We start from the raw sequence: 56,671 nt of genomic DNA, 5'->3' as shown, positions 1-56,671 counted from the left end.
CGGCTGACAGGGCGTAGATCAGACCGCCTTCGACGCCGTTCGTGGTGAGCATGAACTCGCCGCGGCGGCGATGCATGACGCCGTCGGCGTCGACCAGGGAGGCGCTGACGGCCTTGATCGGCTGGCCTGCGAAGCGCTCACGAAGGTGTTCGCTCCAGGCCGCGTCGAAGCCGCAGTTGGCTGGCCGTAGCGGGGCCAGCGCGATGCCCGCTTGTTCGAGGAGCGCGAACCACTTGCCGTCCGAACCGAGCCTGGCCCAACTGCCGCCACCGAGGGCCAGCACGACGGCCTGCACTTGCTGCTGTTGTTCGCCCTGTGGGGTGGCGAAAGATAGCCCGATGCGGCCCTCGCCAGCCGGCATCCAGCCACTCCAGCGATGGCGCATGTGGAAGCGTACGCCCGTGCTGCGCAGGCGCTGCAGCCAGGCGCGCAGAAGTGGCGCGGCTTTCATGTCGGTCGGGAAAATGCGCCCTGAGCTGCCGATAAAAGTCGCTATGCCGAGGCCGTGTACCCACTCGCGAAGCGTTGTCGGAGCGAAGGCGTCGAGCAGGGGCGAGATCTCCTTTTGCCGTGCGCCGTAACGCTTGCGAAACTCTTCGGCAGGCTCGGCGTGGGTGATGTTCAGTCCGCCCCTGCCGGCCATCAGCAACTTGCGGCCGACTGAAGGCATGGCGTCGTAAACATCGACACTGACGCCGCCGTTGGCGAGCATTTCGGCAGCCATCAAGCCGGCCGGGCCAGCACCGATGACGGCCACCAGCGGCGCCGCTGACGAGGCACGAGCGGTGGTCAATTTAACGGTCATGACACGTGGCGACACCCCAAATCATGAAAGTCATGACCGTTTCCCTCTTCCCCTGCCCCTTCTCCCGCAAGGGGAGGAGGGAGTTTCGTGAGTCGCTTGCGCGACTTTCACATTAAGGTGACTGCCAGGCGCGCGGCCTGAGTCTGGCGATCGCACAAGCGGCCCAAGCCGAGTACCGGCAGGGCTGCCTGCAGACGTTCAGGGTGGGCGGTGGCGAATAGCGCCAAGCGGCCGCCGCTGCTTGTGCCTGCTCCGGCGAGGCGCACGCACTGGCGGGCGACGGCATCGGCGACGTCGACCAGCGTCGCTCGATTGGCGACCAGCGGTTCGAGAACCGGGCGCAGGAAGGTATAGTGCGTACAGCCAAGAACGATCTGGTCGGCGCCGGCGGCGAGCAGCGGCGCCACATGCCGGCGTGCTTCTGCGGCGAAATCGGGGTCGTCGAGGTGCAGGGTTTCAACGCGGCTTGCCCAGCCGTCACAGGCGACGACGTCGACCTGTACGGCGCTTGCATGCTGCCGGATTAGCTCGGCCAGGCGCTTGCTGCGGGTGGTCGACAGCGTTGCCAGTACTGCGATACGGCCGCTGCGCGACGCCATCGCCGCCGGTTTGACGCCGGGTTCGACGCCGACCACCGGCAGCCCGGGAAGCAATTCGCGGAACGCGGCCACGGCCGCCGCCGTGGCGGTGTTGCAGGCGACGACAATCAGGCTGCAGCCTTGCGCGACCAGGTGCCTGCCAATGGCCAAAACCCGCGCACGGATGAAGGCATCGCTCTTGTCGCCGTAGGGAACGTTTGCGGTGTCGGCGAAGTACAGCAGGTCGGCTTCCGGGAGCGCTCGGGCGATGGCGGCGAGGACAGAGAGACCACCGAGACCGCTGTCGAAAACGCCGATCATGGATTGGTCGTGATGGTCAGTTGCCGCGGCGCGCTGCCGTGATCTTCGAGGGCCATGCGTCCTCCTTGATGGGGCCGTTGCGATGCGATGCACGAAAAAAGCGCAAGCCGGCACTCGGCCGGCTTGCAGCGGAGTTGATCAGGAGGCTCAGACGACAGTGACCGGGATCTTGCCGATCTTGCCCTGCCATTCGCGCGGTCCCGTGTTGTGCACCGAAGTGCCGCTCGAATCGACGGCCACGGTTACTGGCATGTCCTTGACTTCGAATTCGTAAATGGCCTCCATGCCAAGATCGGCAAAACCGGCCACTCTGGCCGCCTTGATTCCTTTGGCAACCAGATAGGCGGCGCCGCCGACGGCCATCAGATACGCCGATTTATGCTTCCTGATCGCCTCGATGGCGGTCGGGCCACGTTCGGCCTTGCCAACCATCGAGATCAACCCGGTTTCGGCGAGCATCATCTCGGTGAACTTGTCCATCCGCGTCGCGGTCGTCGGACCCGCCGGGCCGACCACTTCATCGCCAACGGGGTCGACCGGGCCGACGTAGTAGATCACGCGGTTGGTGAAGTCGACCGGCAGAGCTTCGCCCTTGGCGAGCATGTCCTGGATGCGTTTGTGCGCCGCGTCGCGACCGGTCAGCATCTTGCCGTTGAGCAACAGTGTCTGGCCCGGCTTCCAGGCCGCGACTTCGGCTGGCGTCAGCGTGTCGAGATTGACTCGTGTCGAGGTTTCCGTATTCGGCGTCCAGTTGACCTTCGGCCACTGGTCGAGGTCCGGCGGGGTCAGCACTGCCGGTCCGGAACCATCGAGGTGAAAGTGCGCGTGCCGGGTCGCCGCACAGTTGGGGATCATCGCTACTGGCAGGCTGGCGGCATGCGTCGGGTAGTCGAGGATCTTGACGTCGAGAACAGTAGTCAGGCCGCCGAGGCCTTGCGCGCCGATTCCCAGTGCGTTGACCTTTTCGTACAGTTCGAGCCGCAGTTCCTCGACGCGATTGCTGGCGCCGCGGGCGATCAGCTCATGGATGTCGACCGGCGCCATCAGTGACTCCTTGGCCAGCAGCATGGCTTTCTCGGGCGTGCCGCCGATGCCGATACCGAGGATTCCGGGCGGGCACCAGCCGGCACCCATGGTCGGGACTGTCTTCAGGACCCAATCGACGATCGAGTCGGACGGGTTGAGCGCGTAGAACTTGGATTTGTTTTCGGAACCACCGCCCTTGGCCGCACAAATCACTTCCAGGTGGTCGCCGGGGACGATTTCGTAATGCACCACGGCCGGCGTGTTGTCGCGTGAGTTTTTGCGCGCACCGGCCGGATCGAGCAGCACCGAGGCACGCAAAGTGTTGTCGGGATTGTTGTAAGCCCGGCGAACGCCCTCATTGCACATTTCCTGGACCGATAGCTTGGTATCCCATTTCAGATCCATGCCGACCTTGAGGAAGATCACCGCGATGCCGGTATCCTGGCAGATCGGCCGATGCCCTTCCGCGCACATGCGGCTGTTGGTCAGAATTTGGGCGATGGCGTCTTTGGCGGCCGGGCTCTGCTCGCGCTCGTAGGCAGCGCCGAGCGCCTTGATGTAGTCCAGTGGGTGATAGTAGCTGATGTACTGGAATGCGTCGGCGATGCTCTGGATGAAGTCTTCCTGCTTGATGGGTGTCATTTCAGGGTCTCTCTCGTGAGTGGCGGGGATTGATTACCCTACCCGCGGGTGTTGGTCAGTGCCGGGCAGCGTGTTGCGCTCTGTTCATCGCCAGGGTCTGGGTCATTATTCGATCGACCCAGACCATGGCCAGGGCGGAGCCCAGGAAAACGGCGTGGATGATGACCTGCCACTTGATCGTGTGTTCGCTCATGTTTTCCGCGTTGATGAAGGTCTTCAACAAATGGATCGAGGAAATGCCGATGATCGCCGTCGATAGCTTGATCTTGAGTACGCCGGCATTGACATGCGACAGCCATTCCGGCTGGTCGGGGTGGCCTTCGAGATGCAGCCGGGAGACGAAGGTTTCGTAGCCGCCGATGATCACCATGATCAGCAGGTTGGCGATCATCACCACGTCGATCAGGCCGAGAACGACGAGCATCACCTCGGTTTCGTTGATCTGCTTGGCGCTGAAAAAAAGGTTGCCAATCAGATGCGACAGTTCGACCATGAACAGGTAGACATAGACTCCCTGAGCGATGATCAGGCCGAGATAGAGCGGCGCCTGCAGCCAGCGGCTCCAGAAGATGAACATCTCGAGTTTGTCTACCGTGGGTTTCAGAGAGGGCATTTCTTCAGGGCGCGGGAAGTTTGGGAACTCGGATTTTAGCACCAAAGAAACGCTGATTTCCGGCGTGCGGCGGGGCTGTGGCGTAAGTGGTGTGTAAGAATCGCGGCGTTTAATCTGGGGCAGTTGGCCTGCCAGCAGGTGCTACCGCCGGGTGAGGCTCGGCCTTTCGCGATGCGCTCGGCGCGCCGCCCGGTTCTCACCAGGTTCTGTTCGCCCCGCGCTGCATCGACTTCTTCAAACTTCTACCCATAATTGCACAGGAGATGGCACATGTCACAGAGCGCAGCCGTTACGTTTATTGACCCCTCCGCCGACTTTGTAAAACAGGCGACGATTTCTGGCATGGACGCTTACAAGGCCCTCTGCGCCGAGGCGGAAAAGGATTACCCCGGTTTCTGGGCGCGTCTGGCCCGCGAACACCTCGCCTGGAAGACGCCGTTTACGCAGGTGTTGGACGAGTCCAACGCGCCCTTCTTCAAGTGGTTTGCCGATGGCACGCTGAACGCTTCGTACAACTGCCTGGATCGCAACATCGAGGCCGGTCTCGGCGACAAGGTGGCCATCCTCTTCGAAGCTGACGACGGAGAAGTCAAACGGCTTACCTACCAGCAACTGCTGGTGCAGGTCAGCCAGTTTGCCAATGGCTTGCGCGCGCGCGGCATCAAGAAAGGTGACCGCGTCGTCATCTACATGTCGATGGGTATCGAAGGTATTGTCGCCATGCAGGCTTGCGCCCGCATCGGCGCCATCCACTCGGTGGTCTTCGGTGGCTTCTCTGCGCAGTCGGTACGTGACCGCATCAATGACGCGGGCGCAGTGGCGGTGATTACCGCCGACGAGCAGTGTCGCGGCGGCAAGAAGATACCGCTCAAGCCGGCGGTAGACGAGGGCATTGCGCTTGGTGGCTGCGAGTCGATCAAGAACGTCATCGTCTTCCAGCGTACCGGTGGCACCTGCAATATGGTCGCTGGCCGTGACATCTGGTGGCACGATGTTACCGCGGGTCAGTCCGATGTCTGCGAACCGGAATGGGTAGACGCCGAGCACCCGCTGTTCCTGCTGTACACCTCGGGATCGACCGGCAAGCCGAAGGGCGTTCAGCACTCGACCGGCGGCTATCTGCTGCACGCCATCGTGACCATGAAGTGGACTTTCGACATCAAGCCCGACGACCTCTTCTGGTGTACCGCCGACATCGGTTGGGTAACCGGTCATAGCTATATCACTTACGGACCGCTGGCCTGCGGTGCGACCGAAGTGGTTTTCGAAGGGATTCCGACCTATCCCGACGCCGGCCGTTTCTGGAAAATGATCCAGGACCACAAGGTCAGCATCTTCTACACCGCGCCGACGGCGATCCGCTCGCTGGTCAAGGCCGCCGATGTCAATCCGGCGGTGGCCCCGACACAGTACGACCTGTCGTCGCTGCGCCTGCTCGGTACGGTCGGCGAACCGATCAACCCAGCGGCCTGGCAGTGGTACTACGACGCCGTTGGCGGCGGTCGTTGCCCGATTGTCGATACCTTCTGGCAGACTGAAACCGGTGGTCACATGATTACCCCGCTGCCAGGCGTGACGCCGATGGTGCCCGGTTCTTGTACCTTGCCCTTCCCGGGAATCATGGCCGCTGTTGTCGATGAAACAGGTACCGAACTCGACTGGGGCAAGGGCGGCCTGCTGGTCGTCAAGCGCCCCTGGCCGGCAATGATTCGCAACATCTGGGGCGACCCCGAGCGCTTCAAGAAGTCGTACTATCCGGACGATTTCAACGGCAAGCTATACCTCGCCGGGGACGGTTCGATTCGCGACATCAATACCGGCTACTTCACGATTACCGGTCGTATCGATGACGTGCTGAATGTCTCCGGTCACCGTATGGGAACCATGGAAATCGAATCGGCACTGGTTTCGCACCCGATGGTCGCCGAAGCGGCCGTGGTGGGCCGGCCGGACGATCTCACCGGTGAAGCGATTTGCGCCTTTGTGGTCCTGAAAGGCGCGCGGCCAACCGGCGAAGCGGCCAAGAAGATGATCAAGGAGCTGCAGGATCACGTCGGTCGCGAGATCGGACCGATCGCCAAACCCAAGGATCTGCGCTTTGGCGAGAACCTGCCAAAAACCCGTTCCGGAAAGATCATGCGCCGCTTGTTGCGCTCGCTGGCGAAAGGGGAGACCGTCGCCCAGGATATTTCAACGCTCGAGAATCCGGCAATTCTTGACCAGTTGAGGGGCTGAACCAGCGACAACCTGCGCCTGTGTTCGGCGACGACATCGGGCCGAATGATCGGCCCGATGTCGCCGCGGGTGACTTTGCTTAATGTGAAAGTCGCGCAAGCGACTCACGAACCTCCCTTCTCCCCTTGCGGGAGAAGGGGCAGGGGAAGAGGGAAACGGTCATGACTTTCATGATTCGGGGTATCTCGACATGTCATGACCGTTAGCAGCTTTTTGCGCGTGGGAGAGGCTTCGGCGACGCGTCACCTCGCCTGAGCAAGCGGGTTTTTTCAGGCCGGCACGGCGTGCCGGCCTATTTATTTGCATCGAACTAGGAGTTCGGATGAGCAACGAGGCGACTGAACTGCTGGTCTCCGCGTGCATCCAGTCACTGCAGGCCTACCCGCCTTTTGATCGGATGGAAGCCGAGTGGCTGCGTTTTCTCGCGCAGCGGGTGAAACTCGCCCACTATCCGAAAGGCGCGCGGATTCTGGCCAGAGAAAGCGGCGTGGCGCGGACGCTGCACATCCTGCAGCGTGGTCGGGTGGACGTTCTGCGCAGCGGTGGGGACCGCAAGCTGGAGTCATCGTCGCTCACCCTGGGTCCCGGTCAGAGCTTCTCGATTGGCGCCTTGATGGCGCAGCGTGAAACGGTGGGCGCCTACGTTGCTCGCGACGATGTCTTCTGTTACGAACTGGCCGCCGAAGACTTCTTCGCCCTGACCCAGAAGAGCACAGTCTTCAATCTTTTCTGTACCCAGTACATCGCCGGCCTGCTCAGGCAATCGCAGCAGCAGCTGCAGCTGCAGCTTGCCCAGCGCGCGGCGGAACAGAAGACGATGAACTCGCCACTATCGATAATCGTCACGCGTGAACCGGTCGCCGTGGCGGCCGATACGCCGGTGCGCCGGGTCGTCGAGCTGATGGCCAGCCAGCACCTCGGCTCGATGGTGGTGGTGGATGGCGAGCAGCAGCCTATCGGCATCTTTACCCTTTCGGACATCCTGAAACGCATCGTCCTCCCCGGGGCGTCCCTGGAGCAGGCGATTGCCGCGGTCATGTCGCCAGCACCGCAGACCTTGCCGCTGGCGGCAAATGCTCATGACGCGGCGCTGCTGATGGCCATGCACCGGGTGCGCCACGTTCTCGCAGTGGACGAGGGCGGGCGCTTGCGCGGCGTGGTTTCCGAGCGTGACCTGTTCAAGCTGCAAGGGGCAGGCCTGCGGCAGATTCGGCACGCGATCGACGCAGCGACCACTATCGCCGTGCTGCAGCACGCGCGCGACGACGTTCGCCAGTTGGCACTGAGGATGCTTTCGGAGGGAGTTGGCGCGCAGGAGATCACGCAGTTCATCTCGACCCTGAACGACGCGGTGACGCGCCGGGTGATCGAACTCAACCTCGAGCGCCACGACTTCTACGGCATCGACTGGGCGTGGCTGGCGTTCGGTTCGGAGGGGCGCGACGAGCAGACCTTCACCACCGATCAGGATAACGGAATCGTCTTCATTTGCACCGACATCATGGACCGCGAGCAGACGCAGCTGCGTTTTCTCGATTTTGCCCGGGAGGTCAATGATGACCTCGACAAGTGCGGTTTTCCCCTCTGCAAGGGCAACATCATGGCCAGCAACCCCGAGCTTTGCCTGACGCTCGAGGAGTGGGAAGAGAAGTTTTCGCAGTGGGTGCGCACACCCGAGCCGCTGGCCTTGCTGAACGCGACGATCTTTTTCGATTTCCGACCGCTGCACGGCCGCTTTAATCTGGCGCACCGGATGCGTCTGTCACTTCTTCGCCAGACGCAGGGCAATCCGCTGTTCCTGCGCATGCTGGCCCAGAATGCGCTCAGCGTGGCGCCGCCGCTAGGTCGCATTCGCGACTTCGTCACCGACGGCGACCCCGAGCATCCCGGAACCATCGATCTCAAGAAGTACGGCGTGCGCCTGTTTACCGACGCGGCACGCCTTTTTGCGCTGGCCAATCAGGTCGAGGCGACGAACACCGTCGCTCGTCTCAAGCGGGCCAGCAGCTTGATGAAGATTTCCGCAGACGAGACGGCGGCCGTCGTCGACGGCTTCAATTTCATTCAGATGCTGCGTTTGCGGCACCAGCATTTCGAGCAGGAACACGGGCGCAGCGGTGACAATCTGATCCGGCCGGACGAGCTGAACGAGGTTGAAAGACGTATGCTCAAAGAGTCTTTCCGGCAGGCGCGCAGGCTGCAGGTGCGCCTGAAGCTCGACTATCAGATCTGACCATGGTCTGGTTCTCGAAACTGTTTGCTGGCCAGAACGCTCAAGCCTTGCACTTGACGAGCAGGCAGTTGCAGCGACTTTCCGCCTGGCAGATGCTGCCGGCACCTGATCTGAGCCGCTCGCACTATCGCAGTCGCTACGTGCTGATCGACATTGCCATCGCCGGCGGGGACTGGAAGGACGGTCCTCTGGGTTCGATCGGCGCGCTGGCGCTGGCCGATGGCCTGATTGATTTAAGCGCTGCCTTGCAGCTGCCGATGGTGGAGGCAGGCGCGGCGACGGACGCCGCCGGGCGTCCGCTTGCCGAGGCCGAGCAATTGCCGCTGACGCCGATCAGCGGCGAGGAGCGCGGCGAAGCCTTGCTCGCTTTGCTTGATTTTGCCACCAAGGCGCCGCTGGTCGCTTACCACGCGTCGTTCGTCGCTCGGCGAATCGAAGGTGTGCTAGCCGAGGCGCTGGGCGTCGAGCTGGATTTGCCATGGATCGATCTGGCCTGGGTCATGGCTGGCCTGTTTCGCGAGTTGGGCGACAAACAGGCGCGCCTGGACACCTGGCTTGAGCACTTCGGCGTCCCCAGCATCGAGCGCCACAACCCGGTTTCGGACGCCTACGCGACGGCGCAGCTGCTGCAGCTCACACTGGCTCGTGCCGCGCAAAAAGGTTTCGAGACGCCGGCCAGCCTTATCAAGCTCGAGAAAGCACGGCGTCACCTGTACCCGAGTGCTTAGGCGAGCGCAGCGATGGTCGACTACACCACCGTCCCGCTGCGTCGCTACTATGCTTTCTACACCGCGGGCTTTTTCATTTTTATCCTCATCCTGGCGTTCCTTGAGCGGCTGGGACTGCCACCGCGCTGGATCGGCTATTCCTTTCTGTTTCTGACCATTTTCCTCTACGCGACGATTGGCGTGCTGGCGCGCACGGCTAGCGTTTCCGAGTACTACGTCGCCGGCAGGCGGGTGCCTGCGATTTTCAACGGCATGGCGACCGGCGCCGACTGGATGAGCGCGGCCTCGTTCATGGGCTTGGCCGGGACGCTCTACCTGTCGGGCTATCAGGGGCTGGCGTACGTGATGGGCTGGACCGGCGGCTACGTCCTGGTCGCTCTGTTGCTAGCACCCTATTTGCGGCGCTTCGGGCAATTTACCATCCCGGACTTTCTCGCGGCGCGCTATGGCGGCAACCCGGCGCGGCTGGTCGGCGTCTTGGCGACGGTATTGGCGTCTTTCGTTTATGTCGTCGCCCAGATCTACGGGGTTGGGCTGATTACCAGCCGCTTTGTCGGGTTGCAGTTCGAGATCGGGGTCTATGTCGGTTTGGCCGGTATCCTGGTTTGCTCCTTTCTCGGCGGCATGCGCGCGGTGACCTGGACGCAGGTGGCTCAATACGCCATTCTGATCGTCGCCTATCTGGTTCCGGTGAGCATTCTCTCGTACCAGGTTACCGGCATTCCGGTCCCCCAACTGACCTATGGCCTCGTCCTGCAGAAGGTGCAGCTCCTCGAAGAGAAAATCTTCGCCGATCCCGCCGAGATTGAAGCTCGCCGCATTTTTCGTGAACGCGCCGATGGCTACTACGAACGCATCCTGACCTTGCCCGAAGCGCTCGACGAAGAGCGGCTCCGTCTAGCCGAACAGATCGAGGAACTGAAAAGCAGCAACGCGCAGATGCGTGAGGTCGTGGCCATCGAGCGCGAGCGCCGCGAGTTGCCGACAAGCAGTGAGGCGGCCAAGGTCTACTGGGAGAAGTTGATGCGTGACGCGGCGCTGCGTGGCGCCGATCCCGAGCATCACCTGACTCCCTATCCCTCAGGTGGTGAGGAGGTGAGCAATACGGCCCGTCTCAACTTTCTCAGTCTGGTCTTCTGCCTGATGGTCGGTACCGCGGCCTTGCCGCATGTACTGATGCGTTACTACACCACTCCCAGCGTCCGCGAGGCGCGCACTTCGGTTTTCTGGTCCTTGCTGTTCATTCTGGCTCTCTACCTGACGGCGCCAGCGTACGCGGCCTTTGCCAAGTACGAGATCTACTCGACGCTGATCGGTTCGTCGATCGCCCAACTGCCTGTCTGGGTCAGTGCCTGGGGCAAGATCGGTCTGGTCTCGATCGAAGATGTGAACGGTGACGGAATTCTGCAACTCGTCGAACTGGCGCTCAATCCGGATGTGATTTTGCTCGCCACGCCAGAAATTGCCGGTTTGCCGTATGTCATTTCTGGCCTGGTCGCTGCCGGTGCGCTGGCGGCGGCCCTGTCTACCGCCGACGGCTTACTACTGACCATTGCCAGCGCTTTGTCGCATGACGTCTATTACAAGGTCTATCGTCCCGAGGCGACCACCCAATGGCGGCTGGTGGTTTCGAAAACGCTACTGCTGGTGGTCGCCGTGCTCGCGGCCACGGTCGCTTCGCAGAAGCCGGCGGCGATTCTGTCGATGGTGGCGTGGGCCTTCTCGCTGGCCGGCGCGGCTTTTTTTCCGGCATTGATTCTTGGCGTTTTCTGGAAAAGGGCCAATGCGGCGGGCGCGGTGAGTGGCATGGTGATCGGTTTGCTGGTAACCCTCTATTACATGGTTCGTGTGCAGGTGGACGCCATCCCCTGGCTGGGTATCCAGGGAATCGGCATGGAGCCGTGGTGGGGTATACAGTCGACCTCGGCGGGGGTGTGGGGCGTTGCCGCCGGGTTCTCGACGATTGTCGTCGTCAGTCTGTGTTCCCGGCCGCCAAGTAAGGCGACGCAGGATTTCGTCGAAAGCGTTCGCTACCCAGAACTGGAAGGTTCGTGAGCCGACGTCGGCTGGCGAGCTCCGCCTGCCCCGCGCACGCTTTCGTTCTAGGCGCAGCAGCGGGGGTGCGCTGAATGCGGCGCGAACACCAGCATCGCAACTACTGGCGGCGCAACCTGAAGATGACGGCATTGCTGCTGGCGATATGGTTCGCGGTCAGTTTCGTGGTCAGTTTCTTCGCCCGTGAGCTCGCCGAGATCACGGTCATGGGCTTCCCGCTGGGGTTTTACATGGGCGCCCAGGGGGCGCCGCTGGTCTATCTGGCGATTATCTGGTGGTATGCGCGCTACATGAACCGGCTCGACCGCCAGTACGGCGTCCGTGAAGGTGAGGCAGATGACGGCTGAGCACGCCTGAGCGAGTGCCTCGGTAGCGCTGGGCTGCTCTTCGTGATCGGCCGGGCTTGATCGGCTTACGAAGCGACCGCTTCGCGCACGGCGGTGGCCAGGGTTTCGGCGGCATTGTTGACCACTGCCGAGTCCTCGCCTTCGACCATTACGCGCAGCAGCGGTTCGGTTCCCGATGCACGCAGCAGCACTCGGCCACGGCCGTTCAGCGCACTCTCCACCTGGCTGTGCACCGAGCCGATCAAGGGGTGATCCTGCCATGGGAAGCCCTTGCTCAAGGCGACGTTGATCAGCCTCTGCGGGTAGAGTTGCAGGTCGCCTAGCAGCTCTTGCAGTGTGCCTCCGGCTGTCCGCAGTGCCGAAAGCACCTGTAGAGCGGAAACAATACCGTCCCCCGTCGAGTGCCTGTCGAGGCAGAGGATGTGTCCGGAGTTCTCGCCGCCATACAACCAGCCTTTCTGGCGCAACATGTCCATCACGTAGCGGTCGCCGACTGCGGCACGAACAAACGGTATATCGAGTTCGGCCACGGCGTGTTCGAAGGCAAGATTGGTCATCAGGGTGCCGACGACGCCTGCCACAGGACCCTGGCGGAGGCGGCTGCGGACGACGGCGAAAAGTAGTTGATCGCCGTCGTAGAGAGTGCCTTGGGCGTCGACCATCAACACCCGGTCGGCGTCACCATCGAGGGCAATACCGAGGTCTGCGCCTTGTGTTAGCACGGCTTGGCGCAGGGCTTCGGGCGCGGTTGCGCCGACTTCGTGGTTGATGTTGAGGCCGTTGGGGTCGGCGCCGATGCTGCTCACTTCGGCGCCCAGTTCGTGGAACACCTTGGGTGCGATGTAGTAGGCGGCACCGTTGGCGCAGTCGACGACGATCTTGAGTCCGCGCAAGTCCTGTTCGAAGGGGAAGGTGCTCTTGCAAAACTCGATATAGCGACCATCCGCGTCTTCAATTCGACGCGCGCGACCAAGAGCGGCCGAGTCGACGCAGGTCAGTGGCTCGTCGAGCGCCGCTTCGATCTCCAGCTCGAGTTCATCGGGAAGCTTGGTCCCCTGCGCCGAGAAGAACTTGATGCCGTTATCGTAGTAGGGGTTGTGCGATGCGGAGATGACAATTCCGGCTTGCAGGCGCAAGGCGCGAGTCAGGTAGGCGATGGCCGGCGTCGGCATGGGTCCGACCAGGGAGACGTCGACCCCGGCAGCCGAAAAACCGGCTTCCAGGGCGGCTTCCAGCATGTAGCCTGAAACGCGGGTATCTTTGCCGATCAGTACCGCCGGACGCTCTCCGGCTATTGTGCCGCTGCGTTCCGCCCGATGCGTAACGAGAACCCTGCCCATGGCGTGACCCAGACGCATGACGAAATCGGGCGTGATTGGACTCTCGCCGACTCGCCCTCGTACGCCGTCGGTTCCAAAGTATTTCCTCGCCACGATGCCTCTCCCTTCAGTCGCCAATGTGGATATTGATTCGTTCGATCCGGCCCATTCTACGCAAATCCGGGCCCAAGCGCTGCCAACAAATACACCAAGCAGAACGGCGAACGCCGATGCGTCAGCCTGCGGAGGCGAGGTCTTCGTGCCTCCCGGTCAAGTGACTTCTGCTGCGTTTACAGCCTGCCAGACGGCCAAGGCATCGCGTGTTTCGCTGACATCATGAACACGCAAGATGCTCGCGCCGCGTTGTGCCGCCAGCAGCGCAGCCGCGAGGCTGCCGGCAAGTCGCTGCGCGACCGGACGCCCGGTGATCGTTGCCAGCATCGATTTTCGTGAGATGCCGGCCAGCAGAGGCAGGTCGTCAATGGACAACTCGTCGAAACGGCGCAGCAGGTCCAGATTGTGCTGCAGCGTCTTGCCGAAGCCAAAACCGGGGTCGAGCAGCAGGCGATCACTGCTGATGCCTGCCGCCAGTGCGGCGCTGACTCGTGTGCGCAGGAAAGCCTGCACCTCGGCCACGACATCGGCGTAGGCGGGTTGCTCCTGCATGGTCAATGGCGCGCCCTGCATGTGCATCAGACAGACGGCACAGTCGCTGTCGGCGACCGCCGCCAGCGCCCCCGGCATGCGTAGCGCAAAGATGTCATTGATCATCGACGCACCGTTGGCCAGCGCCATGCGCATCACTGCCGGCTTGTAGGTATCGACCGATATCGGCAGCGTACAGTCGGCAAGCGCTTCGAGCACGGGCAGCAAGCGCCGCAGTTCTTCGTCCTCTGACGTTTCTGCAGCACCTGGGCGTGACGACTCGGCGCCGATATCCAGCAGGTCGGCACCGGCGTCAATCTGCTGGCGAGCACGCGCTACGGCCTCGCTGGTGTTGCTCGCCAGCCCGTCACCGGAAAACGAGTCCGGAGTCAGATTGACAATGCCCATCACCAGCGGGCGGTCCAGCGGGATGTGAAACGAGCCGCAGCGAAGCATCGGCTCAGCAGCGCCTAGCGCCTTGGGGCGTCGGGCGGGCTCCGGAAGCTCCACGGCAGAGCCGATATCTAGCCATAGCCAGGGCCCCGTGGTGCGCGCTCAGGCGGGTGCTGGTGGTGCGCTCGGAGCGGCATCCGGCGTCTTGCTGTCCGGTGGCGTGCTCGGCAGCTTGGTTTGCGGCTGCTTCGGCGGGCGCGGCGGTTTGCCAGCCATGATGTCGTCGATCTGGTCGCTGTCGATCGTTTCGAGTTCGAGCAAGGCGGCGGCCATTGCCTCGACCGTCGCACGATGTTCTTCGAGGACACTGCGCGCAAGGGTGTACTGCTGGTCGATGATGCTGCGAATTTCGCGATCGACTTTCTCCATGGTCGCTTCGGACATGTTCTTGTGCGTGGTGACCGAACGCCCCAGGAAGACCTCGCCCTCATTCTCGCCATAGACCATGGGGCCGAGTGCGTCGGACATGCCGTAGCGGGTGACCATGTCACGCGCCATCTGCGTTGCTCGCTCGAAGTCATTCGAGGCGCCGGTGGTCATCTGATTCATGAACAGTTCTTCGGCGATGCGGCCACCGAAGAGGACTGCAATCCGACTCATCAGATAGACGCGATCGTAAGCGTAACGATCTTCTTCCGGCAGTTGCATGGTCAGTCCGAGTGCCCGTCCGCGCGGGATGATGGTGACCTTGTGTACCGGGTCGGACTTCGGCATCAGCTTGGCGACCACGGCATGGCCGGACTCATGATAGGCCGTATTGCGCTTCTCGTCCTCGTTCATGACCATGCTGCGGCGCTCGGCGCCCATCATGATCTTGTCCTTGGCCTTCTCGAAGTCCTCCATGTCCACCAGGCGCTTGTTGCTGCGCGCCGCGAACAAGGCAGCCTCGTTGACCAGGTTGGCCAGATCGGCTCCGGAAAAACCGGGCGTGCCGCGGGCGATGATGTCGGCCTTGACGTCTGGTGATAGCGGCACTTTGCGCATGTGGACCATCAGAATCTGCTCGCGACCACGGATGTCGGGTAGTGGTACGACGACCTGGCGATCGAAACGGCCCGGACGCATCAGCGCTGGATCAAGCACGTCTGGACGGTTGGTGGCAGCGATCACGATGACTCCGACGCTGCCTTCAAAACCATCCATTTCAACCAGCATCTGGTTCAGCGTTTGCTCGCGCTCGTCGTTGCCACCGCCGAGACCAGCGCCACGTTGCCGTCCGACGGCATCCAGTTCATCGATGAAGATAATGCACGGGGCGTGCTTCTTGGCATTTTCGAACATGTCACGGACGCGCGCTGCGCCGACACCGACGAACATCTCGACGAAGTCGGAACCGGAGATCGAGAAGAACGGAACCTTGGCTTCGCCGGCAATCGCTTTGGCCAGCAGGGTCTTGCCGGTACCCGGGTTGCCGACCAGCAGCACGCCTTTCGGGATGCGGCCACCGAGTTTCTGGAATTTCGACGGGTCACGCAGGAAGTCCACCAGTTCGGAGACCTCTTCCTTGGCTTCGTCGCAACCAGCGACATCGGCAAAGGTGATGGTGTTGGTCGACTCGTCAAGCAGGCGTGCCTTGCTCTTGCCGAACGAGAAAGCACCGCCGCGGCCACCGCCCTGCATCTGACGCATGAAAAAGATCCACACACCAATGAGCAGCAGCATCGGGAACCAGCTGACGAAGATGCTCATCAGGAAGGACTGTTCTTCGTCGGGTTTGGCTTCGATCGTGACGCCATTCTTGAGCAGGTCAGAAACCATCCACAGGTCTGGGGGCGCGTAGCTGGTCAGCTTGCGCCCGTCGGTGGTCGTCGCCTTGAGCACTCTACCCTCGATCACCACCTTGGCAATTGTCCCCTTGCCCACTTCGTCGATGAATTGTGAATACTCCATCGTCGACTGAGCGACCTGGCGGGTATTGAACTGGTTGAAGACGGTCATCAGGACCAGACCAATTACCAGCCACACCGCCAGATTTTTGAACATGTTATTCAATACTTCACCTCTTCCACGTTGTCCGGCGCAAAAGCTCCGGAAACCCTGCTGTTCCACGAACCCAGTATTCTAAACCGATTAGTTGCCGTTGAAGCAAAGACGACCTTGCAGATGCTCTCACGTTTTCAAGGCCTTGCCCAGCAGATAGACCTCCGGGCTACGATCCCTGGAAGCATCCGGCTTGCGTGAAGATACGGTCTTGAAGGTCTTGCGCATTTCGTGCAGGAACTCGCTGAAGCCGTGCCCCTGAAAAATTTTGACCAGGAATGCGCCGTCCGGTTGCAGCCAGCTGCGCGCAAAGTCCAGGCCCAGCTCGGCCAGGTGCATCACCCTGGCCTGGTCGCAGACCGAGATACCCGAGATATTGGGGGACATATCCGAAAGAACAAGCCCTGGTCGGTCGCCAGCGAGTAATTCTTCCAGCGCAAGCAGGGTGTTCTGCTCGCGAAAGTCGCCTTGCAGAAAAGTGACGCCGCGCATCGGCGCCATCTCCAGCAAATCGAGCGCGATGACGCGACCGCGGCCCTGCAGCCGTCTGGCGGCCACTTGTGACCAGCCGCCCGGCGCCGCGCCGAGGTCGACGATCGCGTCGCCGCAGCGGATCAGAGCATCCTTGTTGTCAATTTCCATCAGCTTGTACGACGCGCGCGAACGATAGCCTTCTGTCTTTGCCCGTTGGACATAGGCGTCGTTAACATGCTCGTTCAACCACGCCGTGCTTGATCTGCTTCGTTTCATTGGCCGAAACCCGCTAAAATGCGGTCCTCAAGAAAAGGTGTCCTGTATGCTCAATCTCAGCTCCGACGAGCGCCGTGTCCTGCGCGCCCGTGCACACTCTCTGCAGCCGGTCGTTTCGATAAGCCAGAATGGCCTGTCGGAAGCGGTTGTTCGCGAGGTCGATGTCAATCTAAGCAGCCACGAACTGATCAAGATCCGGGTCTATAACGACGACCGTTTGGCGCGCGAGCAGTTTCTCACCACGCTCTGCGAGCGTCTCGATGCGGCGCCGGTGCAGCACCTCGGTAAATTGTTGGTGATCTGGCGGCCGCGAGCAGATGGTCCGGCTCAGTCCGCCAGGCCTCGCCCGAAACGCAGCGAGCCCCGCCGTAGCAAGCGCAGCTTCCAGGGCGATTCGGGCGCTTGAGATGCGCTCCCGTGAGTAGCTTGGGAAAGCGATTGTCAGCCCATCGCCTGTCAGCACTCCTGGCTTGCCAGTTGCTCGCGCCGTGATCTACCTGCCAACGCGCCGGAATCCGCTGATCAGTAATACCCCGAGCAGGCTCTGAAGGGCGTAGACAACCCCGGACACGCCATGCCAGATGGCGAAGCGCTGGCTGAGCACGCTCTCAATCGCCTGTCTCGGCAAGGCGTCGGCCTTGATCTGCGCGAGCAGCGGTTGAATGCCGAAGAGATTGATGGCCGTGAGCAGCAGCATTCCGATCAGTAGCCAGAAGGTCCACCGGCGCAAGGCGATCGTACCCATTCGTAGCACGGTGTGCAGCAAGAGGTAGCTGGCACAGCCCAGGCCGACCCAGCCGATCAAGGCAAACAGCTTGCCGGCGAGTAGTCCGGCCAGCTGGCGGTCACTGGCGAGCGCGGCAAAAAGCGTCGGTGCGACGAGAAAACCGATGGCCCACAAGCCGCCGACCCAGAGAGTCAGGGTGATGTCGTAGAGCGCATCCGCCAGGCGTTGCATCTGCAGAATCTATTCGTAGCGCACGGCGATGACTTCGTACTCGCGCACGCCACCTGGCGCCTGCACTTCGGCGATGTCGCCAGCAAACTTGCCGATCAGCGCGCGTGCGATCGGCGAGTTGATGGAGATCTTGCCGGCCTTGATATCCGCTTCATCCTCTCCGACGATCTGATAGCTGACGCGGGTGCCCGTTTCCTGATCGTCGAGGTCGAGCGTTGCGCCAAACACGCAACGTCCGTCGGCGTCGAGCAGTTTCGGGTCAATGATCTGGGCGTTCGCCAGTTTGCTCTCCACTTCCTGGATGCGTCCTTCCACAAAGCCTTGCTTCTCCTTGGCCGCATCGTATTCGGCGTTTTCGGAGAGGTCGCCGTGCGAGCGTGCTTCGGCGATCGCGGCAATGGTTTGCGGTCGCTCAACGGTCTTCAGATGATGCAGTTCGGCGGCGAGTTTCTCAGCGCCATTCACGGTCAAAGGTGTCTTGGTCATTTCTTTCGTTGCCAACAGAGAAACGTCGCCACCCGCCTGGCGGGTGTTCCCGACGTTTCGATGGATTAATCAACGCAATTGTGCGTGCAGTTCCTGGATCGGATAAACAACCAGTGCGCCGCGGTTTCTGATGCCAGCGGTTGCGGCTTCGGCGCCCCAGATGGTGGTGTAGATGGTGACCCTTGCGGCCAGGCCCGAAGTCCGGATCGAACGTGAGTCGTTGATTGCCGTGCGCTTCTCGTCCACGGTGTTGATGATCAGGACGATCTCGTTGTTCTTGATCATGTCGACCACGTGCGGCCGGCCTTCGGTGACCTTATTGACCGCCCTCACCTCGATGCCTGCCGCAGCGATGGTGGCCGCGGTACCGCGCGTCGCGAGCAGGGTGAACCCGGCCGTGCGCAGATCGCGGGCGATGGTCACGGCTTGGGGCTTGTCCGAGTCCTTGACGCTGATGAACACCTGACCTGAACGGGGCAGGCGCACGCTGGCCGCCGTTTGGCTCTTGACGAAAGCTTCGGCAAAAGTGACTCCGACGCCCATTACCTCGCCTGTCGATTTCATTTCCGGGCCGAGAATGGTGTCGACGCCGCGAAACTTGGCGAAGGGAAAAACCGCCTCTTTGACCGAAAAGTAATTCGGGATCACTTCCTTGTTGAAACCCTGGCTGGCCAGCGACTGCCCGACCATGCAGCGCGCTGCGATCTTTGCCAGTTGCAGGCCGGTGGCCTTGGAGACAAAGGGAACCGTGCGCGAGGCGCGCGGGTTGACCTCCAGAACGAAAACGACGCCGTCCTGGATGGCGAACTGCACATTCATCAGCCCACAGACGTTGAGGCCCTTGGCCATCAACTTTGTCTGCCGGCGCATTTCGTCCTGTAACTCGGCGGACAAGGAATGCGGGGGCAGCGAACACGCCGAGTCACCAGAGTGAACTCCGGCCTGTTCAATGTGCTCCATGACGCCGCCGATCAACACTTCGTCACCATCACCGAGGGCGTCGACGTCGACTTCGCAGGCGTCGTTGAGGAAACGGTCGAGGAGTACCGGTGAGTCGTTGGAAACCTTTACCGCTTCACGCATGTAGCGTTCGAGGTCGCGCGGGTCGTGGACGATTTCCATGGCTCGCCCGCCGAGGACATAGGACGGACGCACGACCAGTGGATAGCCGATCTCGGCCGCCAGGCGCAAGGCCTCGGGTTCGGTGCGCGCGGTGCGGTTGGCGGGCTGCTTGAGACCCAACTCGTGCAGCAGTTTCTGGAAGCGTTCACGGTCCTCGGCGGCGTCGATCATGTCCGGGCTGGTGCCGATGATCGGCACGCCGTTGGCTTCGAGGTCGCGCGCCAGTTTCAGTGGCGTCTGCCCCCCATACTGGACGATGACGCCATAGGGTTTCTCGACGGCGACGATTTCCAGGACGTCTTCGAGCGTCAGCGGTTCGAAGTAGAGGCGATCCGAGGTGTCGTAGTCGGTAGACACGGTCTCCGGATTGCAGTTGACCATGATCGTTTCATAACCATCTTCGCGCAAGGCCAGCGCTGCATGCACACAGCAGTAGTCGAACTCGATGCCCTGACCGATCCGGTTGGGGCCGCCGCCGAGGACCATGATCTTCTTGCGGTCGCTGGGGTTCGATTCGCACTCGTCCTCATAGGTCGAGTACATGTAGGCGGTATCGGTGGCAAATTCGGCGGCGCAGGTGTCCACGCGCTTGTACACCGGGCGAACGTGCAGCGCGTGACGGCGCTCGCGAACGGCTGTCTGGGTGGTCCGCATCAGCGTTGCCAGCCGCTTGTCCGAGAAGCCGGCACGCTTCAGGTGCCGTAATTCCTCGCCTGACAGCGATTCCAGCGGCTGCCCGCGAATCACTTCTGCCTGCTTGTAGAGATCCTCGATTTGCGCCAGAAACCACGGGTCGATGCCCGTCAGGCGGTGGATTTCATCCAGACTCATGCCGATGCGCATGGCGTCAGCGACGTACCAGATACGTTCCGGGCGCGCCTCGCCGAGCGCCATTTCGATTTCCTCGCGGTCGGTACTCCGCTCGTCGAAGCCATCGACGCCGATCTCCAGACCGCGCAGGGCTTTTTGCAGCGACTCCTGAAAGGTACGCCCGATGGCCATCACTTCGCCCACCGATTTCATTTGCGTGGTCAGGCGCGAGTCGGCCTCGGGGAATTTCTCGAAGGCGAAGCGCGGCACCTTGGTGACCACGTAGTCGATCGACGGTTCGAACGAAGCCGGCGTCTTGCCGCCGGTGATTTCGTTCGCCAGTTCGTCGAGCGTATAGCCGACCGCCAGCTTGGCAGCCACCTTGGCGATCGGAAAACCGGTAGCCTTCGACGCCAGCGCCGACGAGCGCGAGACGCGCGGATTCATTTCGATGACGATCATCCGCCCGTCGCGCGGGTTGATCGCGAACTGCACGTTGGAGCCGCCGGTGTCGACGCCGATTTCGCGCAAGACCGCCACCGAGGCGTTGCGCATGATCTGGTATTCCTTGTCGGTCAGCGTTTGCGTTGGCGCGACGGTGATCGAATCGCCGGTGTGTACGCCCATCGGGTCGAGGTTCTCGATGGCGCAGACGATGATGCAGTTGTCGTTGCGGTCGCGCACGACCTCCATCTCGAACTCCTTCCAGCCGATCAGTGACTCCTCGATGAGCAGCTCGCGGGTCGGGCTGGCTTCCAGGCCGCGCTCGCAGATGTCGACGAATTCCTCCTGGTTGTAGGCAATGCCACCGCCCGTGCCGCCCATGGTGAACGACGGTCGGATGATGGTCGGATAGCCGATCACCGCCTGCACCTGCAGCGCTTCTTCCATCGAGTGTGCCATCGCCGAGCGCGCCGAGCCGAGACCGATCCTGGTCATCGCCTGCTTGAACTTCTCGCGGTCTTCGGCCTTGTCGATCGCCTCCTTGGTGGCACCGATCATTTCGACGCCGAACTTCTCGAGAACGCCGTGCCTGGCCAGGTCGAGGGCGCAGTTCAGCGCCGTCTGTCCGCCCATCGTCGGCAGTAGCACGTCGGGGCGCTCGCGGCTGATGATCTTTTCGAGCGTTTGCCAGTTGATCGGCTCGATGTAGGTGACGTCGGCCATGTCCGGATCGGTCATGATCGTCGCCGGGTTCGAGTTCACCAGGATAACCCGGTAGCCCTCTTCACGCAGCGCCTTGCAGGCTTGCGCGCCCGAGTAATCGAACTCGCAGGCCTGGCCGATGACGATCGGACCTGCACCGATGATGAGAATGCTCTTGATGTCAGTGCGCTTGGGCATGTTGCCCCTTCTTGTCTTGCATCATCTGGACGAAGCGATCGAACAGATGGGCGATATCGTGCGGGCCCGGGCTGGCTTCCGGGTGGCCCTGAAAGGAAAAAGCGGGGACGTCGCTACGTGCGATGCCCTGCAGTGAGCCGTCGAACAGCGACAGGTGCGTTGGCACCAAGTTCGCGGGCAGCGTCTCGCCGTCGACCGCGAAACCGTGGTTCTGACTGGTGATCAATACCTGCCCGCTACGCAGATCCTTGACCGGATGGTTGGCGCCGTGATGGCCGAACTTCATTTTCGTCGTCTGCGCACCGGACGCCAGGGCCAGCAACTGATGGCCGAGGCAGATACCGAAAGTCGGCACTCCGGCGGCAAGGATTTCGCGGATGGCCTCGATGGCGTAGTCGCAGGGTTCCGGGTCGCCGGGACCGTTGGACAGAAATACGCCATTGGGTTGCCGCTTGAGGACCTCTGCGGCCGGCGTTTGCGCCGGAACGACCGTGACTTTGCAGCCACGACTGGCAAGCATGCGCAGGATGTTGTGCTTGACGCCGAAATCGTAGGCCAGGACATGAAGCGGTCCCTCGGCTAGCGAGCGATAGCCGTCCAGGGCCCATTCGCCGGCCGTCCATTCGTAGGGGGCTGTAGTGCTCACCACCTTGGCCAGGTCCATTCCGGCGAGACCGGGGAAGTTCCTTGCTTCGGCAATCGCCTGCTCGTCATCCAGGTCGATGGCCATGATGCACCCGGCCTGGGCGCCGCCTTCGCGAAGGATGCGGGTGAGCTTGCGCGTATCGATGCCGGCGATGGCCACGACGCCGTGCTTCTGCAGGTAGTCGGGCAGGGTTTCCTGCAGGCGCCAGCTCTCGGCACGAATCGGCAGATCGCGAATGACCAGGCCGGCGGCATAGTTGCCGCGTGATTCGAAATCCTCGGCGTTGCAGCCGACGTTACCGATGTGCGGGTAAGTGAGGGTAACGATCTGGCGGCAGTAGGAGGGATCGGTAAGGATCTCCTGATAGCCGGACATCGCCGTATTGAACACCACCTCGCCGTTGGTGCTGCCGCCGGCGCCGATGGCATGGCCGCGGAAGATTGTCCCATCGGCCAGTGCGAGAATCGCCGGCGGAAGAGTGGGTAACAAGGGCACGAAAGACTCCTGTTGATGCTGCTGGTGAATGCGTCGCCGGTCCGGATTACAGACATACAAAAGCGGGACGGGCGCACGGCCCTCCCGCTCGGATCCTTGCAAGCCGAAGGATTATACGGGAGTGCGCCTTTTTTGGCCAATTCCGCGCCGCGGGCTAAGGCTGCGCCGATGGGCGTGTGGGCGGGGTGGCCGCTTCAGCGCAGGCCGAGAACGTCCTGCATGTCGAACAGGCCGTGCTTCATGTTGGCCAGAAAATGGGCGGCGCGCAGGCTGCCCAGCGCGTACGGCATGCGGCTACTTGCTTTGTGGCCGATCTCGACGCGCTCGCCGAGGCCGCAGAAGAGCACGTTGTGATCGCCGACAATATCGCCGCCGCGAACGGTGGCAAAGCCGATCGTTGCCGGCAGTCGTTCGCCGGTGACTCCCTCGCGGCCATAAACGGCGCACTCCCCGAGTTCGCGACCAAGCGCTTGCGCGACGACTTCGCCCATGCGCAAAGCCGTTCCCGACGGGGCATCGATTTTGTGGCGATGGTGCGCTTCGACGATCTCGACGTCGTAGCCCTCGTTCATGATGCGGGCAGCCACGTCGAGCAGCTTGAAGACCACGTTAACGCCGACGCTCATGTTCGGCGCAAAGACCACCGGGATATCCTGCGCCGCGGCGGCAATTGCTTGCTTGCCGCGAGCATCAAATCCGGTGGTGCCAATGACGATTGCCGTGCCATGCCGACGGCAGATTTCGAGGTGCTGAAGGGTACCCTCCGGGCGAGTGAAATCGATCAGGCAGCTGGCCTGGGCAATTCCCGCTTCACTGTCGCTGCTGATCATCACGCCGCAAGGTGAGCCGACGATTTCGCCCGCGTCCTTGCCGAGCAGCGGCGCACCGGGTTGGTCGATTGCTGCTGCCAGCGTCGCTTGCGAATCCTTGAGGGTGACTTCAAGCAGCATGCGTCCCATGCGCCCGCCAGCACCTGCGATAGCGATTTTCAATGCCTTCATTTCACAGTCCCACGCTCTCGAGTATTTTGTCAAAAAAACCCTCTTCGTTCGGCGGCGGAACGGTTGCGCTCCCGTCGGTCGGCAGCGAGCCGAGATCGATTTCCCGAATCCGTGTTTCCGGTAGCACGGCACCGTCGGTCGGTGCGGCGGGGGCGACGTCGCCGGTGACTCGCACCAGCTTGCCGTCGTCGTCAAAATAAACGACGAAATTCCGCGTCTCGGCCTTCGAGCTGTTGCCTTTCTTCATCGAGTAGAAGTAATCCCAGCGCTGGGCATGGAACATGTCAACCAGCACCGGCGTACCGAGAATGAAGCGCACCTGATCCTTGCTTAGGCCGGGGCGCAACTGCGAAACCATGTCCTGGGTCAGAACGTTTCCCTGTTGTACATCGATCCGATACTCGGTAATGATATGCGGGACCTCGGAGCAAGCCGATATCACGCAGAGAACAAGGACGGCAGTGGCAAATCGCGGGAAGGTCATGTTCGGGTCGGATCGTGGTAAAGGATCAAAGAGAGGTGAGGTGAGCGTTGCTACAGTCGCCACAACCAACTACCAACTGCCAGTCGTCGGATCGACCGATAAGCCTGCGGAATGCTTGCCTCAGCTGATCACGGCGGCAGTCGACGGTATATGATAACCGAAATAGTAGCCCACTTTCCCAGCAGCCGACCAAGGTAAGCAGATGAGCAACTCAGACAATCTCAAGAGTATGGGGCTGAAAGCCACGCTTCCGCGCCTCAAGATTCTCGCCCTGTTCGAGAGGACCGAAGTTCGCCATCTTACGGCAGAGGATGTCTACCGGCTGCTACTCGCCGAGAATCTTGACGTTGGCCTGGCGACCGTGTATCGCGTTCTTACGCAGTTCGAACAGGCGGGCCTCCTCGAACGTCACTATTTCGAATCGGGCAAAGCTGTTTTCGAACTCAGTGCCGGGCAGCACCACGATCATCTGGTGTGCATCGACTGCGGACGCGTCGAGGAATTTTACGATGCCGAGATCGAACGTCGACAAACAAGCATTGCCCGCGAGCGCGGTTTCATCATTCGCGAGCACGCGCTCTACCTTTACGCCGAATGCAGCAAGCCGGAATGCTCGCATCGTGCCGCTGCGGCGAGCAGTTCTGGCGAGCGTAACAAACTGCCAGCCATCGACTGAAGCGTGGCGCCCGCCACCCGCCACCCGCCACCCGCCACCCGCCACCCGCCACCCGCCACCCGCCACCCGCATCGCCATCGCCGACGGCTTGCGCGCAAGCGTTTGCCGACGTTTCGGCTGCGTCAGCTCTTCTTGCCTGACTCGACCACAAACAGTTCGGGGTTCACCATCGCGCCGTTGAGGATCACGCTCCAGTGCAGGTGCGGGCCGGTGGCGCGACCGGTCATGCCAGCGGCGCCGATGCGCTGTCCCTTGCCTACCGTTTCGCCGGGCTGCACGGCGGTGCTGTCGAGGTGGCAATACATGCTGATCAGGCCGTTGCCGTGATCGACGAACACGGTTTTGCCGTTGAAGAAGTAGTCGTCGACGGCGAGTACTTGACCCTGCGCATTGGCCTTGACCGTTGCACCGCGCGCGACGGCGATATCGAATCCGGCGTGCGCTGAGCGGGGCTCGCCGTTGAAAAATCGGCGTACACCGAAGCGCCCGCTGCGCCGCCCTTGCGCAGGCAGGACGAAAGCCAGGTCGGTCTCCGCTGCCTCGCGCCAATGGCGTTTCAGGCGCTGGATGGTGGCTAGTTCTTCCTCGACGCGGGTCAGATCGCTGGCCGACAACTGCACCTTGCTGCTGTCCTTCATCGTGATTCGTTGCGCAGGATAATCCTTGTTGACGACAGAGAAGGGGTGCCGTTGCCATTCGCCAGCGATGTCCACCCGCAACTCGTACGTCCCCGGGGTGGTCGCCAGATCGAGACCGACCACGGCGACCCACTGCGCGCCCTCGGCGGCCACCAGTACCCGCTGCTCACCCAGCCAGGCCAGCGGCCGTGTGCTGCTGGCCGAAATCGGGCCAAGAACGATCAAGGCCACGCCGCCGGGGACACTGGCCGCCGTCGGTAGCGCTGCGTGTGCCGAGGAGCCGGTCAACAAGGCGATCAGAAGGGTCGCGCACGACGAGGTGGCGATGGTGACGATTCTGCGCATACGGTGGGTGATCACAGTGATTTCGGGGAGAAGCCGTCGCATTGCCGGAGGTCGCCGCTGTCCATGCCACGTTTGAACCAGTGTACGCGCTGGCTATACGTGCCGTGGGTGACGGCTTCTGGTACCACCTGCCCTTGCGTTTGCCGTTGCAGGCGATCATCGCCGATCGCCGAGGTGGCCGTCAACGCCTGCTCAATGTAGCCGGCTTCGAGGAACGGCTGCATGTTGTCGGGGCGATGATCTCCGATGCCGGCGAAACAGCCTGCCTGCCATTCGGGTCGCACTGACAACTCATTGGCTGCCGCCTGTTGTTCGCTCTTTTTTTGTGCGGCGCTCGCTCTGGTTGCCCAGGCGCATGATTCGTCCTCAAGGTGGCTGTTTGGCGCTGCAGATGGCAGAAAAAAATGTACAAATGCGAATTTTCGTGCATAATCCGCGCACTTTTTACAAGCAGAGGCCCGCAGAGGCTTTTTTTACAAGAAGGGTGCGTATGGATACTTTGTTCTGGATGGCCGTGGCGACGGTGGTGGTGGTGTTGATCTTCGACTACACCAACGGCTTTCATGATGCCGCAAATATCGTGGCGACGGTCATCGCCTCACGGGCGATGACTCCGGTGCAGGCCGTTCTGATCGTCGGCTTTTTCGAGTTCATGGGCCCTTTGCTCGGCGGTACGGCGGTCGCCAACACCATCGGCAAGTTCGTCGATCTGAATGGTGTCGACCCGCAGCTCGCCGTGTTGATCATGTTCTGCGGCCTGCTCGGCGCCATCGTCTGGAACCTGGCGACCTGGTGGCTCGGCATTCCCTCGTCGTCGTCGCACGCGCTGGTCGGCGGTCTCGCTGGAGCGGTGGTTGCGGCAGTGGGCTCAGAGCATGTGGTCTGGGGCTTTCGCGAGCTGATGACCACCGGCCAGCTGACCGGCGTCACGAAGGTTTTGCTGGCCCTGTTTGTCTCGCCACTGCTCGGATTCTGGGTCGGATTCTGGATTCATCGCCTCGGGCGTCGCTTGCTGGCCGGTGCCAAGCCGACCGCCAACGCCACTCTGCGCAAGTTGCAGTTCGTGACCGCGGCCGGCCTGGCGTTTTCACACGGCGCCAACGATGCGCAGAAGAGCATGGGCATGCTCACCCTGGTGTTGATGCTGGGCGGCTTCATCCCGAGTTTCGAAGTGCCGTTCTGGGTGGTTCTGTCCTGTGCTGCGGCGATCACCCTGGGCATCATGTCTGGTGGCTGGCGCATTGTGCGTACACTGGGCTTTGCCATCTACCGGGTGCGGCCGCTACACGCTTTCGACTCGCAGCTCACTTCAGCGCTGCTGATTTTTACCGCTTCAATGGTCGGGGCGCCAGTATCCACAACGCACGTGGTGGCCACCTCGATCATGGGCATCGGCTACTCCGAGCGTCCGCGTGCCGTACGCTGGAAGAAGGCCAAGGACATCGCCAAGACCTGGGTGATCACCATCCCGGCGGCGGCTCTCACATCCATCGTTATTTACGCCATTACCAGAATCATGCTTGGTCAGACCACCTGAGGAGATAAATCATGGAAGACAATCAAACCAACAACGCCAACAAACCGATTTTCCGCCGCCTGTACGAGCGCGTCTTCCCGACCGTCGCCGACTTCTTCGGGATGCTCGCCGAGCAGAGCACCAACGCCGCGGAGACCACGCGTCTGCTGGTCGAATTCATGGAGACCGGCGACGTCGCTGTCAGCCAGAAAGTCCGCGCCGACGAGCACCAGGCCGACCGCATGAAGGCTACCAACCTCGGTGTCCTGGCCGAAGCCTTTTCGACGCCGATCGACCGTGAAGACATCCATCGCGCGATCATGACGCTCGACGACATCGTCAACTACTGCAAATCAACAGTGGTCGAAATGGACGTCCTGGGTCTGACCCCCGACAAGTTCAGTCTGGAAATGGCGCTGCACCTCAGGGAAGGCACCGATGCGCTGGCCAGGGGTTTCGGTCGCCTGGCTTCCGATCCGGCCGCTGCTGGCGTCGACGCAGCGGCCGCCCGGAAGGCGGAACGTACGGTCGAGAAAGCCTATCGGCGAGCGATTGTCGAGCTTTTTCAGGGCGACGATTACCTCAACATGTTCAAGCGGCGCGAGACCTATCGTCACATGTCCAATGCTGGCGACCGGGTAGCCGACGCGGCCAATGCACTCGACGACATCGTTGTCAAATTGTGCTGAAAACCTCTGCTTCGATCGGGGTTGTATTCACCAGTCCTTAGGTTTAAATTGGAGCTGCCAATGTCGGCACAGTCACAAGGAGATGCGTATGAGGAAGCTTACCGCCGGCCTGATGGCTTTGGCGCTGATGCTGTCAAGTGCAACCGCGGTCGCCTGTTCGGCTGATAAAGCCAAGGATGGCAAAGCTGAAATGAGCACTCCGTCAAAACCAACGAGCTGACTGGTCGGACCCCCTTCAACCACAGCGGCGCGTACCTCAGGTACGCGCCGCGTTCGTTTTGTGCCCGGCGCTGAGTGTGTGCTTAGTGTGCTGAGTGTGTTCAATCACAGCTCGCCTGGCAGGCGGCTGGCTCACCGGCGCAGTCGCCTTTTCCGGTGACTGTGCATTGCTGACGCGAGCGGTAGCTGAAGCTGACGCCTTCGCCGTAGCTGCAAGTCAACAGGCTTACCTTGCCCTGCTTGCTGGTCGCCATCCGCGCAACCGGCATCGCCTTGATCGTTTCCGCCGCCAGGTCGCACGAGACGTAGGCGGAAAAGGCGCCGTCTGCGGACTCCCACTGGGCGACGTTCTTCAGTTTTCGGTAGGCCTGATAGTCGGTGCACACGCTGGTACTTTGCTCGTACATGCGTTGGTTGTCGCTGCAGTAGCCGGTGAAGGTGTACTTGAGCTCCGCTTCGCTGGGGCAGCTGCCGACCTGGACGGCAGTCGCCAGGCTCGGGCACGACAATGTTTCAGCGCTGCTGTCGGCGGTTGCCGATGCGAGGACAAGAAGACAGGCGATCGTGGATGCTTTCATGGGGAGGTTCTCCGATGGCAAGTGACTACTGCGAAGCGGGTGCCATACGTCTGGCCGCCGATGGAGGTCCGTTGCCGGCCATTATTTGGCGAATCTGATCGGCGATTTGCTCCGCCGGCGTGGCGTAGGCAAACTTTCGGATAAAGCGACCGTCGGGGCCGAGTAGAAACATCCCGGCGCTGTGGTCGACCGCGTACTGTTCGAGCGGAGCGCCGGGTTCGCGGACTTTCTCGTAGCGCACCCTGAAGCTCTCGGCGGCTTTGCGGACCAACTCCGGTGAACCGGTCAGGCCGATGATGCGCGGGTCGAAGAAGGCAACGTAGTTGCGCAGGGTGTCCGCGCTGTCGCGCTCCGGGTCAACGGTGATGAACAGCGCTTGCAGCGCGTCGGCTTCCTTGCCAAGTCGGCTGATGACCATCGCCATTTCGGCCAGCGTTGTCGGACAGATGTCGGGGCAGTAGGTGTAGCCGAAGGTGAGCAACTGGAAGCGCCCGCGGAAGTCCTGGTTGCTGACCGCACGCCCGTTGGCGTCCATCAGCAAGTAGCGGCTGCTGATGCCCGTTTCGCCGTAGGCCGGTATCTGGTCCGCGGCAAGGTCGGCAGCCAGGGACAGCGGCGCCAGCCCGGCGGCCAAGGACAGCGCGAGCAACAGTCTTTTCATTGCGCGCTACCGGGCTGTTGCTGGCGCTGTCGGCAGCAAAGCCTGCAAGCGTTTCGAGAGTTCGTCGAGCCGGCCGGAAAAAGTTGCGGCCGCGGGGCAGGGCTCGTGCCTCGTCTGGCCTTGAGCGAGGAAGGCTGTGTTGGTCTGTTCCTCGAAAGTCTCGCCGTAACGACGGGTCTTTGGCGCATGCCGGATGACCAGTTGCTTGGCCTCGCCAGCGATCGCCATCTCGCCGCAGGCCAGCGCCTGGCCGTTCAGTTGTCCGAGGTCGCTAATGGCAGCGAGGGTGGACGCTGCGGAGGCCGCGCTGGCTGCAGACTCCGGGGTCGCGACGGCAGGTCCGGCGAGCAAGCTCATGGCGGCGAACAAGGTCAGGCGTTTCATCAAGGCTCCAGTGCGGGCAGGGCGGTGTACGGCGCTTGATTATAGGGGCTGCGGGCCGGGGCTTTCGTTGATGACGCTCAAAAAGAGCCCCGCCAAGCAGCACTAGTTGGCCAGCTGGCAAGGGCAGCGACCGTGGCCACGCTACGCGCGGCGGATGGGCGTTTCTGCTGCAGCTGGTGTAGCTGGTATACACTGCGCCGCTCTTACCTCATTGTCGCTCGGGCATCGCACCGGGTGCCGGATACTCAGCATGGCCCAACTCGTTCTTCTTTCCGGCAAGGATCGTTCGCTTGCCCGCCGCCATCCGTGGATCTTTGCCGCTTCGGTCGACCGCTTGCGGGGTCGCGCCCGCCCGGGCGATACCGTGGATGTCGTTGCCGCCAACGGGCGGCCGCTGGCGAAGGCTGCCTGGAGTCCGGAATCGAAGATTCGCGCCAGGGTGTGGAGTTTCGATCCCGACGAAATCATTGACGATGCTTTCTTCAAGCGCCGCATTCTGGCCGCCGTCGAGCGTCGCCGGCTGATGCCGGAACTGTCCGGCGAGGGGGGCATGCGCCTGATTCATGGCGAATCCGACGGTCTGCCGGGCCTGATCGCCGATTGCTATGGCGACACGGTCGTCGTGCAGCTGACGGCTGCCGGCCCGGACAAGTGGCGATCGGCGATCGCTGGCGCCTTGCAGCGCGCGACGGGCTGCGCGCGCATCTACGAACGATCCGACTCCAATGTGCGTCGGCTCGAAGGGCTGGAACCAGTGAGCGGCTGGCTGCTCGGCGAAGCGACGGAAGAGGCGTTGCTGATTGTCGAAAACGGGGTGCGTATCAAGGTTGACGTCGTCACCGGTCACAAGACGGGTTTCTATCTCGATCAGCGCGACAATCGCCTCTTGACCCGCCAACTTTCTGCCGGGCGCTCGGTACTCAACTGCTTCTGTTATACCGGCGCATTTTCCCTGCAGGCGCTGGCCGGTGGCGCAGCAAGCGTGCTTTCCATCGATTCCTCGGCACCGGCGCTGGCGATGGCCGCCGACAACCTGGCGCTCAACCCGCAACTCGATGCGGGCCGTGCCGCGTGGCGCGAGGACGATGTCTTCGAGGCCCTGCGGGCGCTGAAAAGCGATGGCCAGGGCTTCGACCTGATCATTCTCGATCCGCCCAAGTTCGCGCCATCGGCCGCGCACGCCGAAGCGGCTGCGCGTGCCTATCGGGATATCAACGTCTTCGGTTTTCGCCTGCTCAATCCGGGGGGATTGCTGATGACCTATTCCTGCTCGGGCGGTATTCGTAGCGAGCACTTCCAGCAGATCGTCGCCGATGCCGCGGTCTCTGCCGGCTGCGATGCCCGTATTCTGCGCCGCCTGTCGGCACCGCCGGATCACCCGGTGGCCCTGCATTTCAGCGAGGGTGAATACCTCAAAGGCCTGCTCTGCCAGGTGGATTGAGGATGCTGGGGCAGCGACCCTGCCTCGGCTACTGTGGCTAGCGACTACCCCACAGGTTCTCCACCCGTAGATCGCGGCCGCAACCGCTACGGTAGTAGGAGTAGCGGATGGGGTTCTTCTTGTAGTAGTCCTGGTGGTAGGCCTCGGCCAGGTAGAAGGCCGACGCTGGCTGCAGCTCGGTTTCGATGCGCGTGAATTTGCCGCTCTTGAGCAGCGCATCGCGGCTGCTTTCGACGGCCTTGCGTTCGCTGTCGTCCTGCCAGTAGATGCCGCTGCGGTACTGGCTGCCGACGTCGCAGAACTGGCGGTCTTTGACCGTCGGATCGATATGCCGCCAGAAGTATTCCACTAGCTGTGGATAGCTGACTTTTTGCGCGTCGTAGTGCACGCGGACGGCTTCGGTATGCCCGGTGCCTCCGGCACTCACCTGCGCGTAGGTCGGGTTGACTGTCTGGCCGGCGGTGTAGCCGGATTCGACGGAAATTACGCCGGGCAACTTTTCGAAATCGGCTTCGATACACCAGAAGCAACCGCCGGCAAAGATTGCCGTCTGTGGCGTGGCCGTGCTCGGCGCGGCCGTCTTGTCGGCAGCCTGGTCCGCGGCCGACGCAGCGCCCGCTGCAGCACCAAGGACCAGCAAGGACAGTGCCGTCGCCAGTGCTCGCCGGCTCATGTCCGTAACTCCGGCAGCTTCTCGGAACGCGCAACGAATTGCAGTGCGACACCATTGTTGCAGAAGCGCTTGCCCGTCGGTTTGGGGCCGTCGTTGAAAATGTGCCCCTGGTGCCCGCCGCAGCGCGCGCAGTGGTACTCGGTACGCGGATAGAAGATCTTGAAGTCGGTCTTGGTGGACACTGCCCCTGGCAGGTGCTGCCAGAAACTCGGCCAGCCGGTACCGCTCTCGTACTTCGTCGAGCTGTCGAACAATGGCAGGTAGCAGGCGGCGCAGATAAAGGTTCCGTCACGCTTTTCCTGGTTCAGTGGGCTGCTGCCGGCACGTTCCGTGTCCTCCTCGAAAAGAACGCGATAGGACGCTGCTGGCAGCAGGTCGGCCCATTCGGCTTTCGGCTTCGACAGTGGGCTGCCGGGCGTGGCTTGGGCGCCTGCCCAGCTCGGGCCGGAAGCAGCAACGGGCAGAAGAAAGGCGCCCAAGCCGCCCAGCCATTTCAGTGATTGACGACGATCCATTGTGTTCTCCATAGAAAGATCAGCTTGCTGTAGCGGTCGCCGGCTGCAGGCAGCCAGGTAGCGCTACTGCTTGTAATACCTCGCCAGCCTGCGCATCCTGTACGAAGGCAGCAACGCCGAGCTGCTTGAGCTGCCAGTCGGCCGGGATTTTCAGTGTTTGCTGCCAGAGCGCAGTGCCATCGGCCTTGCTCAGCGGCAAGGCTGTCGACCAGAAGCGCACCACTCGTTCGTGTTGCAAATTGACGCCGCGATTCTCGCCGGCACGAATCTCGCTGCGCAGCTGGTTCTCGTAGATGATCACGAAGGCCTCGGCGGCTTGCACCGCGCGCTCGCCTTCCCTGAGCGTGAAGCGCGCTTCGAGATCGACGGCGTTATCGCCCGCCGAGCGCATCTGCAGAGCGATGTCGGCAGCGGCTGGTCGTCGGTTGATCTTCTCGATGCGCTCGGCGAAGTTGGTCGCCGTGTGCCATTTGCGCAGTTCTTTCATGCCCGTAAACACCTCTGGCGTGTAGACGGTGCTTGACCTCGCCAGGCGCGTCAACCAGCGTTGGCGTTCGGCGAAGGCAGGCTGGGCGAAGGGATCCTGCCAGCCAATGTAGTCCCAGTAGTCAACGTGTAGGGCCAGGGCGACCACCTGGTCGGCGGAAAAGCCCTGTGACAGTTGGCCTAGCCACTGGTCTGCGGGTGGGCAACTACTGCAACCCTCGGAGGTATACAGCTCGATTAGCGCGACGCGGTGTGCGGGACTCTGTTTCGCGCAGCTCGCCGCTTGTGCCAGCGGCGAAAGCGCCAGGCAGAGCACGCTCCAGGCAGCGGCTACTGGTGAGCATCGGTGGGCGGAAGGCATCGTCTTCTCCTGGCTGGGGTTTGCGAAATGGTCGTATGTGGGGGGGCAAACCTTACGCTTTTCTGTGTCGTGCGCCGCTTTCTCCGCTTGACATGATGCTTGACAGAGAAGCGCCTCTGCGCTCTTAATTCACAATTCGCAGCCATGATGACCCGCACAACTTTCTCGAAGCGCGGGCGGGAAGCGTCTGTGGACGCTGAACGCGTCGCCTTGTTCATCCGCCGGACGAGGTTTGCGCGCCGCGCTAACGGTCATGACCATCGAGACAGCCCAGATCATGAAAGTCATGACCGTTATCCCCTCTTTCCCGACCCTTCTCCCGCGAGGGGAGAAGGGAGGTTTGTGAGTCGCTTGCGCGACTTTCGCATTAACGCGCAGGGACGATCGCGATGCCACGACTAGACCCGCAGCGGGCGATTCCGGTGACCCTGCTGACCGGTTTCCTCGGCGCCGGCAAGACGACGCTGCTCAACCATTTGCTGCAGCAGCCGGCGCTTGCCGATGCGGCGGTAATGATCAACGAGTTCGGCGAAGTCGCGGTTGATCATTTTCTGGTCGAAAAGGTCGACGACAATCTCGTTGTTCTCGCCTCCGGCTGTCTTTGCTGCAGCGTTCGTGGGGAACTTGCGCGTAGCCTGCGTGACCTGTTCATGCGCCGCTTGCGCCGCGAGATCCCTGTTTTCTCGCGAGTGCTGATTGAAACCACGGGGCTCGCCGATCCGGCGCCGGTGCTGTACACCTTGCTTGAGGACTTCTTCATCGCCGAGCGCTTTCGCATCGACGGGGTGCTCACGGTGGTTGACGTGACGCACGCTGATCGCCAGCTCGGGCGCCATTTCGAGGCCGTCCGCCAGGTGGCCATGGCCGACCGCCTGCTGCTCACCAAATGCGATCTGGCGACGCCCGAGGAGATTGCCCGCGTCGCTCGCCGGCTGACGCGCGCCAATCCTGGCGCGACGCAAATCGAGGTCCGTAGGGGGAGCATTGACGCCGCTCAGCTGATCGGTTGCGGCCTCTACGACCCGGTGACGCGGAGCGTCGATGTTCGCCGTTGGCTGGCTGAGGAGAAAGTGGCGGCCGCAAATGCCGAGCGGCCGGGGCAGCACGGCCATGATGCCAATCGTCACGATGCCCTGGTGCATGCTTTCGTGCTACGTTTCGAGCAGCCTTTCGCGTGGCCGGAATTTGCCGAAGCGATCGACGTGCTGCTCGCCACCTGTGGCGATCGCATTCTGCGCGTCAAGGGTTTGATCAAGGTCGAGGGTGAAGCGGCGCCGCGTGTCGTCCATTGCGTACAGCATATCCGCTATCCGGAATCGGCATTGCCGGAGTGGCCAGACGAAGACCATGGCAGTCGTCTGGTCTTCATCGTTCGCGCCTTGGCCCGCGACATCGTCGAAAAAGCTTTTGCCATGTTTTGCGGGGCCGTCGCCGGGAGTGCTGGCGACTGACATGCGCCAGTACATCACTCGTCGCCAGAGCGCTCGTCATGCGCCACGGCAGGCGAGTTTTCTGCCGCATGGACGGGCCTGCTGACGGGGCGCGGTATTGGCACCGGCCAGCAAATGCCGAGGATTTGCATCCGCAGTCGGGGTACAAATTGCAGTGTGCTGAACGATGTGTTAAAAGGTGATTCGTTAGCAAAATCACCCGCACGCCCTCTCGCCATGGTCTTTTCGTTTTTCAAGAAGTCGCCGCCGGAAAAGAAAATGCCTGTCCGGTCAGCCGCCGTGCCTCCGTCAGCAGACGATCGGGGCACTGCTTCTGCTGCGTCGTCCAAAGAAAAGCCGAAACCGGCCGCTGCACCGGTGGGCCTCGCCCGCTCGGACGTCCCCTTTGCCACTCCGGCGACTACCCGCGAAGGGCCTGCGCTGGATCTCAGCGAGTTTGTGTTCAGCGAAATTGCCGCCGAGTTTCAGGTCGAAGCAGAACTTGATCCGCTCGACGCCGAAGCCGAAGAGGCGGCGATGCTGTATTCCAATGGACAGGACGCTGCGGCTCGCTCCTTGTTGGAGAAGGCGATCCGCGAGTGGCGCTCTGGCCCAGGTGAGCGCTTGTGGCTGATGCTCTTTGATCTGCTGCGCTTGACCGGCCAGAAAGCTGCGTTCGACGCGCTGGGGATCGAGTACGCACAAGCCTTCGAGAAATCGCCTTCGCTCTGGCGCGAGGTCGTCTTCAGCGCACAGGTGCTCGGGAAAGTGGTCGGAACGGCACTCTTCAAGGGTGAATTGCTCGCTGATAATGATGCCGGGTTTGACGCGGTTCGCCTGGCACTCAAGAAGAATGCGCATCTTCGCCTCGACTTGTCGAAGCTGCGCAAACTCGATGCTGGCGGTTGTGAACGGCTTCTGGCGCTGTTGCAGCAAGCCCGTCGGGGCAGGGCCGAGATCGATCTCCTGGGCCGCGATGGCCTCGGTGCTCTGCTCGACGGCCAGATCGCTGCCGGTCGCCCCGAAGACCGGCCATGCTGGTTGCTGAAACTCGAACTCTGCCAGTTGCGCGGGCAACTGGAGGTCTTCGAGGAAATGGCGATCAACTATGCGGTAACCTTTGAAATCTCGCCGCCGTCCTGGGAGTTTGATCGCGTGGCGGATAGCGAGCCTGCGCCGCTGGAGCTGGCGGCGGCCGACCAGCTGCTAACCGAGGCCTACGTTATCAAAGGCGAAATCAAGGGGGCCCGTTTCGGCGACCTGCAAGCATACGCCGGCGCCAACGATCCCGTATTGATTGACTGTTCGACGGTGACGCGCATGGACTTCCTCAGTGCGGGGGCCTTGCTCAATATTCTGACCTCGGTGAAACGCTCGGGTCGACAGATCATTGTCCGTCACCCCAACTACCTGCTTGCCGAATTGTTCCGGGTCGTCGGCTTGCGCGGCGTGGCAGAAATCGAATTAGCCAGGAATTAAGGTGAACGTCGCCTACGCGACTCACGAAGTACAAACCACGGGAGTTCTGGATGGATCAATACCACGGGACGACGATTCTGTCGGTTCGCCGCGGCAAGGCTGTGGCCATGGGCGGCGACGGGCAGGTGACGCTCGGCAACCTGGTGATCAAAGCCAGTGCGCGGAAAGTTCGCCGTATTCATCAGGGCCAGATCCTTGCCGGCTTTGCGGGCGGCACTGCCGATGCTTTTACCCTTTTCGAACGCTTTGAAGCGAAGCTCGACAAGCATCAGGGAAATCTCATGCGCTCGGCGGTTGAACTGGCCAAGGACTGGCGCAGCGATCGGGCACTGCGGCGGCTCGAGGCGATGCTCGCCGTGGCCGACCGGGAGAATTCGCTGATCATCACCGGCAATGGCGATGTCGTCGAGCCAGAATACGGTATCGTGGCCATCGGCTCAGGCGGGGCTTTTGCGCATTCGGCGGCACGGGCGCTGCTCGAGAACAGCGACCTTGATCCAGCCGAAGTGGTCCGCAAGTCGCTACAGATCGCCAGCGAGCTGTGTATCTACACCAATCAGAACTTCACCATCGAGGTGCTGGAATAAACATGTCGTCCATGACTCCGCAGGAAATCGTTCACGAACTCGATAAGCACATCGTCGGTCAGGGCAAGGCCAAGAAGGCTGTGGCCATTGCCCTGCGCAACCGCTGGAGGCGGGCGCAGGTTGCCGAGCCGCTGCGCCAGGAGATCACCCCCAAGAACATTCTGATGATCGGTCCCACCGGCGTCGGCAAGACCGAAATCGCACGTCGCCTGGCACGTTTGGCGAACGCCCCGTTCATCAAGGTCGAGGCCAGCAAGTTCACTGAGGTCGGCTACGTCGGCCGCGACGTCGAGACGATCATTCGCGACCTGGTCGAGGTTGCCATCAAGAACGTTCGTGAGCAGGCGATCACGAGCGTCCGCGAGCGCGCCCAGGACGCCGCCGAAGAGCGCGTCCTCGACGCTTTGCTACCGTCCGCGCGGGCGACCTACTTCAACGACACGCAGGCGTCCGAGGAGAGCACGACCCGGCAGAAATTTCGCAAGAAGCTGCGCGAAGGGGAACTCGACGACAAGGAAATTGAAATCGAGGTCGCCGCCCCGTCGATGCAGGCCGAGATTTTTGCGCCACCAGGGTTGGAGGAACTGACCTCGCAAATCCAGGGTATGTTCCAAAACATGGGTAGTGGTCGCAAGAAGTCACGCAAACTGAAGATATCCGAGGCGCGCCGGCTGTTGATCGAAGAGGAGGCGGCGAAGCTGGTCAACGACGAGGATGTCAAGCTGACGGCGGTCGGCAACGTCGAGCAGAACGGCATCGTCTTTCTTGATGAAATCGACAAGATCGCCTCGCGTAGTGACACCCACGGCATCGACGTCTCGCGCCAGGGAGTGCAGCGCGACTTGCTGCCTCTGGTCGAAGGCACGACGGTATCGACCAAGTACGGGATGATTCGCACCGATCATGTGCTGTTCATCGCCAGCGGCGCTTTTCACCTCGCCAAGCCTTCGGACCTGATTCCCGAGTTGCAGGGTCGCTTTCCGATTCGTGTCGAACTCGATTCGCTGTCGGTGGCTGACTTCGAGTGCATTCTGACCCAGACCGATGCCTGTCTGACCAAGCAATACGAGGCGCTGTTGACCACCGAAGGCGTAACCCTGGATTTTTCGGAAGAGGGCGTCAGGCGGCTGGCGGAGATCGCCTGGTCGGTCAATGAGCGAACCGAAAACATTGGCGCCCGCCGGCTACATACGGTCATGGAGCGCTTGCTCGAAGAGGTGTCGTTTTCTGCCAGCGAGGGTCGTTTCGAAAAAGTGGCCATCGACGCCACCTACGTTGACGCTCGTCTCGCTGAACTGGCGAAAAACGAGGATCTGTCGCGCTACGTCTTGTAAGTGGTGGCAATCGCGGCGCGCAGACCGCGGACCGACCTCACCGGTAAATTACCCGTCCGCAGCGGGCTGGTCTGCCGATGAAATCCCCGTCGGGCGGGGCTGCCTGCGGATTACTTGATGACCAGCACCGGCAGTTCGGTCAGATGAATGACGCGCGTAGTGACCGAGCCCAGCAGGATGCCGGCCACCGAGCCGAGGCCACGTGAGCCCATGACGATCAGCGTGCCGCCGTGCTCCGTGGCGTAATCGGCGATTGCGTGCGCAGCCTCGCCGATCAGAATGTGCTTCGAGTAGGCGAGGCCTGCCGCCGCGAGTCTGGTGCTGGCCTCGGCCAGCGCCGTCTCACCGGATTCCCGGTGGTAGTCTTCGATGTTGTTCTTGCTGACAAAACGAGTAACGTCCGATGGCAGCGCTGCCTGCACGTTCACCAGACTGATGGTCGGCGGCACGGTGCAGGATGGCGCTTGCTGCACGACATGCTCGACGGCACGCAGACTAGGCGCTGAGCCGTCGACGGGAAGCAGCCAATGTGCTTTCACTTCCGTTTTCCTTCCATGAGTTCTTCGCTGTTCGGCGCGGCAAGCTCGTTGCTCGGATGTCGTTCATGCTGTCGGCTGGCCAACAGCTTTCCAACCGCGACCACCATCAAGGCGCCGACCGCTGAAGCCAGGTAAGTGCTGTAGGGAAGGATCTCACGCCAGCTTGCCGGGACCGTCGGGTCGGTGAGCAGCATGCCGCCGCCGATCCAGCCCAGCAGTCCGCCGCCGGCGGTGATCACCACCGGGTAGCGATCCATCAGCAGCAAAACCAGTTTGCTGCCCCAGACAACGATCGGGATCGATACCGCAATACCGAAAACCACGAGAACGATCGATCCATGCGCGGCCGCGGCGACGGCGATGACGTTGTCGACGCTCATGACGGCGTCGGCGATGATGATCGTCTTGATCGCGCCGGCCAATGTCGCGCTGGTGGCGATGTTGCTATGCTCATCTTCGTCTTCCGGGATCACCAGTTTGATGCCGATCCAGAACAGCAGCAATCCACCGACGATCTTGAGGTAAGGAACGGCGAGGAGTTGCAGGGCGAAATAGATCAGGACAACGCGCAGCCCTATCGCTCCGACGACACCCCAGAAGATTCCCTTGTTGCGCTGTGCCTCGGGTAGCTTGCGGCATGCCAGAGCAATGACCACGGCGTTGTCGCCACCGAGCAGGATGTCGATGGCGATAATCTGGAGGACGGCGATCCAGAAGGTGGGTGAGGCGAGGTCGAGCATTGGTGTGTCTATCCTTGTTGCAGCTTGCGCGTGCCGCCCATCCGCGTGCGGCGAGCTTCGGATAGTGGTGGCGCGAGGCGAGGGTGTGGCGCTTGAGTGCGTAGAACTTGCTTATTGTCTCACACCTGCCCAGCCGTATTGACTCCCGCCCACGCGGATTCAGGGGCGATGGTCGGGAGTTTTCTCACGTCGCCGCTTTGCACTGGCAGACGGCCGGTGCAGGATGGCAAGTGAACGACTGAAAACGGCGCCGTGAAGCACGGCGCCGTTTCCTGGACCTGCTCTTTTCGGTCTCAGTCCATCGCTTCGTACAGCGGAAGCGTCAGGAACTCGGGGTACTCGGCGCTCAGCGACATCTTGTCGAAGATCACCGCTGCCTGCTCGTAGGTGGAGGTGTCTTCGCCCTGTTGGCTGACTGCTGCCTTCACTTTCGCCAGCTCCTCGGCGATCATGCCGCGCACCATCGCCGCGGTGACCTTGCGGCCATCATCGAGAACGCCTTTCGGGGAAACTACCCACTGCCAGACCTGCGAGCGCGAGATTTCGGCCGTTGCTGCGTCTTCCATCAGGTTATGGATCGGCACGCAGCCGTTGCCCGCGAGCCAGCTGCCGAGGTAGTGAATGCCGACGTTGATGTTGTTGCGCACGCCCGCTTCGGTAATTGGTTGAGAGGGTTGGAAGTCAAGGAAGTCAGCGGCGGTGAACACCTCGTGACGCTGCTTTTCCCACTGGTTCGGGCGATCACCGAGGACTTTCTGAAACTCCTCGGCAGCGATCGAGACCAGACCCGGGTGGGCGACCCAGCCGCCGTCGAAGCCGTCCTTGGCGTCGCGGGCCTTGTCGTGGCGGATGCCGGCCAGTGCTTTTTCATTGGCCTCGGGATCGTTCTTGATCGGGATCAGAGCACTCATGCCGCCCATCGCCGGCGCCCCGCGCGAGTGACAGATTTTCACCAGTTGCAGCGCATAGCTGCGCATGAACGGAACTTCCATGGTAATCGCGGCGCGGTTGGCGAGGCAGAAGTCCGGGTCTTTCTTGAACTTCTTGATGCAGGAAAAAATGTAGTCCCAGCGGCCGGCGTTGAGTCCGGCGGAGTGCTCACGGAGTTCGTAGAGGATTTCTTCCATCTCGAAGGTGGCCAGAATGGTTTCCACCAGCACGGTTGCCTTGATCGTGCCGCGTGGCAGGCCGATGTGCTCCTGGGCCATGACGAAGATGTCATTCCACAGGCGTGCTTCGAGGTGCGATTCCATTTTTGGCAGATAGTAGAAGGGGCCGGCGCCGCGTGCGATCTGTTCCCTGGCATTGTGGAAAAAGACCAGCGCGAAATCGAAGATGCCGCCGGAAACGCGGCGGCCATCGACAGTCACGTGCTTCTCGTCCAGGTGCCAGCCGCGCGGGCGAATCTGCAGCGTGGCGACCTTGTCGTTGAGCCGGTACTCTTTGCCTGCTTCGTTGACGAACGACAACTCGTGCCGAATGGCCTTGTAGAGATTGACCTGGCCTTGAATCTGGTTGTCCCACTTCGGGCTGTTCGAATCCTCGAAGTCGGCCATGTACGAGTCGGCGCCCGAGTTGAAGGCGTTGATCACCATCTTCGCTTCGACCGGCCCGGTGATTTCGCTGTGGCGGCGTTCGAGGGCCTTGGGCAGCGGGGAAACGCTCCAGTCACCTTCGCGAATATTTCGAGTTTCAGGCAGGAAGTCGGGTACCTCGCCAGCGTCGATAGCCGCCTGGCGGTCGATGCGCGCCTGCAACAATTCCTGGCGGACGCCTTCGAAAGCACGGTGCAGTTTGGCGACCAGAGCCAGCGCATCGGTTGTCAGAATGGTTTCGTAAGCGGGCTTGATGGGGGCGTTGATTTCCATTCCGGCGGGCAGATTGAGGCTCATGTGGTGGCTCCTGTGAAAGGTTTATGATGCAGCCCGCAAATTCTATTCGACGCGACATTGAAAGAGAAGGTCGATTAGAATCAAATGATTTTTTACCTCTGGTATGTAATCGGGCTCATGGATCATCTCAAGCAACTTCGTGCCTTCGTCGAATCGGCGACACGCGGCAGTCTCTCGGCGGCCGCCAGGGTGGAAACCGTTACCCCCGCCGTGATCGGGCGCCGTCTCGACGCGCTCGAGGCGCGCCTCGGTGTCAAGTTGCTGCTGCGCACGACGCGCAAGCTTTCCTTGAGCTTCGAGGGACAGGCTTTCCTTGAAGACTGCCAGCGAATCCTCAATGAGTTGGGCAACGCCGAGGCGGCGGTTTCGCTCGGTGGCGTAAGAGCCAGCGGTCATCTCAAGGTGTCAGCGCCGGCGGGTTTCGGGCGGCGGCACGTGGCGCCGCAGGTGGCTGCGTTCATGGCCGAGAACCCCGAGGTCAGCGTCCGGCTCGACCTCAGCGATCGTGTTGTCGACCTGCTGAACGAGGGCGTGGACTGTGCCGTGCGCATCGGAGAAATGGCCGATTCGAGTCTCGCCAGCAGCAAGCTCGGTGAAATGCGTCGTGTGGTGGTGGCCAGTCCCGCCTATCTGGCCAGGCATGGGCAGCCTCTGGTTCCGCCCGATCTGGCGGCGCATAACTGCTTGTCGCTTGACCAGCAGCGTGGCTGGGCCTTACGCGAAACACCGAACGGCGAAGTCGTGCAGCGTAAGGTGTCGGGGGCATTCGAGTGTAACGATGGTGCGGTCCTGCACGAGTGGGCGCTGGCCGGCAAGGGCCTGGCCTGGCGATCAGTCTGGGAAGTGGGCGAGGACCTGCGGTGCGGACGGCTGCTTTCCTTGCTTGACGACTATGCGGCGCCCCCGGTGGGCATTTACGCGGTATTTCCGCAACGCCGGCATTTGCCGCTGCGTGTGCGCTTGTTCATCGATCTCCTGAAGACGACTTTCGGCGATTCGCAGTACTGGGGGTTGGTCAATTAAAGCGCTGCGTTACGCGTTACGCGTTTCGGGGGCGGGGGCTCACGACAATAGCCGTCCTGTTGTGGTGACGCGCAGGCGAAGCGCCATGTTGTCAGGGCAAGAGTCGGCGGGCACAGACGTGCCTAGCCGCAAGGCAGGTCTGTGCCACTGCTCGCTCATTGCGGCTTGCCGGCTGCTTTCTTGGCCGCTCGCAGCAAAGCCTTGCGTGCTTTTTCGGCCCTGATGTGCGCCAGCGCCTGCGCGCGGTTGCACTCCTTGCAATAGGAATGCAGGCCATCGGCACTGCGCGAGTTCTTGTGAAACTCGAGCAGCGGCTTTTCCTGCTTGCACTTGACACAGACTTTCGTGGCCATGGGGATTACCGGATCAGGGGACGTGTTTACGGGACAGGGGGTGGACAGCGGGGGGGCTGGCTGCGAAGGAGGGTGGTAGAACGCTGCGGCCGTCGCCTGGTCGGCTGACAGGCCGTGCTCGCGATCGTCCTCCAGGTAGCTCGGAAAAGGCAGCAGCGATTGGTCGAGGCGCTGCGCCGAATCGCTCGCAGGGGAGGAAGTGAGAGTTTTCATGGGCTCTATCCAAGTGCGCAGCGCGAAAGCTGCTGGTGAGGGTTGTTTTTCCGAAGATGCCATGGCCGCCTCCCGGCTATGGGTAACGGCTTGGCCCGACGGTTCTAGAAAGCCTGTTAATGCGCGTCAACCGCAAGAGGATTGTCGAAGGTCACTCACCGGATTGGCGCATGCCAGCAAATGATACTTTCCGCCTGCACAAATCTTTCTCAGGGAAGTGGCAGATTGTTGGTGCAATGAAATAAAAACTTAGTCCTGTCAATGGCCTGGCGCGACATTCGCTGCGGCCGAGCAGGGGAGATCCGGTTGCCGACAAGTCGTTGCAGTTCACCGTCCTCACGCGCAGGCTTGCTAGCCTTTCCCGTTAAGTATAAGCAAAGACTATGCCTGAGAATAAGCCGCGTTTATTTAATCAGTGACTTACGGTATTGTTTATCCGGCCGCCACTAAGCTGGCGGCGGCCGCTGTAAAGAAAGCTGACAGTTGCCTGTCGTCGGGCGCGGGCTGCGCGGTAGTTGCCGCACCAGGCACCAGGGCGCGATGTCGTGGCTCAGGCGCTGTGCTCGAAGGGCTGTTGCGGGTTTCGCGGGTTGCCAAGGAGACTATCAATGTCGACCAGGTCAAGCTGTTGCGCCTGCATGAAGCGTCGGGCGTATTCCAGATCGACGCCCGAGCGCAAGAACCGGGCAAACAAGTCGGGGTCGATGTGTTGCTCGCCTTGCATGCGCGACATGATCGCCAGTGCTTCCGAGAGCGTTTTCCGCTTCTTGTACGGACGGTCGATCGGCGTCAATGCCTCGACGATGTCGGCGATAGCCATCATGGGTGCCAGCGGACTCGTCTGCGTGCGTGTGAGCTGGCGCGTTTACTGCCGTGCAAAGTCATCGTCGAACTGCCACAGTTCGACAGCGCGTCGCTAACGCGCCAGGGTGTCGTCCTCGCCTCTGGCTTCCGCTTGCAGGCAGCCGATTTCGGCATCACGCTTGAGCACCTCAAAGCGCATGCGTGCAGCCAGGCCTGCCGCGCAGCCGCCCAGTGCCGCAATATCTTCGGACTGGAGAGCAGCCGGCACGCGCGACGCCATCGGCGAGCGCCGCGCCAAGCAGCGGGCCGGCCGACGCGTGCACGTGTTGCGGGTAGGGATGGGGCATTTGCCATGTCCTCATGGCGGCTACTTGATGGCCAAGGATAGCGCTCGACAGGGCAGTTGATCACCTACTTCATCACGGAAGGCGGTTTGTAACGACGCGCTTTCCGGACGAGGCGCGCCCGCGTTCTACGGGTGCAACAAGCGTTGTGCGCGCGCATTCCCGCTCCGACGGCTGTGCGCAACAGGCACGGCATGCGCCTGCGCAGGCGTGGAAACCGGGTTCAGTCAGGCCGGCTGAGCACAAAAAAAGCCGCGCGATGCGCGGCTTCTTGGCGACTCACTGCTCGCTCAGTGGAACTGCTCTTCTTCGGTCGAACCGGTCAACGCGGTGACCGACGAGGTGCCGCCCTGGATGACGGTGGTGACGTCGTCGAAGTAGCCGGTGCCGACTTCCTGCTGGTGCGAAACGAAGCTGTAGCCGCGATCGCGGGCCGCAAATTCCGGCTCCTGAACTTTTTCGACGTAGGCCGTCATGCCGCGTTTGACGTAGTCCTGCGCCAGATCGAACATGTGGTACCACATGTTGTGGATGCCGGCGAGAGTGATGAACTGGTACTTGTAGCCCATCGCCCCGAGTTCCTTCTGGAACTTGGCAATCGTCGCGTCGTCGAGGTTCTTCTTCCAGTTGAACGACGGCGAGCAGTTGTAGGCGAGCATCTTGCCTGGGTGCTTGGCATGCACGGCTTCGGCAAACTGGCGTGCGAACTCGAGATCCGGCGTACCCGTTTCGCACCACACCAGGTCGGCGTAGTCGGCGTAGGCCACGGCGCGGGAAATCGCCTGCTGGAGACCTTTGTTGGTCTTGTAGAAGCCTTCCGCAGTACGCTCACCGGTGACGAAGGGCTTGTCGTTGTCGTCGCAGTCGGAGGTCAGCAGGTCGGCTGCTTCGGCATCGGTACGAGCGATGACCAGGGTCGGCACCCCGCAGACGTCGGCAGCAAAGCGCGCGGCGATCAGCTTCTGTACGGCTTCCTGCGTCGGAACGAGGACTTTGCCACCCATGTGGCCGCACTTCTTGACCGAAGCCAACTGGTCTTCCCAGTGCACCCCGGCTGCGCCGGCGCGAATCATCGCTTTCATCAGTTCAAAGGCGTTCAGCACGCCACCAAAGCCGGCTTCGGCGTCGGCAACGATCGGCGCGAAGTAGTCGATGTAGCCCTTGTCGCCAGCGTTCAGGTCCTTCGAGCACTGGATCTCGTCGGCACGACGGAAAGAGTTGTTGATGCGCTCGACGACCTTCGGCACTGAATCCACGGGATACAGGGACTGGTCGGGGTACATCGCCGCGTAGGAGTTGTTGTCGGCGGCAACCTGCCAGCCCGACAGATAGATCGCCTTGACACCCGCCTTGACCTGCTGCATCGCCTGCCCACCGGTCAGCGCACCGAGGCAGTTGACGAAGGGCTCGTTGTTGACCAGATCCCACAGTTTTTCGGCGCCGCGACGGGCAACGGTGTATTCGATCGGGAAGGAACCACGCAGGCGTACGACATCGGCCGCCGAATAGCCGCGCTTGATGCTTTTCCAGCGGGGGTTCTCGGCCCAGTCTTTTTCCAGTTCGGCGATCTGCTGTTCTTTTGTACTCATGATTGGCTCTCCAAAATTAGGAAGTGCGGTTGCGGCAAGAGTGGCGCCCGGGGGTCGAAGCAACAACAAACCAGAGACTCGACAGCGGGTAACCAATGGTAACCAGTATAACGGCCTTTGCTAATGCAGGCAACTGTCTTATATAAGACATAAGATATATTTTTTGTTTAGACAAAACAGCCGCTTGCCGTTTACGTTCCGCATTGCGGGACGAAATTCTCCAGCGCGAAATGCCTCCCGCCTATGCCTCAGGGGTTTCCGGCGTGAAGACGAGTTCGGGAAGAATCACCTCCCAGCGCTTGCAAGGAAGCTGCTCAAGGTTTTCGGGCCGGCTATCGCGGCGCGACCGGACAAGGGGCGCGGCGAGCCGCGCAGCGACCAAGCAGATGGCCCTGAAGATCGCGCCACGCACGGCGTCGTCGCGCAGCTCGGCCGAGATAAGCTCGCAGATATGGGTAAGTTTCTCGGCCGGCGTCGTCGGCCGCACAGCGAAGGGGAGTGCTTGACCAGGTCGCGCTCGGCGGGCCAGGGCTGGCTGACGCCGGCCTACCTGTGCGGCGTCGGAAGCAAGCGATACGGCGCCAGATCGCGATTGGTCAGGCGGGTGCCTTCGATATAGACACGCTGGACGGGGCTCGCCGAAATGGCCGGCTCACCATAGTCCCGAAGAACCTTGCTGACATAGGCCATGGTTTCCGGAAAAGGCGGAACGCTGTTTCCATAACGGATGACGGCTCCTTCACCAGCGTTATAGGCTGCCAGGGCTAGCGGCACACTCTTGAAACGGTCGAGCAACTGACGAAGGTAGGTGGTCCCTGCACCAACATTGCTCTCGGGATGGGCCGGATCCGAAACGCCAAACCGCCTGGCCGTATCCGGCATCAATTGCATCAGGCCGACCGCCCCTTTCGGAGACACCGCGTCGGAACGATAGCCCGACTCGGCGCGAATGACTGCGTGCACGAGGGCCGGATCCACGCCATTGCCACGCGCATGGCGCTCTATCAGGCCGGAGAACGGGCCGCCAGTCTGGCTGTCCCTGCCGGTGCTCGCTGCCGCATTCCGCCGGGCACGATAGTCTGAACGCTGAATCGTCAAGAGAAACGGATTCGGTCCCTTGCCCGCTTTTCCGGATCGCGCGTAGGCCGCGTTAACGCCATCTCGCGCCTGGCTGAACGCTGGCGTTGGCAGCAGCGCTGTCGCCGCCAGGAGCACGCCAGCAAACACGAGGCTTCCTGGCCGGCGAGTAGGTGCCTCAATAGGCACTGCTGTCCTTGAAGACCAGAATGATCGTGCGGCAGACGATGTACAAATCCATTTTCAGTGACCAGGTGCGCAGATACTCCAGATCAAAGTCGATCCGCTTTTGCATCTTGTCGAGCGTCTCCGTTTCACCGCGGTAACCGTTAACCTGAGCCCAGCCGGTAATGCCAGGTTTGACCTTGTGGCGAACCATGTAGCGTTTGATCAGTTTGCGGTAGGTTTCATTGTGCGCGACGGCGTGCGGACGTGGCCCGACAATGCTCATTTCGCCGAGTAACACATTGAAGAATTGCGGCAACTCATCCAGCGACGTCTTGCGCAATACAGCGCCAATCCGCGTGATTCGCGCGTCTCCCCGGCACGCCTGGGCGACCAGGGGGCCGTCTTCGCAGACGGTCATCGAACGGAACTTGTAGACCACGATCTCCTTGCCATCGAGTCCGTAACGCCGCTGCTTGAAAATGACCGTTCCCGGCGAATCCATGCGGATCAATGCGGCGATCAGCAGCAGGACAGGAGAAATGAGCAGCAGGATGGTCAGCGAGAGAACGATGTCGCTGCAGCGCTTGACGATCCCGTTCAGCCCGGCAAACGGCGTGTCACACACCGCCATGACGGGCACGCGGCCCACCGCATCCATCCGCGCCTGAATCAGATCCGTAACAAAGACATCGGGAACGAAATACACTGATGCGGTGGTGTCGGTCAGCGTATCGAGCAAGGAAAGGATGCGTGGCTGGCTGGCCATTGGCAGTGCCAGGTAGATGATGTCGATGGCGTCAGTCCTGGCATGTCCGGCGACATCGGAAAAGCGGCCGCACAGTCGCTTCGAGTCAATACCCACACGGCCAATGTCGCGGTCGTCGAAATAGCCGACGAGTTCGATCCCCAGTGTTGGATGAGCGGCAATTTCTGCGGCCAGGTGCGTCCCCAGTTCATTGCATCCGACAATCACCGCACGCTTCTTGTGGCCACTCATCGAGAGCAGCCGTGGCATCAGCAGGCGCAGGGCCAAATGACAGGCAAGCTGCAAGCCTGGCGTCAGCCACAGCAAAGCGAGCAGCAGCTCCTCGGGAAAAAGTTTGTAGAGGCCGGTGGCCCAGCCAAAGAAGCCCAGCAGCGAGGCGACGCCCAGCCAGCTCAGAAGCACGTCGCGAACGGTGACGCGAAAACGCTGTTCGATCATGCTCCTGCCAGGAAAACTCAGGGAAAACAGAAGGACACCGAGCACCAAGTAGTGATGGTACTGATCGTCGCCCGACGCGTGCATGAGCCCCGCCAGCACGACCAGTTGGGCGACCGGGTCCACCAGCGACTCGGTCAGCCGGAACAGGGCGCCACCCGCCCGATTGACGCCAAGAAATGGTCGATTCGCGGCCATCTCAGAAACTGCCTTTCGGCCAACAATATGTCCTCATCACGGTCCTCTCCGGCATTGGCGACCGCAGCCAGCTTGGCCACGATCGATCGCCTAGCGATCACAGGGTCATTTTATCGAGTGAAAACAAGATCACCGTGACGCAGTTCTCGTCCAGCTGTTCGCGGACATGGCAAGGTTCGTCCATCGACGATTTCGCCATGTGCTCACTCGATTCGAGCGCTGCGGTGCTGCCGGGAAAGCCAGCAATGGCGCCGGATGCCTGGGTAAGCGAGTTGGCGGCCAGGCGGTGAGCTTGCAGGTGAACCAGACCTCGATCTTCCGCCCCTGCCTGCGTCGACCTGTCGCATGGCGGTGCACTCGCCGTCAGCACGCCGGTGAACTTAAAGAAGAGAAATAAGTAATGATCCTGACTTCATCACCAACAAGACTGAGCAGCGCGCAGGTCATCGAGACCATGCGCGGCTCGCTGTCCATTGCCAACCACTTCAAGCTTCTGGTGTGGCTGCAGGGGGATGTGCAGCGGATAATTCCTCATGACGCGCTGATTTCATACAGCGGGCCCATCGGCAGCGAGAATTGTCACTATGACGTCGTCTCTTCAATGCCCGGGATGCGCACGTCCAAACTGCCGCGCGACAAAATCTCGAAGCTTGGCCTAAATGCGCACCAACAATGGATGACTGCTGGCGCGACAGTCGCCTCGGCGGCCGTCCCCGACGACCTGGGGAACGACCACAGGGAAGGCGACTGCCTCGCGGCGACGGCGAGCATGAAATACAGTCTTTTCCATGGCATTCACGATGCGCGCTTCAAGCTCGACCACTTCTATGTCCTGCTGCGTCAGACAGGTCAGTTTACCGAGAACGAACAGCGACTGTTCGAACTGCTGCTGCCGCATGTCGATGCGGCGGTAAGCAGGATCGAAAGCCTGCAGACGCGAGGGTTGGCCCTCGCGCCCGTCGTGCCCGAGTCCGTCGTGCCCGAGTCCCTGAACCCGGCCGGCCTGAGCGGCCGAGAACTGGAAATCCTGCAGTGGGTTCGTCAAGGCAAGACCAATGTAGAAATCGGGATGATTCTCGGTATCAGCGGCTTCACCGTGAAGAACCACCTGAAGCGCATCTTCGACAAATTCAACGTCAGCAACCGAGCGCAGGCAGTCGGCAAGCTGGAACAAGCCATCCGTCAGGGCGCATCCCCGGTATTGACTGCCGAATAGTTTTCGGGAGGAATTGGGCAGCAGAGTCGTCGCTCGTTGGCGACAGCGAAGCGGACCAGCCAGGACGACGGCGGGTCGTCCGGCGACCGGGTCGGCTGCCATCCGGTCACTCTACCGCGACGGGAACCACGCAAGCTTCCAGGCTAAGAACAGTGACGCTGGTAGCGACATGCGACCGCCGCAGGTGGGGTCGCCAGGCAATGCCGCGAATTGCAGCTTCCCGGATGTTTTGGCTCACCGCCGTAGCCATCGCCCCCTTTAAAACGTGCAATGCCGCTCGGCCACGATCTTCCCACCTCCCTGTGCGGCCGAGCGGCTAGCCCGTGATCACGCTTCTGCGGACCTGCGACGGCGAGCGACAGCACCAACAATTCCCAAACCTGCCAACAGCATGGCATAGGACTCGGGTTCAGGAACCGGCGCCATGACGAGGAAGTCCTGGTTGGTTGGCGAATGCAATTGGTCGACATAGTGCGTGACCGTTTGCGTGCCCAGGGTTGCCCAAATGCCGTCAAGAGCGGTCAGAGCTGTTTGCGTCGATCCCGTCGTGCTGCTGGCCTTGAAGTTGCCGGTGGTGAAGCCGTAGGAAGTGTCCGTCTCGTTGACAATTTCCCACACCGCAGACTGGAGCGCCGCGGAATTGTCCTGGCTGCTCGGCAACAGATTACTGGCCGCATAAGACATGAGCTGGTTCAAAGCCGTCGCCTTGCCTGCGCCCCAAGCGGTGGCCCCAGCCACCACCGAATAGTTATTGTAAGTAGTGCCGAAACTGAATACTTGACCAATCTCGGCGCAAAATGTAACGAAGGCATTGCCGTTCAGAAACCCAGAGAACTGACCGGCCCCACCACTATAACCAGGAGTGCCCACGCTAACGGTAGACGGGCCGCCGTATGTGTAGCTGTTGAGCAGGACTGTGTCGGCCAGCGCCGGCGCGGCCAGAGCTGCGGAGACCGCGACTGCTGCGAGACTCCTGACCATGAATCTGATTTCCATGATGTGATTCCTTTCGGTATTTATCGAGAGTTAATGACTTTTCTGCTGGTTTGGGAAACTGGATGTTTCATACCCTTTTCCACGCTAGTCAATTTACGCGCCGGGATTTGCTTCGGCAATAGCCATTTTGGGCCACTCGCCGGGCTTTCCTGCCGGCAAGCGGACTTCCGGCCCACGACTCTAATATAAAAGGAATAATACGGACGCGATCCTTTCGAGGTCCGGCCGACAAGAAAAATCGGGGTGGCTGTTTTCGACAATAGTCCGTTTGGGCTATGCCGTGGTTTTCTGGATGCGCGCTTGTTCCCCAATCGCCTGGGTGCCAGAACCATTGAATCTGTTTTTTGCGAGCGGAAGGTTTGACGGCGAGGGTGCCGCTTGAGCACCCCCGCGCGCCTGAATCAGGCGGGTGTTCCCGGAGCCTCTGACGAACGACGGCGGCGGGCGATTGCACCCACCATGCCAAGACCGGCCAGCATCATGGCGTAGGTCTCCGGTTCCGGGACCAGCGGGATATTTTGGGATAGCAAGTCGCCTGTCGCCTTGTCCTGGAGCGCATCCTTCAGGAACTGGACTTTCAGGTGCGGCAATGCGAAATTGAGGGCGCCACCAGACGTGAAGTCGATCGTCCAGCTCATGTTGTCCGTCAACGCGATTGGCGCGCCGGTGAAGCAGGCGCCACCCCCGCCCCCGGTCGTGCAGCCGACGTTGGCCGAAAGGCCATGCACGAGATCGGCGCCAAATGAACCCGGTCCGCTGAAGATGCTGGCACTCGTGAGCGCCCCGATATTCTTGATCTCGAATGCCTTGATATAATTGATACCGGACCAGTTAGGGGTGGCGCCGGTGGCGGCATTAAGAATGTCCAGTTGCAGGGTGTTTGAATCAACCACCGTAGTGTTGAAAGTGACGCCCTGCCATGTAAGGCTGTTGTCAGCCGCTGCCGCTGGCAGTGCGGCGATTGCCAGAGCCGCCACGGCCACACTCTTGAGAAGTTTGGTTTTCATGGTGAGTTATCTCCTGTCCATTTGATTGATTGTTGTCACGGCCCATGCCGGTTGGTGAAACGCCGTGGGAGTGATTTTGTTTCCATTCATACGCGAGGCTAATCTACTTAACGCCTATTTTCGCAGCAATGGCGCATTCGGACTATTGCTGCTGCCGCCAAGATTTAATGGGGGTTTCTGATTGCGGCAGTCGCTCGGCGGAGATTATGCTTAGTCCAAACGGACTATTGCCAGAAGCGAAGCGGTCGACCGCCCTGCCGTAATTCGTCGTGTCCCTGAGGTTGTTGCAGGGATTGAATCCATATCCTGGCGACGAAAGGGATGCCCTGCCGGTAAGGCTCAGTCGGCGCTGCTCTTGGGTTCAACGAATGGAGTAGCGACGTGGCGGGGCAGTCGCAGGCTCGGCTGCTCTCGTTCCGCCTTTTTTGCCTGGCGGTGTCCTGGTCGAGATGGCGCGCTGGTCGCCTCTAGCATTGCCGAAGGAAGGCGAACCGTGTCGGCTATGGCAGACGGGGTGGCTTGGCGCGCTGCGCGACCAGGACGAGTGCCCGCTCGATCAACCTGTTGATTCCTTGCGTCGGCACAACAACTGGCGAAGCGCCAGCAACACGAACATGGTATTTGTGAGCAGGTAGCGCTTCCATAGACGGCCCGGCTCGGAAAACAGCCGATGCAGCCACTCGAGCCCATAACGCTGCATCCAGAGCGGCGCGCGCTTGATGGTGCCGGCGTGGTAGTCAAAAGCCGCACCGACGCCGATCATCACCGCGTTGATTCGCCCGCGATGCGCCGCCATCCACTTTTCCTGCTTCGGGCAACCCAAGCTCACCCAAACCGTGCCCGCTCCGGAAGCATTGATGCGCGCAACGTCCGTCGCATCCTCCTCCGCCGAGAGCGAACGAAAGGGTGGCGAAATCGCACCGGCCACTTTCAAGCTTGGGAAGGCTTCCCGCAAGCGCTGCTGCAAAGTCGCCAGCGTCTCGTCGCTGCTGCCGTAGAGAAAGATCGACTCGTCGCGTCCCGCAGCTTGCGCGCAATACTTCCACATCAGGTCCGGGCCGTTGATTCGCTTCTGCTCGGCGAAACCCAGTCTGCGCAGCATCCAGGCCACGGGTGCGCCGTCGGGCGTCGCCATGTCGGCTTCCGCGACAACGCGACCAAACTCTGCGTCTTGCCCGGCAGTCACCACCGAATGCACATTGGTGATGCACACGTAGCGGCTCTCGTGTTCTTGTCCCCATTGGCGGATGCGGTCAAGCGCCTGCGCCCAGCGGATCGCGTCAATCGGTACGCCGAGAACCCGGCCGGTAAGGCGCTCGTCAGCCACGCTGGCCTCTCACTTCGTCGATCGCTTCCTGATAGATGGTCATCAGGCGCCGGTAATTCACCTCGGCAGAAAACTCGGCTTCGTACTGCGCCCGGGCCTTACGCCCCATCTCCCCCATCTCCTCGGGATGTGCCAGTGCCCACGCCATCTTGTCGGCCAGATCGCGCGGATTGCCCGGCTCGAAAAGGAGTCCGGTTTCACCGTCACGCACGATCTCAGCCAGCGCACCGATTCGGCTGGCGATTACGGGCGTGCCGCAGGCGAAAGCCTCGACGATCGTACGTGGGAAGTTTTCATACCAGATGCTGGGCACTATCAACACACTAGCGCGGCTCATTTCGCCGCGCACGGTTTCAGCAGGCACGCTCCCCAACCGCTTAACGCCAGCAATGCTATCCAACAAAGCAGCTTCAGGGCCGTCGCCAGCGACCGTCAGCCGAACCGCAGGCATAAGTGTCATGGCTGCAACCAGGGTTGCAATGCCTTTCTCCGCCGATAAACGGCCAACGAACAGCAAACCCGCGCGCAGAGACGAATCTGGTGGAGGAAAGTCCACGAAATTCGGTTTCACAACCACCCGCTCGGGGGGCAACCCGCCTTCGATGAACTTGCTACGACAGAACTCGTTCAGAGCAATGTACCGGGCAATCTTGTTGCGATAGGTGCCCAGCGCCCTGTGCAGCGTCAGCATTGCGGCCAGCACTGTCGATGCCGTGTGTGACCCGCGGTAACACGCACGAGTCACCCCGCGCCAGGGCACATTTCCCAGGCAATCCTCGCACACCTGCCCGCCGCGCATGAACAAGGCACTCAGGCACATCAGGCGAAAATTGTGCAGAGTCTGCACTACTGGCACACCCGCTTGATCCGCCGCCCAGTAAAGCGACGGTGAAATAAGCGGAAAAGTGTTGTGTGCGTGAATGACGTGTGGTCGGAAGCTGCGCAACCGCTCCGCGATGTCGCGTCGCGTGCGCAAAGACCAGAGCGTTTGACCCGCCACCGCGATGGATGAAAGGCTTCCGATGTCGTCGTTTTGACGGGCATAGGTTTCCACCAGATGGCCGTGCGACTCGAGCAGCGCAACCTCTTCCGCGACGACCGAATCCTCGCCACCACGATGCTGGTAGGCGTTATGAACGACGAGAACGCGATGTGCCGGAGCGGTACGCAGGGTCACGATCAGCGTGACCGCAAGGTCACCAGTTCATGTGGCGCTACTAGCACATTCAGATACCCGGATCTATCTGCCCTGATCGTCGTCTCTGCAGCATATCCATCTCTCTTGCTGCGAAAAATCTGAAACTGCAAACGCGAGGCAGCGCGGGGAAGCTTGATCGCCACGCTGTAACTGGAAGCCGGAAAAAACTGGCTTATTCTTGAGCCTCTGATGCCGGTGGTGTTGATTACGCCGATTCCCCAACTCTGATCCGAGTTCTGTGCCATGGCAACCGTGACCGCCGGTTTTTGGCCATAAGTCCAACCCATGCGCTTTTCACGAGCGCTCTCCGCGCCGTAAAAAAGCGCACCTATATCAAAGACGGTACGTAGTTGCTTAAGATAATAATACTTAGTGTTGTACTTGATCCCTCCAGTTCTATCATCTGGCCGAGCCAATACCTGCCCTGAGTCCTTGTTCGGGTGCTGATCATAGGCGCCTATGCCAATAAACCATATCCAATGAGTTACCGAGTGGTTCATGTCGCTCAGAAACCGTGCCGCTGTTGTTGCTGCCTCTGCCGTATCGCCTGGTTCCTCTTCCGTCGCGATCGCTCTTCCCGAGTCATCAAGAGCTCTAGGCAGTCCTCGCCCCGCCTCGGTCATCCAATACTCTTTGCCAGATCCTGCAATAAGATTCTCCATGATGGGATTTGCGCCCATGTTGTAACTATGTGTGGCGACCGCTTGGAGGCCAGCCCACGAATCAGGATCGGTTTTCATTGCCAAGACGGCTTTGCCAGCGTAACCATCCGCGCTGGCCCACTCGGGGCCAATGATTCCGACATCCGTCAACCTCCTCGAATCCAGTTCTCGGCGCAAAAGTTTGGCTGACTCGCTGAGTTGCTCAGGAGAAAACCCCCGCGGCTCATTGGCGATCCCGGTTACATCGATTCTCACGTCACGTTCATCATATATTTCCCGGATGAATGTCGCCAACTTGCTCGCGTACTCTTGCATCGATTCCGCCGGCGCCGATTCGCCGCGGGCTGGCGCGAGCAGGACCTGTTCGACACCGCTAGCTTTCAAGATGCCCAGATAGCCATTGTCCACGTAGCTGTTGTAGAACACGGACTTCATCTGGCTCACGGAAATATGCGCATCCGATCGCACCCAGAGACGCACCAAGTTCATTCCCAAGTCCGCATAAACCCGATCAGACAACTGGGCAACTCGCGCGGCGCCGTAACGTTTGAACAGAATTTGCTGATCTCGTGGCTGGCTGGCGCCGAAGCCCATAAGGACCTGCCTGGGCTTGTCGTCGATAGTAATCAGAGTGTCAATAAGTGCGTGCTTTGGGTCGACGCCGATATCAGTTTGCGCGGCGACTAGCGGGTTGTTGATAAAGGCTATCGCTAAAGCTCCCGCCAAGTGCCATCTAGTTGAACCATTTTGCATCTTTGACCTCGTTGAATTTGACGAGAGGGGGCCATCCAGCGTTGGCGCGAGCAATTTCCCCAAAACATAAACCGGCAAGAAAAAAATACGGGACGGCAAAATGCGGTGACTCGAATACCGGTTGCACGACAGCCGTTACCAAAAGTGATATGAACAACATGAACATCCACAGCCAGTAATCTGCTTCCCGCGTGTCGTTTTTCTGGCGTTCGTAGCGGAATTTCTGCCAAAGCTTCAGCAATAGAACCAAGTGAAAGATGAGCCAAGGCACAAGACCCAGGAGCCCTGTACGCGTTAACACCGAGACATAGCTATTGTGGGGTTCGCGTACGACCACAGGCTTTCCCCCCGCTCCACCAACAGAAAAGTTCGTCAAGGCTACTCCAAATCCTACGCCTGTAGCAATTGTTCCGGGCGACGAAGCCCATCGTGACAGCGCCGCAGCCGTCCAGTTCTTCCGTTGATCCACACCGCTACGCGCGCTCTCCAGCCCACCCTCGCCCGTCACACTCTCCAATTGGCTGGAGAGCATCTCCAGGCCGACCTTGCCAACCCGGCCCTCGAACTCCACACCGGAAAAATCGATTGCAGCCAGTCCAACGACCGCAGCCATAAATATCACGACAAGGCGCCGCGCAGCAATGCCGTGGCCACCAACGGCCAGCAGCAACATGGTCAAGCCCGCCACGATGTATGTGGCGCGGGACTGCATCATCACCACCGCAAACGCAAAGACAATAAAAGCGACGGCGATCAGCCAGCGCGACGCACTATTGCCAGCACGCCAGGCAAATTGATCCGGTATCAGAATGGTCGCCATCAGCCCGGCCAGTGCAAGCACGTTGCTGGTTGCGAAATAGCCCACGAGCGGCACCGCCTGCTGGTAGCCTGTCACCTTCGGCGAGTATGCCAACAATGCTTTCTGAAAGGGGTAGAAAGGGAAATAAATCAGCGCGGCAATCAGCAACAGCCAGAGAAACCGATGGCGCCATGATTTCCACTGTTCAGCGTTGCGGGCGAACGCCACCACGCAGATGCCGCCGAAAAAGAAAAGGCTATCTAGAAGAGGCAGCGCATCTCTTGCCGCAGTGATGCCGTGCTCTGCAAGATTCATGGGCAAGTGCAACACGAGCGGCGGCAGCGCATAAACGAGCAACAAGAAAGTGCTCGCACCTTCAATCCACAAGGCTCCCCAGGCTCGTATGGCAACCCACGTCAGGCTGAGCAGCAACACCAATTCTCCCACGGTCACCCGTGCACTCCCTAACCCGACGGAGAAATTG

General features: G+C 61.2%; 54 protein-coding genes and 1 pseudogene (2 of these 55 cut by a window edge). 17 read left to right on the top strand and 38 right to left on the bottom strand.

Features of this window, described 5'->3' with window-relative positions; all coding sequences use genetic code 11:
- From QZ648_RS10220 to QZ648_RS10205, 4 genes are all read right to left on the bottom strand, one after another.
- On the bottom strand, positions 1-805 hold the 5' portion of the coding sequence (locus QZ648_RS10220; RefSeq protein WP_291996922.1) for a TIGR03862 family flavoprotein. Its footprint begins 467 nt before the window's first position; only the first 805 of its 1,272 coding nucleotides appear in the window; its start codon is at positions 803-805; its stop codon lies off the left edge, out of view.
- A gap of 107 nt (positions 806-912) precedes the next feature.
- A complete protein-coding gene (murI, locus tag QZ648_RS10215) occupies positions 913-1,704 on the bottom strand; it encodes a glutamate racemase (RefSeq protein WP_291996921.1) in 792 nt (263 codons plus the stop codon).
- A gap of 147 nt (positions 1,705-1,851) precedes the next feature.
- Complete coding sequence (locus tag QZ648_RS10210; RefSeq protein WP_169064902.1) at positions 1,852-3,372, bottom strand: fumarate hydratase; 1,521 nt, start codon at positions 3,370-3,372, stop codon at positions 1,852-1,854.
- A gap of 55 nt (positions 3,373-3,427) precedes the next feature.
- Complete coding sequence (locus QZ648_RS10205) at positions 3,428-3,985, bottom strand: TIGR00645 family protein (RefSeq protein WP_291996920.1); 558 nt, start codon at positions 3,983-3,985, stop codon at positions 3,428-3,430.
- A gap of 270 nt (positions 3,986-4,255) precedes the next feature.
- Here QZ648_RS10205 and acs point away from each other — a divergent pair, with 270 nt between their 5' ends.
- The 5 genes from acs (at position 4,256) to QZ648_RS10180 (ending at position 11,583) form a co-directional block, all read left to right on the top strand.
- Entirely contained in the window at positions 4,256-6,220 is a 1,965-nt protein-coding gene (gene acs / locus QZ648_RS10200; RefSeq protein ID WP_169064901.1) for an acetate--CoA ligase, read from the top strand.
- A 322-nt stretch (positions 6,221-6,542) separates the two neighbouring features.
- The gene (locus QZ648_RS10195) at positions 6,543-8,453 is read left to right on the top strand and encodes a DUF294 nucleotidyltransferase-like domain-containing protein (RefSeq protein WP_169065871.1); all 1,911 of its coding nucleotides are present in this window, start codon (positions 6,543-6,545) and stop codon (positions 8,451-8,453) included.
- A 2-nt stretch (positions 8,454-8,455) separates the two neighbouring features.
- Positions 8,456-9,181, top strand: coding sequence for a hypothetical protein (locus QZ648_RS10190; protein WP_291996919.1), 726 nt, complete (start codon positions 8,456-8,458; stop codon positions 9,179-9,181).
- Between the two features lie 12 nt (positions 9,182-9,193).
- Positions 9,194-11,236: a sodium:solute symporter family protein gene (locus QZ648_RS10185; protein ID WP_291996918.1), complete on the top strand. Its 2,043-nt coding sequence runs from the start codon at positions 9,194-9,196 to the stop codon at positions 11,234-11,236.
- 74 nt (positions 11,237-11,310) lie between these two features.
- Entirely contained in the window at positions 11,311-11,583 is a 273-nt protein-coding gene (locus QZ648_RS10180; RefSeq protein WP_291996917.1) for a DUF4212 domain-containing protein, read from the top strand.
- 65 nt (positions 11,584-11,648) lie between these two features.
- Here QZ648_RS10180 and glmM read toward each other — a convergent pair whose 3' ends face one another.
- The 4 genes from glmM to QZ648_RS10160 all read right to left on the bottom strand — a co-directional run bounded on the left by glmM (position 11,649) and on the right by QZ648_RS10160 (position 16,730).
- Entirely contained in the window at positions 11,649-13,016 is a 1,368-nt protein-coding gene (gene glmM, locus QZ648_RS10175) for a phosphoglucosamine mutase (RefSeq protein WP_169065869.1), read from the bottom strand.
- A gap of 156 nt (positions 13,017-13,172) precedes the next feature.
- Positions 13,173-14,003, bottom strand: a complete 831-nt coding sequence (gene folP / locus QZ648_RS10170; protein WP_291996916.1) for a dihydropteroate synthase — start codon at positions 14,001-14,003, stop codon at positions 13,173-13,175.
- Between the two features lie 99 nt (positions 14,004-14,102).
- The gene (ftsH, locus tag QZ648_RS10165; protein ID WP_169065867.1) at positions 14,103-15,992 is read right to left on the bottom strand and encodes an ATP-dependent zinc metalloprotease FtsH; all 1,890 of its coding nucleotides are present in this window, start codon (positions 15,990-15,992) and stop codon (positions 14,103-14,105) included.
- 117 nt (positions 15,993-16,109) lie between these two features.
- The gene (locus QZ648_RS10160; RefSeq protein WP_291996915.1) at positions 16,110-16,730 is read right to left on the bottom strand and encodes an SAM-dependent methyltransferase; all 621 of its coding nucleotides are present in this window, start codon (positions 16,728-16,730) and stop codon (positions 16,110-16,112) included.
- 46 nt (positions 16,731-16,776) lie between these two features.
- Here QZ648_RS10160 and QZ648_RS10155 point away from each other — a divergent pair, with 46 nt between their 5' ends.
- Entirely contained in the window at positions 16,777-17,136 is a 360-nt protein-coding gene (locus QZ648_RS10155; protein WP_169065865.1) for a YhbY family RNA-binding protein, read from the top strand.
- An 87-nt stretch (positions 17,137-17,223) separates the two neighbouring features.
- Here QZ648_RS10155 and QZ648_RS10150 read toward each other — a convergent pair whose 3' ends face one another.
- From QZ648_RS10150 to QZ648_RS10125, 6 genes are all read right to left on the bottom strand, one after another.
- Positions 17,224-17,688, bottom strand: a complete 465-nt coding sequence (locus tag QZ648_RS10150; RefSeq protein ID WP_169065864.1) for a DUF4149 domain-containing protein — start codon at positions 17,686-17,688, stop codon at positions 17,224-17,226.
- A 9-nt stretch (positions 17,689-17,697) separates the two neighbouring features.
- Positions 17,698-18,174, bottom strand: a complete 477-nt coding sequence (gene greA / locus QZ648_RS10145) for a transcription elongation factor GreA (RefSeq protein WP_169065863.1) — start codon at positions 18,172-18,174, stop codon at positions 17,698-17,700.
- A gap of 69 nt (positions 18,175-18,243) precedes the next feature.
- Complete coding sequence (gene carB / locus QZ648_RS10140; RefSeq protein ID WP_291996914.1) at positions 18,244-21,450, bottom strand: carbamoyl-phosphate synthase large subunit; 3,207 nt, start codon at positions 21,448-21,450, stop codon at positions 18,244-18,246.
- Complete coding sequence (carA, locus tag QZ648_RS10135) at positions 21,434-22,591, bottom strand: glutamine-hydrolyzing carbamoyl-phosphate synthase small subunit (protein ID WP_291996913.1); 1,158 nt, start codon at positions 22,589-22,591, stop codon at positions 21,434-21,436. Before carA ends, carB begins: the two co-directional genes overlap by 17 nt.
- Before the next feature lie 194 nt (positions 22,592-22,785).
- Complete coding sequence (dapB, locus tag QZ648_RS10130) at positions 22,786-23,592, bottom strand: 4-hydroxy-tetrahydrodipicolinate reductase (RefSeq protein ID WP_169065860.1); 807 nt, start codon at positions 23,590-23,592, stop codon at positions 22,786-22,788.
- A 1-nt stretch (position 23,593) separates the two neighbouring features.
- Positions 23,594-24,076 (bottom strand): outer membrane protein assembly factor BamE, encoded by a 483-nt coding sequence (locus tag QZ648_RS10125; protein ID WP_169065859.1) that lies wholly within the window; start codon positions 24,074-24,076, stop codon positions 23,594-23,596.
- A gap of 202 nt (positions 24,077-24,278) precedes the next feature.
- Here QZ648_RS10125 and fur point away from each other — a divergent pair, with 202 nt between their 5' ends.
- Positions 24,279-24,752 carry a ferric iron uptake transcriptional regulator gene (gene fur / locus QZ648_RS10120; protein WP_169065858.1) on the top strand — a complete coding sequence of 158 codons (474 nt, stop codon included), beginning with the start codon at positions 24,279-24,281 and terminating at the stop codon, positions 24,750-24,752.
- A 122-nt stretch (positions 24,753-24,874) separates the two neighbouring features.
- On the opposite strand, the gene QZ648_RS10115 is transcribed toward fur, so the two are convergent.
- Together QZ648_RS10115 and QZ648_RS10110 are read right to left on the bottom strand one after the other, a co-directional pair.
- The gene (locus QZ648_RS10115; protein ID WP_291996912.1) at positions 24,875-25,750 is read right to left on the bottom strand and encodes a peptidoglycan DD-metalloendopeptidase family protein; all 876 of its coding nucleotides are present in this window, start codon (positions 25,748-25,750) and stop codon (positions 24,875-24,877) included.
- On the bottom strand, positions 25,747-26,133 hold the full coding sequence (locus QZ648_RS10110; protein WP_291997022.1) for a neutral zinc metallopeptidase: 387 nt from the start codon (positions 26,131-26,133) through the stop codon (positions 25,747-25,749). The genes QZ648_RS10115 and QZ648_RS10110 overlap by 4 nt, the downstream gene beginning before the upstream one ends.
- A 92-nt stretch (positions 26,134-26,225) precedes the next feature.
- On the opposite strand from QZ648_RS10110, the gene QZ648_RS10105 reads away from it, so the two are divergent.
- From QZ648_RS10105 to QZ648_RS10095, 3 genes are all read left to right on the top strand, one after another.
- Positions 26,226-27,272 (top strand): inorganic phosphate transporter, encoded by a 1,047-nt coding sequence (locus QZ648_RS10105; RefSeq protein ID WP_291996911.1) that lies wholly within the window; start codon positions 26,226-26,228, stop codon positions 27,270-27,272.
- Positions 27,273-27,283: 11 nt separating this feature from the next.
- Positions 27,284-27,940, top strand: a complete 657-nt coding sequence (locus QZ648_RS10100) for a DUF47 family protein (RefSeq protein WP_169065855.1) — start codon at positions 27,284-27,286, stop codon at positions 27,938-27,940.
- A gap of 88 nt (positions 27,941-28,028) precedes the next feature.
- Positions 28,029-28,160 (top strand): hypothetical protein, encoded by a 132-nt coding sequence (locus tag QZ648_RS10095; RefSeq protein ID WP_291996910.1) that lies wholly within the window; start codon positions 28,029-28,031, stop codon positions 28,158-28,160.
- A gap of 100 nt (positions 28,161-28,260) precedes the next feature.
- Here the strand turns inward: QZ648_RS10095 and QZ648_RS10090 are convergent, their stop codons facing one another.
- From QZ648_RS10090 to QZ648_RS10080, 3 genes are read right to left on the bottom strand one after another with little or no spacing between them, the layout of a single operon-like run.
- On the bottom strand, positions 28,261-28,737 hold the full coding sequence (locus tag QZ648_RS10090) for a hypothetical protein (RefSeq protein ID WP_291996909.1): 477 nt from the start codon (positions 28,735-28,737) through the stop codon (positions 28,261-28,263).
- 25 nt (positions 28,738-28,762) lie between these two features.
- Positions 28,763-29,398, bottom strand: coding sequence for an SCO family protein (locus QZ648_RS10085; RefSeq protein ID WP_169065853.1), 636 nt, complete (start codon positions 29,396-29,398; stop codon positions 28,763-28,765).
- A gap of 6 nt (positions 29,399-29,404) precedes the next feature.
- Positions 29,405-29,782 carry a hypothetical protein gene (locus QZ648_RS10080; protein ID WP_169065852.1) on the bottom strand — a complete coding sequence of 126 codons (378 nt, stop codon included), beginning with the start codon at positions 29,780-29,782 and terminating at the stop codon, positions 29,405-29,407.
- A 250-nt stretch (positions 29,783-30,032) separates the two neighbouring features.
- On the opposite strand from QZ648_RS10080, the gene QZ648_RS10075 reads away from it, so the two are divergent.
- Complete coding sequence (locus QZ648_RS10075) at positions 30,033-31,223, top strand: class I SAM-dependent rRNA methyltransferase (RefSeq protein ID WP_169065851.1); 1,191 nt, start codon at positions 30,033-30,035, stop codon at positions 31,221-31,223.
- A 37-nt stretch (positions 31,224-31,260) separates the two neighbouring features.
- Here QZ648_RS10075 and msrA read toward each other — a convergent pair whose 3' ends face one another.
- Genes msrA through QZ648_RS10060 form a run of 3 tightly spaced genes read right to left on the bottom strand, consistent with a single transcriptional unit; the run spans position 31,261 to position 33,258 of the window.
- Positions 31,261-31,896 (bottom strand): peptide-methionine (S)-S-oxide reductase MsrA, encoded by a 636-nt coding sequence (msrA, locus tag QZ648_RS10070; protein ID WP_291996908.1) that lies wholly within the window; start codon positions 31,894-31,896, stop codon positions 31,261-31,263.
- Positions 31,893-32,411, bottom strand: a complete 519-nt coding sequence (gene msrB, locus QZ648_RS10065; protein WP_291996907.1) for a peptide-methionine (R)-S-oxide reductase MsrB — start codon at positions 32,409-32,411, stop codon at positions 31,893-31,895. Before msrB ends, msrA begins: the two co-directional genes overlap by 4 nt.
- A gap of 19 nt (positions 32,412-32,430) precedes the next feature.
- Entirely contained in the window at positions 32,431-33,258 is an 828-nt protein-coding gene (locus QZ648_RS10060; RefSeq protein WP_291996906.1) for a thioredoxin family protein, read from the bottom strand.
- Positions 33,259-33,647: 389 nt separating this feature from the next.
- Here QZ648_RS10060 and QZ648_RS10055 point away from each other — a divergent pair, with 389 nt between their 5' ends.
- The 4 genes from QZ648_RS10055 (at position 33,648) to hslU (ending at position 38,088) form a co-directional block, all read left to right on the top strand.
- Complete coding sequence (locus QZ648_RS10055; protein WP_169065846.1) at positions 33,648-34,709, top strand: GTP-binding protein; 1,062 nt, start codon at positions 33,648-33,650, stop codon at positions 34,707-34,709.
- A 258-nt stretch (positions 34,710-34,967) separates the two neighbouring features.
- Positions 34,968-36,167 (top strand): STAS domain-containing protein, encoded by a 1,200-nt coding sequence (locus tag QZ648_RS10050; protein ID WP_291996905.1) that lies wholly within the window; start codon positions 34,968-34,970, stop codon positions 36,165-36,167.
- A gap of 50 nt (positions 36,168-36,217) precedes the next feature.
- Entirely contained in the window at positions 36,218-36,754 is a 537-nt protein-coding gene (gene hslV, locus QZ648_RS10045) for an ATP-dependent protease subunit HslV (RefSeq protein ID WP_169065844.1), read from the top strand.
- Positions 36,755-36,756: 2 nt separating this feature from the next.
- Positions 36,757-38,088, top strand: a complete 1,332-nt coding sequence (hslU, locus tag QZ648_RS10040) for an ATP-dependent protease ATPase subunit HslU (RefSeq protein ID WP_291996904.1) — start codon at positions 36,757-36,759, stop codon at positions 38,086-38,088.
- Positions 38,089-38,198: 110 nt separating this feature from the next.
- Here the strand turns inward: hslU and QZ648_RS10035 are convergent, their stop codons facing one another.
- The 3 genes from QZ648_RS10035 to aceB all read right to left on the bottom strand — a co-directional run bounded on the left by QZ648_RS10035 (position 38,199) and on the right by aceB (position 41,259).
- Positions 38,199-38,627: a universal stress protein gene (locus tag QZ648_RS10035; protein WP_169065842.1), complete on the bottom strand. Its 429-nt coding sequence runs from the start codon at positions 38,625-38,627 to the stop codon at positions 38,199-38,201.
- On the bottom strand, positions 38,624-39,367 hold the full coding sequence (locus tag QZ648_RS10030) for a TerC family protein (RefSeq protein WP_169065841.1): 744 nt from the start codon (positions 39,365-39,367) through the stop codon (positions 38,624-38,626). Before QZ648_RS10030 ends, QZ648_RS10035 begins: the two co-directional genes overlap by 4 nt.
- Positions 39,368-39,660: 293 nt before the next feature.
- On the bottom strand, positions 39,661-41,259 hold the full coding sequence (gene aceB, locus QZ648_RS10025) for a malate synthase A (RefSeq protein WP_169065840.1): 1,599 nt from the start codon (positions 41,257-41,259) through the stop codon (positions 39,661-39,663).
- Between the two features lie 117 nt (positions 41,260-41,376).
- On the opposite strand from aceB, the gene QZ648_RS10020 reads away from it, so the two are divergent.
- Positions 41,377-42,282 carry a LysR family transcriptional regulator gene (locus QZ648_RS10020; RefSeq protein ID WP_169065886.1) on the top strand — a complete coding sequence of 302 codons (906 nt, stop codon included), beginning with the start codon at positions 41,377-41,379 and terminating at the stop codon, positions 42,280-42,282.
- Between the two features lie 155 nt (positions 42,283-42,437).
- Here the strand turns inward: QZ648_RS10020 and QZ648_RS10015 are convergent, their stop codons facing one another.
- The 7 genes and pseudogenes from QZ648_RS10015 to QZ648_RS09985 form a co-directional block, all read right to left on the bottom strand.
- A complete protein-coding gene (locus QZ648_RS10015) occupies positions 42,438-42,848 on the bottom strand; it encodes a hypothetical protein (RefSeq protein ID WP_291996903.1) in 411 nt (136 codons plus the stop codon).
- Positions 42,849-43,398: 550 nt separating this feature from the next.
- Positions 43,399-43,695 (bottom strand): annotated as a pseudogene (locus QZ648_RS10010) (HD domain-containing phosphohydrolase); the annotation flags it as partial.
- 69 nt (positions 43,696-43,764) lie between these two features.
- Positions 43,765-43,920, bottom strand: a complete 156-nt coding sequence (locus tag QZ648_RS10005; protein WP_169065838.1) for a hypothetical protein — start codon at positions 43,918-43,920, stop codon at positions 43,765-43,767.
- A 366-nt stretch (positions 43,921-44,286) separates the two neighbouring features.
- Positions 44,287-45,585, bottom strand: a complete 1,299-nt coding sequence (gene aceA / locus QZ648_RS10000; protein WP_291996902.1) for an isocitrate lyase — start codon at positions 45,583-45,585, stop codon at positions 44,287-44,289.
- Between the two features lie 241 nt (positions 45,586-45,826).
- Positions 45,827-46,072 (bottom strand): hypothetical protein, encoded by a 246-nt coding sequence (locus tag QZ648_RS09995; protein ID WP_291996901.1) that lies wholly within the window; start codon positions 46,070-46,072, stop codon positions 45,827-45,829.
- A 59-nt stretch (positions 46,073-46,131) separates the two neighbouring features.
- Positions 46,132-46,812 (bottom strand): lytic transglycosylase domain-containing protein, encoded by a 681-nt coding sequence (locus QZ648_RS09990; RefSeq protein WP_291996900.1) that lies wholly within the window; start codon positions 46,810-46,812, stop codon positions 46,132-46,134.
- A 28-nt stretch (positions 46,813-46,840) separates the two neighbouring features.
- Positions 46,841-48,229, bottom strand: a complete 1,389-nt coding sequence (locus QZ648_RS09985) for an undecaprenyl-phosphate glucose phosphotransferase (protein ID WP_291996899.1) — start codon at positions 48,227-48,229, stop codon at positions 46,841-46,843.
- 400 nt (positions 48,230-48,629) lie between these two features.
- Between QZ648_RS09985 and epsA the strand changes: the two genes are divergently transcribed.
- Positions 48,630-49,445: an XrtB/PEP-CTERM-associated transcriptional regulator EpsA gene (gene epsA / locus QZ648_RS09980; RefSeq protein WP_366144114.1), complete on the top strand. Its 816-nt coding sequence runs from the start codon at positions 48,630-48,632 to the stop codon at positions 49,443-49,445.
- A gap of 327 nt (positions 49,446-49,772) precedes the next feature.
- Here epsA and QZ648_RS09975 read toward each other — a convergent pair whose 3' ends face one another.
- The 6 genes from QZ648_RS09975 to QZ648_RS09950 all read right to left on the bottom strand — a co-directional run.
- Positions 49,773-50,441, bottom strand: coding sequence for a PEP-CTERM sorting domain-containing protein (locus QZ648_RS09975; RefSeq protein ID WP_291996897.1), 669 nt, complete (start codon positions 50,439-50,441; stop codon positions 49,773-49,775).
- Positions 50,442-50,842: 401 nt separating this feature from the next.
- A complete protein-coding gene (locus QZ648_RS09970) occupies positions 50,843-51,448 on the bottom strand; it encodes a PEPxxWA-CTERM sorting domain-containing protein (protein ID WP_291996896.1) in 606 nt (201 codons plus the stop codon).
- A gap of 556 nt (positions 51,449-52,004) precedes the next feature.
- Positions 52,005-52,775: a WecB/TagA/CpsF family glycosyltransferase gene (locus QZ648_RS09965; RefSeq protein WP_291996895.1), complete on the bottom strand. Its 771-nt coding sequence runs from the start codon at positions 52,773-52,775 to the stop codon at positions 52,005-52,007.
- Entirely contained in the window at positions 52,768-53,952 is a 1,185-nt protein-coding gene (locus tag QZ648_RS09960) for a glycosyltransferase family 4 protein (protein WP_291996894.1), read from the bottom strand. The genes QZ648_RS09965 and QZ648_RS09960 overlap by 8 nt, the downstream gene beginning before the upstream one ends.
- A gap of 2 nt (positions 53,953-53,954) precedes the next feature.
- Positions 53,955-55,388: a hypothetical protein gene (locus QZ648_RS09955; RefSeq protein ID WP_291996893.1), complete on the bottom strand. Its 1,434-nt coding sequence runs from the start codon at positions 55,386-55,388 to the stop codon at positions 53,955-53,957.
- Positions 55,369-56,671, bottom strand: the 3' portion of a protein-coding gene (locus QZ648_RS09950; RefSeq protein ID WP_291996892.1) for an O-antigen ligase family protein. The gene runs 272 nt beyond the window's last position; the window shows 1,303 of its 1,575 coding nt (coding positions 273-1,575); its start codon lies beyond the right edge, outside the window; its stop codon occupies positions 55,369-55,371. Before QZ648_RS09950 ends, QZ648_RS09955 begins: the two co-directional genes overlap by 20 nt.

It is taken from the genome of Candidatus Accumulibacter sp. ACC012 (genome assembly GCF_907163155.1).
GTDB classification, from domain to species: Bacteria; Pseudomonadota; Gammaproteobacteria; order Burkholderiales; family Rhodocyclaceae; genus Accumulibacter; species Accumulibacter delftensis.
Note: the sequence above shows the minus strand (reverse complement) of the source record. Positions and strands in the feature narration are given on the sequence as shown.

Excerpts from the sequence above, each read along its gene's own strand:
- murI (WP_291996921.1), bottom strand. The coding sequence starts at position 1,704 with ATGATCGGCGTTTTCGACAGCGGTCTCGGTGGTCTCTCTGTCCTCGCC.
- QZ648_RS10210 (WP_169064902.1), bottom strand. The coding sequence starts at position 3,372 with ATGACACCCATCAAGCAGGAAGACTTCATCCAGAGCATCGCCGACGCA.
- QZ648_RS10205 (WP_291996920.1), bottom strand. The coding sequence starts at position 3,985 with ATGCCCTCTCTGAAACCCACGGTAGACAAACTCGAGATGTTCATCTTC.
- acs (WP_169064901.1), top strand. The coding sequence starts at position 4,256 with ATGTCACAGAGCGCAGCCGTTACGTTTATTGACCCCTCCGCCGACTTT.
- QZ648_RS10195 (WP_169065871.1), top strand. The coding sequence starts at position 6,543 with ATGAGCAACGAGGCGACTGAACTGCTGGTCTCCGCGTGCATCCAGTCA.
- QZ648_RS10190 (WP_291996919.1), top strand. The coding sequence starts at position 8,456 with ATGGTCTGGTTCTCGAAACTGTTTGCTGGCCAGAACGCTCAAGCCTTG.
- QZ648_RS10185 (WP_291996918.1), top strand. The coding sequence starts at position 9,194 with ATGGTCGACTACACCACCGTCCCGCTGCGTCGCTACTATGCTTTCTAC.
- QZ648_RS10180 (WP_291996917.1), top strand. The coding sequence starts at position 11,311 with ATGCGGCGCGAACACCAGCATCGCAACTACTGGCGGCGCAACCTGAAG.
- folP (WP_291996916.1), bottom strand. The coding sequence starts at position 14,003 with ATGCTTCGCTGCGGCTCGTTTCACATCCCGCTGGACCGCCCGCTGGTG.
- QZ648_RS10160 (WP_291996915.1), bottom strand. The coding sequence starts at position 16,730 with ATGAAACGAAGCAGATCAAGCACGGCGTGGTTGAACGAGCATGTTAAC.
- QZ648_RS10155 (WP_169065865.1), top strand. The coding sequence starts at position 16,777 with ATGCTCAATCTCAGCTCCGACGAGCGCCGTGTCCTGCGCGCCCGTGCA.
- QZ648_RS10150 (WP_169065864.1), bottom strand. The coding sequence starts at position 17,688 with ATGCAACGCCTGGCGGATGCGCTCTACGACATCACCCTGACTCTCTGG.
- greA (WP_169065863.1), bottom strand. The coding sequence starts at position 18,174 with ATGACCAAGACACCTTTGACCGTGAATGGCGCTGAGAAACTCGCCGCC.
- carB (WP_291996914.1), bottom strand. The coding sequence starts at position 21,450 with ATGCCCAAGCGCACTGACATCAAGAGCATTCTCATCATCGGTGCAGGT.
- dapB (WP_169065860.1), bottom strand. The coding sequence starts at position 23,592 with ATGAAGGCATTGAAAATCGCTATCGCAGGTGCTGGCGGGCGCATGGGA.
- QZ648_RS10125 (WP_169065859.1), bottom strand. The coding sequence starts at position 24,076 with ATGACCTTCCCGCGATTTGCCACTGCCGTCCTTGTTCTCTGCGTGATA.
- fur (WP_169065858.1), top strand. The coding sequence starts at position 24,279 with ATGAGCAACTCAGACAATCTCAAGAGTATGGGGCTGAAAGCCACGCTT.
- QZ648_RS10105 (WP_291996911.1), top strand. The coding sequence starts at position 26,226 with ATGGATACTTTGTTCTGGATGGCCGTGGCGACGGTGGTGGTGGTGTTG.
- QZ648_RS10100 (WP_169065855.1), top strand. The coding sequence starts at position 27,284 with ATGGAAGACAATCAAACCAACAACGCCAACAAACCGATTTTCCGCCGC.
- QZ648_RS10095 (WP_291996910.1), top strand. The coding sequence starts at position 28,029 with ATGAGGAAGCTTACCGCCGGCCTGATGGCTTTGGCGCTGATGCTGTCA.
- QZ648_RS10090 (WP_291996909.1), bottom strand. The coding sequence starts at position 28,737 with ATGAAAGCATCCACGATCGCCTGTCTTCTTGTCCTCGCATCGGCAACC.
- QZ648_RS10085 (WP_169065853.1), bottom strand. The coding sequence starts at position 29,398 with ATGAAAAGACTGTTGCTCGCGCTGTCCTTGGCCGCCGGGCTGGCGCCG.
- QZ648_RS10080 (WP_169065852.1), bottom strand. The coding sequence starts at position 29,782 with ATGAAACGCCTGACCTTGTTCGCCGCCATGAGCTTGCTCGCCGGACCT.
- QZ648_RS10075 (WP_169065851.1), top strand. The coding sequence starts at position 30,033 with ATGGCCCAACTCGTTCTTCTTTCCGGCAAGGATCGTTCGCTTGCCCGC.
- msrA (WP_291996908.1), bottom strand. The coding sequence starts at position 31,896 with ATGAGCCGGCGAGCACTGGCGACGGCACTGTCCTTGCTGGTCCTTGGT.
- msrB (WP_291996907.1), bottom strand. The coding sequence starts at position 32,411 with ATGGATCGTCGTCAATCACTGAAATGGCTGGGCGGCTTGGGCGCCTTT.
- QZ648_RS10060 (WP_291996906.1), bottom strand. The coding sequence starts at position 33,258 with ATGCCTTCCGCCCACCGATGCTCACCAGTAGCCGCTGCCTGGAGCGTG.
- QZ648_RS10055 (WP_169065846.1), top strand. The coding sequence starts at position 33,648 with ATGCCACGACTAGACCCGCAGCGGGCGATTCCGGTGACCCTGCTGACC.
- QZ648_RS10050 (WP_291996905.1), top strand. The coding sequence starts at position 34,968 with ATGCCTGTCCGGTCAGCCGCCGTGCCTCCGTCAGCAGACGATCGGGGC.
- hslV (WP_169065844.1), top strand. The coding sequence starts at position 36,218 with ATGGATCAATACCACGGGACGACGATTCTGTCGGTTCGCCGCGGCAAG.
- hslU (WP_291996904.1), top strand. The coding sequence starts at position 36,757 with ATGTCGTCCATGACTCCGCAGGAAATCGTTCACGAACTCGATAAGCAC.
- QZ648_RS10030 (WP_169065841.1), bottom strand. The coding sequence starts at position 39,367 with ATGCTCGACCTCGCCTCACCCACCTTCTGGATCGCCGTCCTCCAGATT.
- aceB (WP_169065840.1), bottom strand. The coding sequence starts at position 41,259 with ATGAGCCTCAATCTGCCCGCCGGAATGGAAATCAACGCCCCCATCAAG.
- QZ648_RS10020 (WP_169065886.1), top strand. The coding sequence starts at position 41,377 with ATGGATCATCTCAAGCAACTTCGTGCCTTCGTCGAATCGGCGACACGC.
- QZ648_RS10015 (WP_291996903.1), bottom strand. The coding sequence starts at position 42,848 with ATGAAAACTCTCACTTCCTCCCCTGCGAGCGATTCGGCGCAGCGCCTC.
- aceA (WP_291996902.1), bottom strand. The coding sequence starts at position 45,585 with ATGAGTACAAAAGAACAGCAGATCGCCGAACTGGAAAAAGACTGGGCC.
- QZ648_RS09985 (WP_291996899.1), bottom strand. The coding sequence starts at position 48,229 with ATGGCCGCGAATCGACCATTTCTTGGCGTCAATCGGGCGGGTGGCGCC.
- epsA (WP_366144114.1), top strand. The coding sequence starts at position 48,630 with ATGATCCTGACTTCATCACCAACAAGACTGAGCAGCGCGCAGGTCATC.
- QZ648_RS09975 (WP_291996897.1), bottom strand. The coding sequence starts at position 50,441 with ATGGAAATCAGATTCATGGTCAGGAGTCTCGCAGCAGTCGCGGTCTCC.
- QZ648_RS09970 (WP_291996896.1), bottom strand. The coding sequence starts at position 51,448 with ATGAAAACCAAACTTCTCAAGAGTGTGGCCGTGGCGGCTCTGGCAATC.
- QZ648_RS09955 (WP_291996893.1), bottom strand. The coding sequence starts at position 55,388 with ATGCAAAATGGTTCAACTAGATGGCACTTGGCGGGAGCTTTAGCGATA.